This window comes from Agreia sp. Leaf210, assembly GCF_001421485.1.
Taxonomy (GTDB): Bacteria; Actinomycetota; Actinomycetes; order Actinomycetales; family Microbacteriaceae; genus Agreia.
The window spans coordinates 513,335-571,005 of sequence record NZ_LMKK01000001.1 but is presented as its reverse complement, the minus strand read 5'-3'; the positions used below and the strand labels follow the sequence as shown (position 1 = coordinate 571,005).

Sequence of the window (57,671 nt, the reverse complement as noted above, 5' to 3'; positions counted from 1 at the left end):
CCGTGTACACGACCTTCGGCTGAACGGTCGGCCTCGCGGCGAGTGCGGCGGTCTGTGCCACGTAGGCATCGACGACCGATTCGGGTGCGATCTCGTACGCGTCCGAGCGCGGCAACTCGAGAACGTTCTCTTCTGCCGCGACCCGGAGGATCTGCTCGGCGATCTCGGCGTCGGCGGGCGACACGATCTGCGAGCCCTGATCGGCACCGCCCAGGTAGACCTTGTAGCCGTTGTCGTTCGGCGGGTTGTGCGAGGCCGTCACCATGACGCCGGCGCTCACGTCGAGATGCCGCACGGCGAACGCCACGAGCGGGGTCGGCAGCAGACGCGGCAACAGAATGGCCCGGATGCCGGCACCCGCCATGATCTCGGCCGTGTCGGTCGCGAAGACGGCCGAGTTCTTGCGCCCGTCATAGCCGATGACGACGCTCGTACTGTCACCCTCGGAGGCGCGTTCGAGCAGATAGGCGGCGAGGCCTGCCGCGGCCTGCGACACCAGCACGCGGTTCATGCGGTTGGGGCCCGCGGCGATCTCGCCTCGCAGCCCGGCCGTGCCGAAGGCGAGGCGAGATTCGAAGCGGTCGCGCAGATCGTCGAGAGACGAAGGGTCACCCGCGGCGGCACCGTCGATCAGCGCCGACAGCTCGGCGCGCGTCTCGGCGTCGGGGTCCTGCGCGATCCACGCGCGAGCCGCCTCGAGCAGCTCGGAATCGCTCACAGTTCACCCACGATCCGAGCGAGGAGCGACCCGATCCGGCCCTCGGCGTTTCGACCGGCCTCGATGACCTCTTCGTGGCTCAGCGGGGTCTTCTGGATTCCCGCGGCCAGGTTGGTGATGAGCGACATTCCGAGGATCTCCATGCCGGACTGGCGAGCCGCGATGGCCTCGAGCGCGGTCGACATGCCCACGATGTGTCCGCCGATCGCCTTCGCCATCTGCACCTCGGCGGGGGTCTCGTAGTGCGGCCCACGGAACTGCACGTAGACGCCTTCGTCGAGATCGGCGTCGACGGTGCGGGCGATGTCGCGCAGGCGGCTCGAGTACAGGTCGGTGAGGTCGATGAACGTGGCGCCCTCGAGCGGCGAGTCGGCCGTGAGGTTGATGTGGTCGCTGATGAGAACGGGTGTTCCCGGGGTCCAGGTCTCACGGATGCCGCCGGCCCCGTTCGTGAGGATCATGGTCGTGGCGCCCGTGGCCGCCGCGGTGCGCACGCTGTGCACGACGCGCCTCACGCCGTGGTTCTCGTAATAGTGGGTGCGTGCACCGATCACGAGGGCGTGCTTTCCGTTCGGCAGCGCGATCGAGCGCAGCGTGCCGCCGTGGCCGGGAACGGCCGAGGCCGAGAATCCCACGATCTCCGTCGCATCCACCGTGGCGATGGTCTCGCCGAGGAGGTCGGCGGCCTTGCCCCATCCGCTGCCGAGGGTCAGGGCGATGTCGTGACGGGCGATGCCCGTCTTCTCGGCGATCTGAGCCGCCGCTTCGCGGGCGATCTCGAAGGGATCGGCATCGGAGGAATCGAGAGGATTGGCTGTCGTGGTGAGCATTGAACCACCTTAGATTAACGCGGTGTTCACCGGCGGATGGCCGATGCGCGGGGCGGCGGGTTTGGCGGTGGCCCGCGCGACACGGGAGAATGGCCGTCATGGTCTATGAGTTCGAGCGCAAGCAGAGAATCGCCGTCCTCGGCGGCGGTCCGGGCGGCTACGACGCCGCTATTGCGGGAGCTCAGCTGGGCGCCGACGTCACTCTGATCGAACGGGTCGGCGTGGGCGGTTCCGCCGTTCTGACCGACGTCGTTCCGTCGAAGACGCTCATCGCCACGGCCGAGGCCACGAACGCCATCGGCGAGGCCGCCGATCTCGGCGTGCAGTTCTTCACGCGCGGCGGAACCGGAAAACCCGTGCGCCCGGAGATCGCCGTGAACCTGGCCGCGGTGAACAAGCGCCTCCTGGGCCTCGCGCGGCAGCAGTCCGAAGACATGAAGTCCAGTCTCATCCGCTCGGGCGTGCGCGTCGTCACCGGCGAGGGCCGTCTCGATGGCCCCAACTCCGTGATCGTCTCGACCTCGAAGGGCGAGGAGGGCACAGACTTCGACGAGATCGAGGCCGACACCATCGTCGTCTCGGTCGGCGCGAGCCCCCGCATCCTCTCGTCGGCGGTGCCCGACGGGGAACGCATCTTCACCTGGACCCAGCTCTACACGCTGAAGACGGTTCCCGAGCACCTCATCGTGGTCGGGTCAGGTGTGACCGGAGCCGAGTTCGCGTCGGCCTACACCGCGCTCGGCTCGAAGGTCACGCTCATCTCGAGCCGCGACCAGGTTCTTCCCGGCGAAGACGCCGACGCCGCCGCGGTGATCGAGAATGTCTTCAAGCGCAACGGCATGACCGTGCTCTCGAAGTCTCGAGCAGACTCCGTCGTGCGCACCGACAAGGGTGTCGTCGCGACTCTGTCGGATGGTCGCACCGTCGAGGGCAGCCACTGCCTCATGGCCGTCGGCTCGATCCCGAACACCGAGGGCATCGGACTGGCCGAGGCCGGCGTGCAGCTCACGGAGTCGGGGCACATCCGCGTCAACCGGGTCGCCCGCACGTCGATGCCATCGATCTACGCGGCCGGCGACTGCACGACCTTCCTGCCCCTCGCATCCGTCGCGTCGATGCAGGGCCGCACGGCCGTGTTCCACGCCATGGGCGACGCGGTCAATCCGACCGAGCTTCGCAACGTGTCGTCGAACATCTTCACGCAGCCCCAGATCGCCACCGTCGGCTGGACCCAGCGCCAGATCGAAGAGGGCATCGCTCAGGGCGACATCTACAAGCTCCCCCTGTCGGAGAATCCTCGCGCCAAGATGATGGGCATCAAGGAGGGCTTCGTGAAGCTCTTCGCACGCACGGGCTCCGGCACGGTCATCGGCGGTGTCGTCGTGGCTCCCAACGCGTCCGAGCTCATCTTCCCCATCGCGCTCGCCGTTGAGCACCGCCTCACGGTCGACGCGGTATCGCGCGCGTTCAGCGTGTACCCCTCGCTCTCGGGCAGCATCTCAGACGCTGCCCGAGCGATGCACATCGTCCTCTAGCATCGAGTAGCCCCGCGACGAAGGCAGGCGGATTCCGTTCCCTGAGCTTGTCGAAGGGAACCGTCAGCGGCTGCCCCTTCGACAAGCTCAGGGAGCGAGACTACCTAGTCGGCGATGTCGAGCAGCACGGTGCCCGATGACACCGTGGCACCGACCGCGGCTGCGATGTTCGCGATCGTGCCGTCTTTGTGGGCAGCGATGGGCTGCTCCATCTTCATGGCCTCGAGCACGAGCACGAGATCGCCCTTGACGACCGCGTCACCCTCGGCGACCGCGATCTTCACGATCGTGGCCTGCATCGGCGCCTTGACCGAGTTGCCCGTCGCTGACGAGAACCCTGCCGAGGAACCACGGCGCTTCGGCGCGGAGCCCGACGTCGCCGAGCGCGCGGCCGAGGAACCGCCGCCGAAGGTGGCGGGCATCGCGACGGTGACGCGCTTTCCGTCGACCTCGAGCACCACGGTCGTTCGTTCGGCCGCGGGAGCGGAGTCGTCGAGCTCACCCGACCACGCCTCGATGTCGTTGACGTACTCGGTCTCGATCCACCGGGTGAAGATGGAGAACGGCTGGCCGTCTGCGGGGGCGAAGGCCGGGTCGCGCACGATCGACCGGTGGAACGGCAGCACGGTGGGCAGGCCGAGCACCTCGAACTCGTCGAGTGCGCGACGCGAGCGCTCGAGAGCGTCCTCGCGTGAACTGCCCGTGACGATGAGCTTGGCCAGAAGCGAGTCGAACGAGCCCGAGATCACGTCGCCGGCTCTGATGCCCGCGTCGATGCGCACGCCGGGGCCGCCGGGGGCGTTGAACGTGTGAATGGGGCCCGGGCTCGGAAGGAATCCGCGGCCGGCGTCTTCGCCGTTGATGCGGAACTCGAAGGAGTGGCCGTGGGGCACCGGGTCGTCGTAGTCGAGGACGCCGCCCTCGGCGAGGCGGAACTGCTCGCGCACCAGGTCGATTCCCGTGACCTCTTCTGAGACGGGGTGCTCGACCTGCAGACGGGTGTTCACCTCGAGGAACGACACCGTTCCGTCGGCGGCGACGAGGAACTCACAGGTTCCGGCGCCCACGTAGCCGACCTCTTTGAGAATGGCTTTGGATGCGCGATACAGCTCGGCATTCTGGGCGTCGGTGAGGAACGGGGCCGGGGCCTCCTCGACGAGCTTCTGATGGCGACGCTGCAGCGAGCAGTCGCGGGTCGAGACGACGACGACGTTGCCGTGCGCGTCGGCGAGGCACTGGGTCTCGACGTGGCGGGGCTTGTCGAGATACTTCTCGACGAAGCACTCGCCGCGACCGAAGGCGGCGATCGCCTCGCGGGTGGCCGACTCGAACTGCTCGACGATCTCGTCTTCGGTGTAGGCGATCTTGAGGCCGCGGCCACCGCCGCCGAAAGCTGCCTTGATGGCGACGGGGAGGCCGTGCTGTGCCACGAACTCGAGCACCTCGTCGGCGCCGCTGACGGGGTCGAGCGTGCCGGGGGCGAGGGGAGCGCCGACCTTCTCTGCCACGTGCCGAGCGGAGACCTTGTCGCCGAGCTTCTCGATGGCTGCGGGCGAGGGCCCGATCCAGACGAGCCCGGCATCGATCACCGCTTGCGCGAACGCGGCGTTCTCGGCGAGGAACCCGTAGCCGGGGTGTACGGCGTCTGCGCCGCTTCGCCGCGCGATCGAGAGGATCTTCGGAATGACGAGATAGGTCTCGGCACTCGTCGTGCCCTCGAGCGCGTACGCCTCGTCGGCGAGCTGGGCGTGCAGAGCGTCTCGGTCCTGGTCGGCGTAGACGGCCACCGATCCGATTCCGGAGTCTTTGGCGGCCCGGATGACCCGGACTGCGATCTCGCCTCTGTTGGCTATGAGTACCTTGGTGATGCGCGGCATAATCCACCCAGCCTATTGGGCCGAGGTTGCCCTCCTTTGGCAGACACGAACAAAAATGCCGTGTAGACCCTGTGGGAACCTCTTATCGGTCGATGTTCCGAAGCGACATCATGTCGACATCGAGCTCGGCCAGCATCGTGCGCAGCGTCGGCAGCGACATGCCGATCACCGTGGACGGGGCCCCGGTGACCGACCGGATGAACGGCGCCGCGAGGCCGTCGACCGTGAACGCTCCGGCCACCTGCAGAGGTTCGCCGCTCGCCACATACGCGTCGATCTCCTGCTCGCTTATGTCGGCGGCGAACTCCACCGACGCGTGAGCCGTGGCCCCGAGCGCCCTGGCGGGCTCGCCGTTCTTCACCTCGATGATCCAGTGCCCCGAGTGCAGCGTGCCCGTCTTGCCGCGCTGCTCGAGCCACCGCTCGCGGGCGATCTGGGGCTCATGAGGCTTGCCGTAGATGATGCCGTCGAGCTCGAAGGCCGAATCGCCGCCGAGAATCACGCCGTCGATCGTCTCGCCATCCGGCTGCTGGCCGAGAATGGCCTCGGCCTTCAGTCTGGCCAGCAGCGTGACCATCGCCGAGGCATCCAGTTCGCCGTTGGAGTCGGTCGCGAGCCGCACCGCGGCCTCTTCGTCGACGTTCGATGGCACGACGACGGGTTCGATGCCGACCTGCCTCAGCAGGGAGAGGCGAGCCGGCGAGGTGGATGCGAGATAGAGGCGCACGGAGAGCACCGCCCTTTCGTATGGGATGCTCGAACCATGGCTGACGCGCAGGGAACACAGGTCGAGCTGGAGATTACCAACGTAGCCCACGGCGGAATATCGGTCGCACGACTCGATGGCCGCGTGGTGTTCGTCACGGATTCTCTGCCCGGTGAACGGGTGCTCGCACGCATCACCGACGACGAGCATGCATCGTTCTGGAGGGCCGACACCGTTCGCGTGCTCGAGGCGTCGCCGCATCGGGTGCCCCACGTGTGGCAGGCCGCGTCGATCGACCGCGACCCCGACGACAGGGCCGGTGGCGCGGAGTTCGGTCACATCGACCTGCCGTGGCAGCGCGAGCTGAAGCGTCAGGTCATCGTCGACTCGCTGAAGCGCTTCGCCGGTCTCGAGCGCGACATCGAGGTCGAGGCCGTCGACGGTGACGACGAACGCGGTGGGCTCGGTTGGCGAACGCGAGTGCGGCTGCATGTGGATGCCGATGGCCGCGTCGGCCCTTTCGCCGCCCGTTCGCATCGGGTCATCGCCGTCGACGACCTTCCGCTGGCGACGCCCGCGCTCGAGCGCGAGGCTCCGCTCGGCGATCGAGTCGACGGCTCGGACTTTCCTGCCGACGGCTACATCGACCTGGTCGCGCCGTCGCAGGGTGCGCCTCGCTTCGTGACGTCGACCGAGACGCCGGAGAAGGCCCGCGGCTCGCGCACTGCCGCGCGTCGTGGACGGAGTATCACCGAGGTGGTCGACGGGCGGGAGTTCCTGCTCGACGAGCAGGGGTTCTGGCAGGTGCACCGCGGGGCCGCCTCGACTCTCTCGCGGGCGATCCGCAGCGAGGTCCTCGACGACCGCCTCGATCCGAGCGCGTTCAACCTCGACCTCTACGGCGGCGTCGGGCTCCTCGCCGCCGCGCTCGGGGAGAAGGTCGGAGCGGGGCTGCGCATCACCAGCGTCGAAGGCAACGAGCTGGCGACCGACTACGCCGCCGAGAACCTCAGCGAGTGGATCGGGGCGAACGCCGAGACGAACAGGGTCGATCGCTATCTGCGCCAGCTCGAGAAGAACGCCCAGGCCGCGGAGCGCGAGCGGTTGTCTCGCGCCACCGTGATCCTCGATCCGCCGCGCGCGGGGGCGGGCAAGCAGGTCGTCAACTCCCTGATGGCGCTCGATGTCGCCCAGGTCGTCTACGTGGCATGCGATCCGGTCGCGTTCGCCCGTGACGCCGGACAGTTCGAACGCGGCGGCTACCGTGTGCGCTCGATGCGCGCCTTCGACCTCTTTCCCCACACCCATCACGTCGAATCCGTGGCCGTTCTCACCAAAGACTGACGCTCCAACGTTCGACGCACGCTGTCCGTTACGATCGGAGAGACCTGGAGGGGGGAGGCCAGCATGATTCCCGCAGACACGAGCGCTTCGGCGGATCGCCTCTCCGAGGCGACGGTGCGCGTTGCGATCGTCGACGATCACGAGTCGGTCCTCCTCGGGCTCCGGGCCGCCTGCCTCGAGGCGGGATACGAGGTCGTCGCCGTCGGATTGACCGTTCCCGACCTCCTTCGCGCCCTCGGCACACGGCCGTCTGATGTCGTCGTGCTCGACCTCAGCATCGGAGACGGGCTCAGCGTCACGCACAATGTCGAGGCCGCTCTGCGGACGGGGGCGTCCGTGCTGGTGCATAGCATCGCAGACCGAACCGCGAGCGTTCGAGAGGCGCTCGCGGCGGGCGCGGCAGGGGTCATCCCCAAGTCTGCGTCCACCAGCACCGTGATCGCCGCGATCGCCACGGTGGCCGCCGGGGGAGTGCTGAACAATCTCGAGTGGGCGAGCGCCATCGACGCAGACGCAGAGTTCTCTCGGGCTCGCCTCACGGCTCGTGAGCGCGACGTTCTGCACCTGTATGCGGCCGGCCTGCCCCTCAAACTCGTCGCCGCCGAGCTCGGCATCGCCACCCCGACCGCACGGGAGTACCTCGACAGGGTGCGAGCCAAGTACGTGCAGGTGGGGCGTCCTGCTCCCACCAAGGTCGATCTCCTGAAGCGGGCCGTCGAAGACGGCATCCTGGCTCTGGGCGAAAAAACAAACGGCAGGTAGGCGGATGTCTGCACCAGCCCGACCCGCGAACGACGAGACCCGAGGGTCATCGGCGCCGCCCGGCATCCTGAATCGCACGCGCGGCTCGATCTCGAGGGCGCGAATCGAAACGGTGATGGGTCGCATCGCGGGAATCTTCGGCATCGTCTTCGCACTGCAGGCCCTGCCCAACCTGCTCGCCTCGGGCGACTACCTCTCGCCGGCCTGGGCGATCGCGCTGCCCGTGGTTCTGTTCACCGGCATGCTCTCCGTGCTGATCACCAGCATCATCGCGCGCGGTGTCGCGGTCGCGGCCGGTGTGACGGCGACCGTGTTCGTCTTATCCCTCGTTCTCTGGCCCGCGGCGGTCGTGCACCCCAACGAGACGGCGCCCACGGAGCCGTGGATCTGGTACGTCGTGACGGTGGCCACGGCCTACGCAGCCATCTCGTTCAATGTCTGGCTCGCGGGCCTGTACGTCGTGCTCGTGCCGATCATGTACGCGATCCTGCGCGCCCTGCCCTCCGGCGGAGGAGCGGACGCGGGGCTGGCGGCCTTGGACGCGCTCTACGTGTTCATCCTCGGCGCCTTCATCCTCATTGTGCTCACGACTCTGCGCAACGCAGCCGACCGGGTAGACCAGGCCCAGCAGGCGGCGATGCTGCGCTACTCCGTCGCCGTGAAGCAGGATGCGATGGAGGCGGAGCGCCTGCACGTCGACGCCCTGGTGCACGACCGCGTACTCACGACTCTGCTGTCGGCGTCGAAGAGCACCAGCGCGATGGAACGCGATCTGGTGGTCGAGATGGCGCGAGACGCGCTCCGGGCCCTCCACTCGTCGGGAGAGCCGGGCAAGCCCGGATTCGAGACCACGCTCGGAGAACTGGCCGAACGCCTCGCCAACGCCGCCCGTGTTCTCTCGCCCGGGTTCGACTACGCCCACGGATCGATTCCGCAGCGCGTCGTGCCCGGCGATGTGGCGGAGGCGGTATTCTCCGCCGCGGTGCAGGCCATGGTCAACAGCCTCCAGCACGCCGACGATCCCACGGCCGACAAGGTCACTATCGAGCGCACGCTCTCAGTTCACGCCGACAAGGGCGAGGGCTTCACGGTGCAGGTCTCGGACACGGGCGTGGGCTTCGATCCCGCCCAGGTTCCGCAGGAGCGACTGGGGCTGCGCGTGAGCATCCGCGAACGTGTCTCGACGGTGGGGGGAGCCGTTCAGATTCAGTCGGTTCCCGGCGGCGGGGCCTCGATCGTGATCTTCTGGCCCGATCCCAATGCGGAGACCACGGCCGAGCACGTTCGACGTGCGTTCGACCTGGGCGAGCAGGCCTCATGATCTCGTCGCCTCGATTCATCGTCATCGGCCTCGCCGCACTGTTCTCGGCCTACCACCTCGTTCTCGCTCTCTCGTCGATCTCGGTGCCGCGCGACCCCGCGCCGGTCGTCGTCGCCATGGTGATCTACGCCGCCGTCACGGCGGTGAGCTTGTGGGCTCCCACGGCGAAACGCATGCCGGGCTGGAACGCCGCCCTCACCGTGGCGGTCGGCCCCGTTCTCTCGATTCTCGTTCTCTCCCAGCTCGATCCGCGGGCGGCGAATGGGTACGCAACGTGGTTCGTGGCCGGAGTCTTCACACTGCTCGTGATCACCACGGTGCGCGGCCAGCCTGTCTTCGCCTGGATCGGCGTCGGCGTCACGGTGGCCGCGATCGTGGTCTGGGCCGATCCCCTGGCCCTGATCGTGACGGGGGTCTTCGGTGGTGCCATGTGGGTGGCGATCGCGCATGCCCTCTCGATCGCGCTCGTGCGCGCCGAGCAGGATGCCGCCCAGTATGCCCGCGCCGGCATCAAGGCGGCCGAATGGCAGGCCAACCAGGAGGCGCTCCTCTACGAACGGCGGCACCGTCTCGAGCAGATGGACAAGCTGGCGGCTCCGATGCTGCGCCGCATCGTCGCATCCGGTGGCGATCTCGGGCCAGAGGAGCGTCGAGAGTGCCTGCACCTCGAGGCCGCGATCCGAGACGAGATCCGAGGCCGACTGCTGCTCACCGACGACGTGCGCGCCGAGGTGATGGCGGCACGGCGCCGGGGCGTGCACGTCACGATGCTCGACGACGGAGGACTCGACGCGCTACCCGAGTCGGACAGGCTCGCGGCCCTGGCCGAACTGGTCGACGTGGTGGGCGGAATCGATGCCGATCGATTGATCATCAGAACCGGCACGGAGAGCTCGGACACGGCGGTATCGGTCGTGGGCCTGCGGGAGACCGGTGAAGACGGCACCGCCGCGGCGCTCGGAGACGACGACGGCGATGACGAAGTGACCCTGTGGCACGAGATCCGGCGGCCGTGACCTTCTAGTGGTCGTGAGCTTCTGTCGGCCGTGACTGCATGAGCGCGAACGTAAAAGTGGGGCCGACGGTAATCCATCGGCCCCACAGTTACGAATCCGAGTCAGAGCACTAACCCGAATAGTGCTCTGACTCGCCCCCAGTTCACTGCCCGCTTACCCTAGATGGCAGTGGACTGGCGATGTTCATCCCGAAGGAGAACACCTAGCAAAGTCATCATGGCCCGCCGCGTGCAAGTGGCACCAGTCGGCATAAATGAGGACATGTTTTCGAAAGCCGCCGAGCCGCGGGTCTGACGCGGCTCTAGCAGGGCTGCCGCTACTTCGCGCGGCGCCATTCTCCGGCACCGGGGTGGATGGGCGTGCGCAGATCGCGGCGCGACTTCTCCCAGCCGCTCACCACCGGTACGACCGCGTCGGGCGAGGAGTCGGACGCGTTCGCGATGGCTGCCTGGAGCACCGCCGTGACCGCCGCGATCTCTTCGGGCTCGAGGTTCGGCGTGGTGATGGTGAACTCGATCGGCTCGGGTTCGGCGGCATGGCGCGGTGTCGGTGCAGTCACGAAGTCGAGGCTACATTAGGAGCACGACCTGGGGGAGGGGCGGATGTCGTCGACGCTTGGATTCATCGCGCAGTATCTGCGAACCGTTCCCTTGAGCGTCGGGTTCGCCGCGCTGCTCATCATCACGTCGATCGTGACCGGCACCATCGGCGACTTCGTGTACTCCGATCCGGCCGAAGAGACCTGGGGCGCGGGCGTCGCGACCGCGTCGAACGGTCAGTGGTGGACGTTCGTGACCGCACTCGTCATTCCGGGCGATCCTGCTCAGCTCGTAGCCGGCGTGCTTCTCTCTCTCGTGCTTCTCGGCACGGCCGAGCGCGCCATGGGTGCGCGACGAGTGATCGCGTCGTTCCTGGTCACGGGTGTCCTCGGACTCGTCGTGGGAGTCTTCTTCCAGTGGATCGGCAGCCTCGCCGGTGAGTGGTGGGCGGCCGGCACGTCGCTCGACCTGACCCTCGACCCCCTGACGCCCATCGTCGGGAGCCTGCTCACGGCATCCGCGTTTCTGTCGGCGCTGTGGCGGCGACGGGTTCGCATCGTGACTTTCTCGATTCTGTTAATGTTCGTTCTCTATGACGGAGACTCGTCGAACTCGTACAGGCTGTCGGCGGCCGTGCTGGGGCTCGTTCTCGGTCGGCTGCTGGCGCGCCGCGGAGAACCCGTCGCGCCGCAGCGCAGCTCCCACGCCGAGGTGCGGGTGCTGCTCGCCACGATCGTGGCGGTCACGGCGGTCGGCCCCGTCATCGCGCTCATCAACCCCGACGGGTTCGGGCCCTTCGCGGCCGCCAGCGAGCTGTTCCGCACCTTTCCCGACGCGGCCTCCACGACGGCGGAATGCGCCGGAGCGACGAGCGCCAGTTGCGTGCACCAGCTGGCCCTGCTGAGCCTCGCCGGCCCCGGACCCCTGCTGCTCACCTTCATTCCGCTGGTGTTACTGCTCGTCGCCGCGTGGGGTCTTCGCAAGGGTCGACGATTCGCCCTGTGGCTCGCGGTGCTGGTGAATATCGCCTTCGCGCTGCTGGCGTGGTTCTCGCTCGATGTGATGCAGACGCTGCAGACCGAGGGTGCGGGAGGGCCGTCGCTCGATGTCGTCGACTACGTGGTCTGGCTCGGAAGCGCGGTGGTCGTGCCCATCGTGATCTCCGCGGTGCTCGTGGCTCGCCGTGCTCACTTCGGTATCAGGGCGCCGCGCGAAGCGCTCATCCGGTTCACGCTCGTTTCTCTCGTCTCTCTCGTGGCGCTCTCAGTTCTGTACCTGATCGTCGGCTGGCTGACGCTCGGCAGCTATGTGCCGGATGCGACGCTGTCGCAGCTGACGGCCGACGTGTTTCGGCGCTTCATCCCGGTCAACTTCCTCGGAACCACCGGACACGTGATGGTTCCACGCGACGAGCTCACCCGGGCTGTCTTCCACTGGGTGGGTCCGCTGTTCTGGGCGATCATGGTGGCAGGCATCCTGAGGGTGTTCGCGGCCACGGATCAGACCGTGCGGGTGGGCGATCCTCAGCGGTTCAGGGCGCTGCTCAAGCGCGGCGGCGGCGGCACCATGGGGTGGATGGGCACCTGGCCCGGCAACGTCTACTGGTTCAGCGCCGATGGCGAGGCGGCCGTGGCGTACCGGGTGATCAACGACATCGCGATCACCATGAGCGATCCGGTGTGCAGAGACGATCGCGCGACGCAGACGATCCGCGAGTTCGCCGACTTCTGCGACGCCAACAGCTGGACTCCGGTGTTCTACAGCGTGCACCCGCAATACCTGCGTTCGTTCGATGACCTCGGGTGGCAGTACATGTCCGTCGGCGAGGAGACGCTGATGCATCCGGTGACCCTCGACATGGCGGGCAAGCCCTGGCAGAAGGTGCGGCAGGCACTGAACCGGGGCATCAAGGAGGGGGTCACCACCCAGTGGCTGAGCTACGACGAGCTCACGCTCTCGCAGGCGAACCAGATCAATGCGATCTCCGAGGCCTGGGTCTCTGAGAAGGAGCTGCCCGAGATGGGATTCACGCTCGGCGCCCTGGAGGAGATCAAGGACTCCGACGTGAAGCTGATGCTCGCGCTCGATCCGGAGGGCATGATCCAGGCCGTCACGAGCTGGTTGCCCATATACCGCGACGGGGTGCCGGTGGGGTACACGATCGACTTCATGCGTCGGGCGGATGGGAGCATGAATGGAACGATGGAGTTTCTCATCGCATCCGCCGCGCTGGCCATGCAGAAAGACGGCATCGAGGTGCTGAGCCTGTCGGGGGCGCCGCTGGCGTCCAAGCCTCTGGCCGCAGGAGAGGAGCCGCCGGCTCCGACCGTGCTGACGGGGCTCCTCGAGTTCCTCGCCAAGACGCTCGAGCCCGCGTATGGCTTCTCCACGCTCTTCCGCTTCAAAGCGAAGTTCAATCCGACGTACGAGACGATCTACATGGCCTACGCCGATCCACTGGAGCTGCCGGCGATCGGGGCAGCAGTGGGCAAGGCCTACCTGCCTACCGTGTCGGCCAAGGAGGCCGTCTCGCTAGTGCGCACGCTGGCCGCGAAGAAGTAGCGCCCACGCATCCTTCGCGCAGCCTCGAGCGCGCCGTTAGCGGGCGAACGCGCCACCCTAGAGCGCGCGGTGGCCCGCTAACGGCGCGCTCACTGCCGCTTTTCGCTGTCCAGCGGCCGGATGCGGAATGCGTCGGGATGGTTTGGCGGCACCTGGGGCACCCCCATCTCTAGAAGTCGCTGAGTGAGCCTGCGAGGAGATACGGCGATCGACCAGCCCCAACGGCCGAATCCATCGCTCTGCAGCCGCAACCAGTCCTCGCGAAGCTTCTCGTCCCAGAGTGCCTGTTCCGGCGTTCTTCCTCTCAGAAACGCAGGATCTTCGTACTTGGCGCGGCCATCCACTTCACCGATGGTCTTCGCGCCTCGGAACCAATAGTCCACAAAGGCGTGTTCTCCGTTCGGGCCCCAGAACTCTTTCTGAAGCTCGGGCTGAGGAAAACGGCAGCGTGCCATCGTCACCCGACTCGCGGATTCGGCTACGGACTCCGACAGTGGAGTTGCAAAGTCGACGACGCGGGCGGCTCGGGCCGAACCTCGGAAGCGTCCGAGGGCGGAGAGAAGGGCGCGGAGTTCGGCCTGGTTCGTCATCTCGTTGTGCAACGCAAAATCGGCAGCCGCGACTGCCGACATAAAGGGTGCAGAGGCCGCCATATCGATGACGGTTCGAGCTACGCCGGTCACTCGAAGACCATCGATGATGGTGAGATCTGCATGCTCAAACCCAAGGGCGTGTCGTCGAATGTGGTCGTGCGATCGGCCACCACCCGCTTTCTCGGTGAGCAGATGCACCTGGGTCGGCCATGCTCCGATCGCGGGAAGGCGCCACAGCGCCGCGGCGGAGACGCCCCACAACACAGCCTCCGCACGGCGGCTGTTGGCCACGCCGAAAACAAGCGCACGATATCGGTCAGCTGCGTTCCAGCCATCCCATTCCTGTTCGGGCGCATACACGCCGTGGCTGACGCGCAGAAGCTCGCCGCGAGAGGCTCGTCTGCGAAGAGCCGAGTCGTCACCGACAAGCAACGAGCGGTCGCGCACGTAGAGCAGTCTGTCTTCGGGGTTTCCTTGAGGCATGGCGCCAGAATGCCGTGGGGTCGAGGCAATGAGGGTGGACTTTCTCGCGAATGTGCACGATTCAGCGTCGGCGCCTTCCGTGGAGGAACGGCGAACACATCGATGTCGTTGGCGAACGCGCTGTCGGCGGGCGGACGCGCGGTCAGGGCAGGCGCGCTCGCCCGCTAAGAGAGCGTTCGGGCTTAGAGCCTTAAGTAGCGCCCACGGGCGAGTGGCTCGGATGCGTCAAGCCCTGCCGCCGGTGGGGGTCGCCGCCGTAGCGTCGTACGTATGAGCACATCGAACTTCTCACCACGCCGCGCCATCGTCACCGGATCGAACTCGGGTATCGGCAGGGCGACCGCCCTCGCCCTCGCCGAGGCGGGCATGGATGTCGGCATCACGTTCCACTCCGATTCCGACGGCGCCGAAGAGACGGCCGACATGGTGCGCTCCCTCGGGCGCGACGCACACATCGCGCAGCTCGACACCGGCGAGCTCGACTCGGTCTTTGGCACCATCACCTCGTTGATCGAGAAGCTCGGCGGTCTCGACGTCTTCGTCAACAATGCCGGCGTCATGGATGTCGCACCGTTTCTCGAGATGGACCTGGAGACCTGGCGTCACACGATCGCCGCCGACCTCGACGGCGCATTCATCGCCATCCAGACCGCCGCGAAGACGATGGTCGAACAGGGCGCCGGTGGGCGCATCATCGGGGTCACGAGCGTGCACGAACATCAGCCGCGGGTCGGGTCGAGCGCCTACGACGCGGCGAAGCACGGTTTCGGCGGACTGCTCAAGACGGCGGCGCTCGAGCTGGGGCAGCACGACATCACCGTCAACGCGGTGGCTCCGGGCGAGATCGCCACGCCCATGAACGACATGACCGACGAGGACGCGTTCAACACCCACCGCCCAGGCATCCCGCTCGGCCGCTCCGGCATCGCCGGTGAGATCGCGTCGGTCATCGCGTTCTTGGCGTCACCCGCCTCGAGCTACGTGACGGGCGCATCGTGGGCCGTTGACGGCGGCATGCTGCAGATGGGCCCGCAGGGCGGATCGCACCTCACGACAGACGACTGGCGCGGAGCGGCGACGGAGTAACCCCGCGTTACAGCGGGATGTTGCCGTGCTTCTTCGTGGGCAGGCTCGCGCGCTTGGTGCGCAACGCCCTGAGCGCCTTCACAACCGCGACGCGGGTGGCCGCCGGCTCGATCACGCCGTCGAGTTCACCGCGTTCCGCGGCGAGGAACGGTGACGCGACGTTATACGTGTACTCGTTGGCGAGCCTCGTGCGCACAGCGGCCACGTCTTCGCCGGCCTCTTCTGCCCGCTTGATCTCGCCGCGGTAGAGGATGTTGACGGCACCCTGGCCGCCCATGACGGCGATCTCGGCGGTGGGCCACGCGAGGTTGATGTCGGCGCCGAGCTGCTTGGAGCCCATCACGATGTACGCTCCGCCGTAGGCCTTGCGGGTGATCACGGTGATGAGGGGAACGGTGGCCTCGGCGTAGGCGTAGAGCAGCTTCGCGCCGCGGCGGATGACACCCGTCCACTCCTGATCGGTTCCCGGGAGGTAGCCGGGCACATCGACGAGGGTGAGGATCGGGATGGAGAACGCGTCGCAGAAGCGCACGAACCGCGCGGCCTTCTCGCCGGCCTCGATGTTCAGCGTTCCGGCCATGGCGTTGGGCTGGTTGGCCACGATCCCGACCGAGCGGCCCTCGACCCGGGCGAAGCCCACCACGATGTTGGGCGCGTACAGCGGCTGGGTCTCGAGGAACTCGCCGTTGTCGACGATGTGCTCGATGACGGTGTGCACGTCGTAGGGCTGGTTCGGCGAATCCGGGATGAGCGTGTTGAGCTTGCGGTCGGCATCCGTGATCTCGAGCTCGACCTCGCTGTCGTACACCGGGGCATCCGACAGATTGTTGTCGGGCAGGTAGCTGATCAGTCCGCGCGCGAAGTCCAGCGCGTCTTCCTCATCGCTGGCCAGATAGTGCGAGACGCCCGAGACGGTGTTGTGGGTGAGTGCTCCGCCGAGCTCCTCCATGCCCACGTCTTCGCCGGTGACCGTCTTGATGACATCGGGGCCGGTCACGAACATCTGGCTGGTCTTGTCGACCATGATCACGAAGTCGGTGAGGGCGGGGGAGTAGACCGCGCCGCCCGCCGCGGGGCCCATGATGATCGAGATCTGCGGGATGACTCCCGAGGCCTGCGTATTGCGGCGGAAGATCTCGCCGTACTTGCCGAGAGCGACGACGCCCTCCTGGATGCGGGCTCCGCCGGAGTCGAGCATGCCGATGATCGGCACGCCGGTCTTGAGGGCGAGGTCCATGACCTTGATGATCTTCTCGCCGGCGACCTCGCCGAGCGACCCGCCGAAGATCGTGAAGTCCTGTGAATAGACGGCGACCTGGCGCCCGTGAATCGTGCCCGTGCCTGTGACGACCGCGTCACCGTAGGGGCGCGACTTCTCCATGCCGAAGGCCACGGTGCGGTGGCGAACGAACTCGTCGATCTCGACGAACGAGCCCGCGTCGAGCAGCTCTTCGATGCGCTCGCGGGCGGTCTTCTTGCCCCGGGCGTGCTGCTTGGCGATGGCCGCCTCACCACTGGCGGTCACGGCCTCGTGGTACCTGTTCTTCAGGTCGACCAGCTTGCCCGCTGTGGTGTACATGTCCGGCGCCTGTGCAGTTACGTCTTCGCTCACCGGTTCACTCTACCGGCCAGCCATCGCCGCCAACCGTTGGTTGGTTGCTACAAATTTGCCGCGCATCCATTGGTTCGAGCCCGTGCGCCGCGCCGACAAGCGACAGGTGCTGCGCCTAGGGTGATGCCTATGAAACTGCCCCTCAGTTCCGCGGTCGCCGAGCGCCTCGAGTGGCTTCCGCGCGTCGGTTCGACGAACGATGCGCTGCGCGAGCGGGCCACAGGGCCGGATGCCTCGGCCTGGCCCGATCTGTCGGTGGTCGCCACAGACACGCAGACTCAGGGCCGGGGAAGACTCGGTCGCACCTGGACCGCGCCCGCCGGAAAGTGTCTCGCCGTGTCCGTTCTGCTGCGGCAGCCGATCGGGTCGTCTGTTCTGCCGCCCGACAGCCTGGGCTGGCTGCCACTCATGGCGGGGGTGGCAATGACGCAGGTGGTGCGTTCGCTCATCGATGGAGAGATCGGTCACGCGACGAGCGTGCACCACCGCCCGGTGGCCTCGCTCAAGTGGCCCAACGATGTTCTGATCGACGGTGCGAAGGTCAGCGGAATCCTCAGCGAGCTCGTGCCGTCGACCGGGGTCATCGTCGGCGCCGGATTGAACGTCTCGCTCACCGAGAACGAGCTCCCGGTCTCCACGGCCACCTCTCTGCTTCTCGCCGGAGTTCGGCACGCCTCGCTCGACGCGGCGCTCGCCGGGTACGTGATCAACCTGTCGCGCCTCTACCGCGACTTCGTGCGCTTCGAGGGCGATGCCGTGCAGAGCGGGCTGCATGCCCTGGTCACCGCGTTGTGCGGCACGCTGGGCAGCCCCGTTCTGGCCGAGCTTCCCGGAGGCGAGGTCGTCTCGGGCATCGCCCGCGAAATCGACGAGCTGGGACGCATCGGTATCGATCGCGACTCGGATGGCTGGAGAGTCGTCGTGGCCGCAGGAGATATCACCCACCTGAAGGTTTAATAGGCCCATGCCCGCTCCGCAGCATCCGCGTCCGAGCTTCGGTGCGCTCATCCACGGTTCGGATGCGCAGACGGAGGTCTTCGCGGCCGAGCGCTCGGCGCCTGCCCTGGCCCGTGCGCAGAGCGCCTACGACGAGACCGTGGTGACCGAACGCATCCGGCCCCAGGGCCAGCCGCCCCAGAGCCCGGCTGCCCACGGTCAGTACGCCCACGGCGCCTCGGATGCCACGGGCCCGCCCGCCGAGCAGGCAGAGCCTGAGCGTGTGGTCGCCAAGTTCCGCTCTCACGGTCGGCGCCTGTTCTTTCCCACGATTCTTCTCATCGCCATCGCCGGAGCGACGGGTTACTTCTCCGGATGGTTCGCCGAGGAATGGCAGAACTGGTCTGTGCTCGCCGCGGGAGCGCTGCTCGCCGTTCTGTTCTTCGTCATTCCCGCGGTGAAATGGTTGAGCGTGCGCTACGTGCTCACCACTCGGCGCGTCATCCTGCGCCGCGGCCTGCTGGTGAATACCCGCAGCGAGGTGATGCTCTCTCGTGCGGGCGACCTGACCGTGCGCAAGTCCGTGCTCCAGGTGATGTTCCGCACCGGAGACGTGCGCATCGGCACTGCGCCGGGGGAGTACGCGGTTCTTCGCGATGTGCCTCGGCCCGACCTGGTGTCCGAGGCGATCGGAGACCTCATCGAGGCGCAGCACGTTCCGGCGCACGCCGTGAGATTCCGACGAACCGATGAAGACAATCCGTGGTGGGACGAACAGCAGCCTCATTAGGCGGAGTAGCCTCTGGAGCATGTTGGAATTCAAAGGCGAGAAACTCGAGCAGGTCTGGGTCGGCAACGAGCACGTCGCGAGCATTCGCGAGGCCTCGGGTCACGGCGAAGGGCCATTCATCATCGAGACGGTCGACGGCGTCGAGATCCATCAGGCGGCCGACCTGCACCTCGCAGAGCTCTGGGTCGCACAGCACTCCGACAGCATTCTGGGCCGCCCGAACTAAGCTGTACGCGTGGAATATCGCGTAGGTGTCATCGGTGGCGGTCAACTGGCTCGAATGATGATTCCCGCGGCGGTGAATCTCGGCATAGACCTCAAGGTGCTCGCCGAGAACCCCGGATCGTCGGCGGCGCTCGCGGCGAGCGAGGTGGGTGACTATCTCGACCGCGACACGGTTCTCGCCTTCGCCCAGACCGTCGACGTGATCACCTTCGACCACGAGCATGTGCCGCAGGCCATCCTGCATGCCCTCGTCGAGGCGGGCCACGACGTGCGGCCCGGCCCGGATGCGCTGCTGTACGCGCAAGACAAGATCCTGATGCGCGAGAAGCTCGAGCAGCTCGGAGTGCCGGTTCCTGTCTGGGCGGCGGTGTCGAACGCCGACGAGCTCGCCACGTTCATCTCAGACAACGGTGGCCACGCTGTCGTGAAGACGCCGCGCGGCGGGTACGACGGTAAGGGCGTGCGCGTCGTGTCGCATTCCGACGAGGTCGCCGACTGGTTTCTCGCGCTCGCCGAAGACGGCAACGGGGGATCGCTGCTCGCAGAAGAGCGGGTCGACTTCAGTCGCGAGCTCGCTCAGATGGTCGCCCGCCGGCCATCGGGTGACATGCAGCTGTGGCCCGTGGTCGAGTCGATTCAGCGAGACGGCGTCTGCGCCGAGGTCATCGCCCCCGCGCCGCGGAGCGCCGGACGCGTCGCCGACGTCGCGGCCGACATCGCCACCGCGATCGCGGAGGGCGTCGGCGTGACCGGAGTCTTCGCCGTCGAGCTCTTCGAGACCACCGACGAGCGTCTTCTCGTGAACGAGCTGGCGATGCGCCCGCACAACACCGGCCACTGGTCGATCGACGGCTCGACCACGAGTCAGTTCGAGCAGCACCTGCGAGCCGTCCTCGACCTGCCCTTGGGTGCTACAGGATGCCGCGACACCTGGTCGGTCATGGTCAACGTGCTCGGCGGGCCCGCCGAGGGAACTCTGGCCGACCGCTACCTCACCGCCTTCGCCGATCAGCCCACGGTCAAGTTCCACAACTACGGCAAGGCTCCGCGCCCCGGCCGCAAGGTCGGACACGTCACCGCAGGCGGCGACGACCTCGACCAGGTTGTGTTCGAGGCGCGTGCCGCAGCGGCTTTCTTCCAGAACTGACGTTTACCATGGGCCAATGCCCGTAATCACGCCTCTCGTCGGTGTCGTCATGGGGTCAGACTCTGACTTCTCGGTGATGGCCGACGCCGTCGCCGTCCTCAACGACTTCGGCATCGCCCATGAGGTGCAGGTCGTCTCGGCCCACCGCACTCCCGAGAAGATGATCGACTACGGCCGCACCGCTCGCGATCGCGGTCTGAAGGTGATCATCGCCGGCGCCGGTGGTGCCGCTCATCTTCCGGGCATGATCGCCGCTGTCACGACCCTCCCGGTCGTGGGCGTTCCCGTTCCCCTCGCCCGTCTCGACGGCCTCGACTCGCTGCTGTCGATCGTGCAGATGCCCGCCGGTATCCCCGTGGCCACCGTGTCTATCGGCGGCGCCAAGAATGCTGGCCTCATCGCTGTGAGCATTCTCTCGACCTTCGATGACACCCTCGCGGGAAAGCTCGGCGACTACCGCGAAGAGCTCACGGCCCTCGTCGAGCAGAAGAACCAGGACCTGCAAGCACGCCTATGACTACTGTGAATGCACCCATCCGCTACCCGGATGTGGCCTCTCCAAAGGTGATGACCGCCCGAGCCTGGGTACTGGTCGTACTCAACTTTGTGCTCCCCGGATCCGCTCAGGTGCTCGCCGGCAGTAGACGCCTCGGGCGCTTCGGACTCGGCTGCACGCTCGCGCTCGTCGGACTCGCGATCGTGGCCGGCATCGTCTATCTCATCTGGCCCCAGATGATCTTCTCGGTCTTCACGAACGAGTGGAGCCTCTGGGCAGTGCAGATCATCCTCATGGCCTACGCCGTTCTCTGGGTCATCCTGGCTCTCGATACCCTGCGCCTGGTGCGGCTCGTTCGCACGCGACCCAACGCTCGCGGCTGGATCGCAGGCTTCACCACGGTGCTCCTGGTGCTGTTCGCGGGTGGTGCCGGCTACGGCGCCTACCTCGTCAACGTGACTCGCGACACGGTCGCGTCGATCTTCGCCGTGCAGGCGAATGCCGAGCCTCCGGTCGACGGCCGGTACAACATCCTGCTTCTCGGCGGCGACGCAGGCGCCGACCGTGACGGCCTGCGCCCCGACAGCATCACTGTGGTGAGCATCGAAGCCGATACCGGTCGCGCCACGATGATCGGTGTGCCGCGTGATCTGCAGCAGGTGCCGTTCCCCGAGGGCTCTCCTCTCATCGGCTCCGACTACGACGAAAACGGCACGGGCGTCTACGACTGCGGCTCCGACTGCCAGATCAGCTTCCTCTATCCGCGGGTCGAGGCCTACGACCAGGACCTCTACCCGAACGCCGAAGCCGAGGGATCGAACGCGGGAATCGAGGCGACGAAAGACGCGGTCGAGGGTGCACTCAATCTCACGATCCAGTACTACGTGCTGATCGACATGCAGGGCTTCGCTCAACTCATCGATGCGCTCGGCGGAGTCGACATCAACGTGACCGAGCGTCTGCCCATCGGTGGAGATGAGAACCTCAACGAGGTCGAGGGCTGGATCGAGCCGGGTCAGCAGCACATGGACGGGACCACCGCCCTCTGGTACGCGCGCTCCCGCCACACGACGAGCGACTACGACCGCATGGGCCGCCAGCGCGAGCTGCAGACGGCGATTCTGACGCAGTTCCAGCCCGCCAACGTACTGAGCAAGTTCCAGGGCATCGCGCAGGCCGGTGCTGACGTCGTGAAGACAGACGTGCCGCAGTCGACGCTGGCCTACTTCCTCGACCTCGCGCTGAAGACCAAGAACCTTCCGGTCGACAATGTCGAACTCGTTCCACCGGCGGTCGATCCCGAAGATCCCGATTGGGACTCGGTGAGGCAGTCCGTGAGCGATGCGCTCGTGCTCAGTTCGTCGAAGACCGGGACGCAGTAGGCGTGCGTTCGGACAACTGAGCACGAGCTACGCGAAGCCGGTCAGATCCGACACGTCGGAGCCTTGATGCGGTCGCGCTGTGTGCCCCTTGGTGTCGCGCTAGAGGTCGGCGTGGAGCTGCCAGACTTTTTCTGCGGAATCGCGCCAGCTGAATGCGCGAGACCGGTCGTAACCTCCGACAGACAGACGCTCGAACAGTTGGGTGTCGCCCAAGACTCGCGTGATCGCCGCGGCAATGCGCTCTGGGTAACCTGCAGCGTCGTCTCGTTCGACTGACACGCTGGCCCCAGCGGTGACCTCGAGAAGGGCAGCGACGTCGGAGTGAATCACCGGTGTGCCGAAGTTCATCGCTTCGATCACGGGCAGACCGAAACCCTCGGCAAGACTCGGGTACACGAAGAGCGATGCGCGATCGAGGAGCAGGGCGAGGTCGGAGTCGGAGACGAATCCCATAGTGCGCACGCGTTCGGGCGCCAGGCCGGCGTCGGCGACGACGCGGGCGACGTTGAGGTCACCCCATCCGTCGGGACCAGCAATGAGTAGGGGAAGGTCGGGAACTCCGGGCCGGGCCAGAGCCTGGATCAACGGCGCGAGCCCCTTGCGGGGTTCGAGGGTGCCGACGGTGAGCATGTATTCGGCCGGCAGGTCGAGCTCGGAAGCGCGCGCGTCGGCGTTCTCGGGAATGACCAGCTTCGAGCTGACTGCGCCGCCGATGACACGAACGCGGTCGCCGAAGTTCACGAACTCGCTCAGCTCCGCCGCAACGGCGTGAGTGGGCACCACGATGGCGTCGGCGTAGCGCCTGGCTCGTTTGGCCAGCCCTTTATGCCAGGCCACGCCGTGCTTGGTGAGGGTCTCCGGGTGCGTCCACGGAACGACATCGTGGATGGTGACGGCGACCTGCTCGCCGATCGAGTTGACGCGGTCGATCTTGCGCAATGGTGCAAGAAGGCTCGGCGCGTGAATCATGCCGCGACCCTTGGCGCCGGTCGAAAAGCCGTGCTGCCATGCACGGGCGAGTTCGCGGCGAGGCAAAGGCAGACGCGTGAGCTTCTCGAGGCCAGGCAGGCGAGAGAGAGTCTCGTCGTACGTTTCGTTCGGCACCTTCGAGATGATGCCCTCGACATCGCAGCCGCGTGGTCTCGTGGCGATCAACTCACGTGTCAATTCTTCTGTATAGCGACCGATGCCCCCCGGTACCGTCGCCACCATCTGATCAATGATCACCCTGAGGGTCGTCATCAGTCTCCAAATACTTCCCGAGTGAGCAGCAGAGTGCAGCTCACTGGACGGTCGCGCATGCGTTCGAATTCCGCTCGGGACCTGCGACAGGTCTGGAAATAACCGGGTGGACAAGCCGCGGGGCGGAACGAACAAGACGACGAACTGTCCGTGCGCTCGACCCTATCAGGGACAAATGAGGCTTCCTGAAAGGCTGCCCGGTAGACTTCTCGACCATGCGCGGAATCATTCTCGCCGGCGGCTCAGGTACCCGGCTCTGGCCTATCACGAAGGGCATCAGCAAGCAGCTGATGCCGATCTACGACAAGCCCATGATCTACTACCCCCTCTCGACGCTGATGATGGCCGGCATCAGCGAGATCCTCATCATCACGACGCCCGAGTACAACGAGCAGTTCAAAGCGCTCCTCGGCGATGGCAGCGACCTTGGCATCCGTCTCGAGTACGCGGTGCAGCCGTCGCCCGACGGTCTCGCTCAGGCCTTCATCATCGGTGAGGAGTTCATCGGCGACGAGAGCGTCGCTCTTGTTCTCGGCGACAACATCTTCCACGGCACGGGCCTCGGTTCGAGCCTGCGGAACAACACCGACTTCGACGGTGCATTGATCTTCGCCTATCACGTCGCCAACCCGCGTGCCTACGGCGTCGTCGAGTTCGATGACGCCAACGTTGCTGTGTCGATCGAAGAGAAGCCCCTCGAGCCCAAGAGCAACTACGCCGTTCCCGGCCTCTACTTCTACGACAACTCCGTTGTCGAGATCGCGAAGACCATCGAGCCGAGTGCTCGGGGAGAGCTCGAGATCTCGACGGTCAACGAGCGCTATCTCAAGCAGGGCAACCTTCGGGTTCAGGTCCTCGATCGAGGCACGGCCTGGCTCGACACGGGAACATTCGAGTCGATGGTTCAGGCCACGGAGTTCGTGCGCGTGGTCGAAGACCGCCAGGGGTTCAAGATCGGGTGCATCGAGGAAATCGCCTGGCGTGCCGGATGGATCTCCGACGAGCAGCTCCGGGTCCTTGCGGCCCCTCTCGTCAAAAGCGGCTACGGGGCATACCTCAATACCCTGCTCGACGCGCGCTGACAGATGACCGCAGACATCCTCTTCTCGAAGCCGTTTCACGCGCCTCGGGAGATGGAGAATCTCGCGCGCGTCGTGCAGAGCGATCACGCTCACGGTGACGGGGAATTCACTCGTTCGGCCACGCGTCGTCTGACTGGCATCACCGGGGCTCCGGCGGCGCTGCTGACGACGTCTGGTTCGCACGCGCTCGAACTCGCGAGTCGGCTCCTCGACCTCGGCCCGGGCGACGAGGTGATCCTTCCGAGCTTCACTTTTCCCTCCGCTGCCAACGCCATCGCTCTCACCGGCGCAACGTGCGTGTTCGTCGACGTCGACCTGCGTTATGGCAACATCGACCCGCAGCAGGTCGCCGAGGCGATCACGCCGCGCACGAAGGCGGTCTCTGTGGTCAGCTACGGGGGAGTGGCTGTCGACTTCGACTCGATCGAGGGCATCGCAGAGCAACACGGGCTGGCCGTCATCGAGGACAACGCGCACGGTTTGGGCGGGGAATACCGCGGTCGCCAGCTGGGCACGTTCGGAGTGGTCGCCATCCAGAGTTTCCACGACACGAAGAACGTGCACTCCGGCGAGGGTGGTGCCATTCTGATCAACGATCCGTCGATGCTGGAGCGAGCCGAGATCGTTCGGGAGAAGGGCACCAACCGCGCACGGTTCCTGCGCGGCCAGGTCGACAAGTACACCTGGGTCGATGCCGGGTCGAGCTACCTCATGAGCGAGTACAACGCGGCGGTGCTCGACTCGCAGCTCGAGTCCTTCGACTTGATCCAGGCGAAGAGGCACGCCATCTGGAACAGCTACGCGGATCGCCTTCCGGCCTGGGCCGAGGCAGAGAACGTGCGATTGATGGACGTGCCGGACGACCGCCGACACCCGGCGCACCTCTTCTTCCTCCAAGCCCCCGATCACGAGTATCAGAGTGCTCTTCTCGCACATCTGCGCTCGATGGGCGTCGTGGCCACGTTCCACTACATTCCTCTCGATTCGGCGCCGGCGGGCCTGCGTTTCGGGCGTCGGCTGCGTGAACTGTCGTCGAGCCAGAGCTTCTCCGAGCGACTGGTGCGTCTGCCGCTCTGGGCCGATATGAGCGACGACCAGGTCGACCGAGTGATCGCGGCCGTCACCTCGTTTCACCGATGAAGACCGTTCTCCTGCGGCTTTCGGGCTTCACGGTCTTTCCTCTTCTCTCCCTGATCACCCCGTTCCTACTCCTGCCGATCGTCTCCGGCATCGTCGGGGGAGACGGGGTGTCGAGTGTGATCTCCGGCCAGGCGATCGGCACCTTCGCTGCCACGGCGCTCATGTGGGGGTGGAATGTCGATGGGCCGGTTGCCATCGCTCGAGCGACTACACCCGGCGAAAGAGCGACGGTCTATCTTCGAAGCGTTCGCACGAGGATCGTGCTGATGGTGTTCGCTCTTCCGATCGCGTCCGTCATCGCCGCCTTCGTCGCCGTGCCGGAGTTCCGTGTCGAGGCGGTGTCGATGACCCTTGCTACGGCGCTCGTGGGCATGTCTCCCGCCTGGTTCTGCATAGGGCTCGGCCAGCCCAAGCTGCTCGCCTACTACGACACCATTCCGAGGTTCGCGGCGACCCTCGTCGCCGTTCCGCTGTTGCTCGTGACGCAGCAGGTGTGGAGCTACACGCTCGTCCTCGCGGTCGCGACGGTGATCAGCCTCATGCTCTTCCACCGCCGTTTCTCGCCCGGGGGTGTGTGGCTCCCGAAACCGATCGGCGCAGCGCTCAGCGATCTTCGATCGCAGCGTCACACCGCCGGCATCAGCATGGCGGGCAGCGCATACGCATCCACACCGGCGCCGATCGCGACGGCGACGACGAGCCCCCTCGCGTCCGGGAGCCTGTCGACCGCCGACACCCTGTATCGCTTCGGTCTGTTCACCGTTGTGGCGCTGGGCAATGCCTTTCAGAGCTGGACGATCGAGCCCGGGATCGCCAACAGGCGCCAGCGGCACGCGTTCGCTCTGTGGTCGCACATCGGTCTCGGCGCGGCGGGCCTCGTCATCCTTGTCTTGGCGGGGCCTTGGGTCAGCGAGATCCTGTTCGCGGGGCAGGCCCGTGCCACCGTCGAGGTGTGTTTCTACTACGGCATCGCGTTCTTCTTCCTCTCGGCCGGAACACCCCTGATGCGCAACGTGCTGATTCCCGCCGGACGCCAACGGCTGATCCTGCGCTGGACGCTGATCTCTGCAGTGCTCGGAATCGGCGCGATGCTCGTGGCCGGCTTGTCTGGTCATGCTCCGCTGATCGCTCTGGGAATGGCCCTCAGCGAGGCCGTGCTGTGCGCGGCCCTCGCCATCCCCGCCTTCCGAGAACTGCGGCGTGAGAAAGACGAAGACCATGTCGGCTGAGCTGAGCGCTTCGAGCGTCGTCGCGATCGTGGCGTCGTACCGCCCCGATGCAGAGCTGGTCGCCACCGTCGTGTCTCTGGCCGAGCAGTTCGAGCACGTCGTGATCGTCGACGACGGATCTCCTGCGGAGTTCGCAGATCGTCTCGATGCCATCGAGGCCACGGGTGTTCGTGTCATCCGTCGGCCGCGGAACGCGGGCATCGCCGCAACCCTGAACGCCGGAATCCGCGCGGCCGAAGAGAGCTGGCGCCCTGACTTCTTCGTGACCTTCGACCAGGATTCGGTGCCGGTCGACGACTACGCCGATCGGGCGCTGGCGACGTTCCGCCAGGCGCGGGCAGCGGGTCGCCGAGTCGGGTTCGTGGTCGCCTCGTCGTACAGCGGGCACGCCGTGCACGTACGCGGAAACGTCGATGGGTTCGCCATCGCCTTCGACCCCATGCAATCGGGCTTCGTCATCGCCCGCCAGACGATCGAGGCCATCGGCCACCTCGACGAGGGGCTCGTGATCGACGGCGTCGACAGCGAGTACACGGCTCGGGCGCGCGCGGCCGGCCTCGACGTGCTCGTGGGGGCCGGATGTGACATCCTGCATCAACTCGGACGGCGCGACCCGGCGCGGCTGTTCGGGCGGCCGCTGCGCGTGCTGGGCCACGAAATCAGTTACAACTACCACTCGCCGACGAGGGTCTATTACATCGCCCGCAACGGGACGACCCTGACACGACGCTACCTTCTGAAGGACCCGTCGTGGGTGCTGCGCCGGCTCAGCGAGGAGACCAAGGCGCATGTGCTGCGTCTGGCCTTCAGCCCGAACCGGCGCTCGATCGCGGCTGCGATGGCTGCGGGGTACAGGGATTCGTTTCGGGGCCGCGACGGTCTGGTGCCGCCGTCGTTGTCCCGCCGGCTCCGCTGAGCTGGCTTCGGCCCGCCGACATATGATGCGCGCAGGGCGGGCTACCGCCGTCGGTTGAAGACCCTCGTCACGAGGAACGCGCGCGCCGAGAGACCGATGCGGGCAGCCAGCCGTACCGGAGCCAGGTACCAGCCGCGGTACTTGCTCGAGAGGAAGAGATAGGCGCTCTCGTGGTGCACGAGTACCATCTTCGCGGAGTGCTCGTCGGTCGAGTGGGCACCCGAGTGCATGACCTTTGCGGATGGCGCGTACCTATTGCGCCAGCCGGCCTTCGCGAGGCGGTAGCCGAGGTCGACGTCTTCGAAGTACATGAAGAATCGATCGTCGAAGCCACCGACGGCGTCGAACGCCTCGCGACGAACGAGAAGGCAGGATCCGGACAGCCAACCGGCGTCGCGTTCTCGAGGAGGCCGTTCGTTGTCGCTGTGATACCGCCGGCTCCAGGGATTCGACGGCCAGATGTTGGCGAAGAGGGCATGTCCGAGTCCCATGCGCAGCGACGGGATGGCGCGGGCGGAGGGGTAGATCTCGCCATCGGTCTCGACCAGCGGTCCGACGGCGCCGATCCGGGCATCCGACTCGCCGATACGCACCAATTCGTCGATGGCACCTGCCTGGATCTCGATATCGGGATTGCTCACGAGTACCCAGGAGATGTTCGCCGACAGGCTCCGCACCGCGGCGTTCATCGCGCCGCCGTAGCCCAGATTGCCGGTCATCGGTAGATACGTCACTCCATAGCGCTCCGCGAGTTCTCGCACGGCTGCCCCAGCCTCAGGACGGTTGTCTGCGACGACCGCCTGCAGCGGCAGGGCGCTTGCCGCGTCGAGGGAGGAGAAGAAGCCGTCGAGTACCCCTTCGGAACCGTAACTGACCGTGACGACGCCCGCCATAGCGGCGCTCATGAACCAGCCCCCGCATCGGCGAAGGCAGCGGAGTACACCGCGGCGCACTCGCTCCAGGTGAAACGAGAGCTGCGGGCGAGGCCCGACTGAGCGAGTTCGGCCCGATGATCAGGATCATCGAGGAGCGCGCGCATCTCTGCGGCGAGCGATTCTGCGTCGGGTTCGGCATAAGCGACCGCGTCGCCACCCACCTCGGGAATGGAGAGGCGTCGGGTCGTCAAAACGGCAGCCCCGCTCGACATCGCCTCGAGGACGGGCAGACCGAACCCTTCGCCCAGGCTCGGATAGACGACGAGTTCGGAGCCTCCAAGGAACGCGGACAGAAGCGCGAGGGGAAGGTAGCCGGCCTCGATGACGGGACGCTGTTCGACAGCCAGCCGCGCGTTGCGATCGAGGGCATCGTTCGCCGCCTCATCCCATCCGCGGGCTCCCGACAGCACGAGTACGGGCGTCGCCGGGTCGGCCTCGCGCAGGCTCGCGTGTGCGGTGATGAGGGCGGGGATGTTCTTGCGCGGCTCGATGGTGCCCAGGAAGGCGATCCACGGCTGTTCTGGCGCGAGACCGATCTCGCTGCGCGCTTCGGCGATGGCGTCGGGCGTCGGCGGCGTGAACACGAGGGGATCAACGCCCAGATAGCCGACATCGATCGTGCTCTGGGCGTGCGGAACATAGCGCTGGACTTCATCGGCCGTGGCCCGGCTGGCGGCGACGAGTCGATCGGCGTGCGCATTGGCCCAGCGGATCCACGAACGGAAGAAGACACCCTTCAGCCTCGAGTGGGCATCTGGTGAGCTGAAGAAAGTTGCATCGTGCAAGGTGACCACGCGCCGAGCGCGTGTGACCAAGGGAAACGTGTAGTGCGGAGAATAGATGACGTCTGCTCTGCGTCGGCGGGCGAGCGCAGGAAGCCCCGTCTGCTCCCAGAGGAAGCGCCCACCGCGTCGCGAGACCATCGCTGGAGCAACGAGGTAGGTGTGTCCCGGAGCGACGTCGTGCAATGCCGGTATGTCTTGTCGCTTGGCGACGACGTCGACGAACTGGCCATTTTCTTCCAGACCAGACAGCAGCCCTGAAATGAAACGGGCCACGCCGCCGTGGCTCGGAGGAATCGATGTGGCGTCAAACAGCACGCGGGGTGAGGTCTTCACGATGTCCCTCCTTCTCGTCTTGATCGAACGGATTCTTCGACAGGTGCAATGACACCACAATCACGGCCAACAGCACGGCGCCGAGCCCGAAGGCGCCTAACGACAAGACGGCTCCGCCAGGCGGCGACCAGGCGGGTTGGGTGATCATCTGCTTCCACGCCGTCGCGCTGCCCACCGTGAACCGATGCAGGGCACTGGCGAACGCATACGACTGCGCGTAGATGAATGCGGCCGCGATCACACCGACGACGCGCGTGCCGCCGACCGAGGTACCCGTATTTTCCACACGGCGCGGAATGGCGCACGCGAGAACCGCAGCGAGCCCGAAGGCCATCATGGTCAGAGTCGGCAGACCGTATCGGCCCTGCCAGATATAACCGCCGGTCGTGATGAAGGCGGCCTGAATGAGCGGCGGAACCAGGAAAAAGCCCAGCGCCAACGCGATGCCGAAGATGGCATACCTCCGACGCAGGAGGTAGACGGCGGCCAGAACGATGGCACCGAGCAGCACGGTCCAGGCGACCACGGTGGTGTCGGGAACGGGGGTGTCCATCCAACCGAAGTTGCCGATCATGTCGTTTCCGTTGGTGACGCTCAGCGTGATCATCTTCATGAAGCCGAAGAGCGGGCTGCTTCCGACGTCGGGAAATACCTCGAAACCGCCGGTCGAGGTCGTTCTCGCGTCGGTGGCGAGGCGGGTGCTGATCGGATTCCATGCAACGGCGGCAACGGCGAGCACAGCGAGCGCTGTGGCGCTCACGATGACGGCTCGCTGACGCAGCAACTGAACGACTCCGCGCCATCCGAGGAGGAGAAGGGGGAGCGCGATGGCCAGGGCGACCCACAGCGGCGACACGGTGCGTGCGCCCATAGCGAGTGCCGCCGTGACGACGAGTATCGTCAGTCGACCCGCGAGCAGCTCTAGGGAGGGGTGCAGCACGATCGACAACATGGCGGCGAAGACGGCGAGGCTGCCCGAGATCTCGAACGCGCTCGGATTGACCACGCCGTTGACGTAGATGACCATGGGGGTCAAAGCGATGAGCAAGCCGACGGCGGGAACGGATCGGCGACGCCACCCGGCGACGAGCAGAAAAGCGCAGGCGAGCATGGCCGACGAGATGATCGCCGAGACGATGCGCACTCCGTAGAGGCCCGCCTCGCCGGTCAAGAGCAAGGTCGGCCAGCCGACGACGGCGTAGTAGACGGGGTTGTTGTAGCCGGCCGACGTCTCGGTCGTGACGGTCTCGGAACCTGAACCCTCGAGGGCCGGCGCGCATCCAGCATCCTGATTGAGGTCGAACCTGTAACAGTCTTGCGTGGCGGTCCAGGCCACCGCGGCGGGAACGTCGACGATGTTGCCGGTATCGCCCTGGGGGCCCACGAGTTCTCCACGGACGACCGACGCGGCCTTGATGAGGTGCGCCGGCTCGTCTGGGCCGGAGCCGAGGGGAGACGCGAATGCCCACGCGATAGACATCAGCGAGAGGGCGATCCAGGCCGTGAAGAAGACGACCCTAGGTGAGAACCTCTTACGCATCCGAGCCGACGACCTCGATGCGCCGCTCGGTCGAACGCAGGCGGAAGACCACGACGGCCAAGACGAGAAGACCGACCACGAAGAGTGCGAGTGACAGCGCGACGCCCCCGGGCGGAATCCATTGAGGATCGGTGATCAGCTGCTTCCACGAGGTGTCACTGCCGATGACGTTTCGGCGCATCGCTTTGAGGAATCCGTAACCCTGACCCGCAATGAAGCCGACGATCACGGCGAAGACCAGACGGCTGAGGGCAGCGGCGGAGAAACGCGAGTTCTCGACAGAGGTACCGACGAGAGCGGCGACACCGAAGATGAGCATGGCGAAGATCGGGAGACCATAACGGCCTTGCCAGATGAAGCCCCCGGTTGTGATGAACGCCGCTTGAATCAAGGCGGGAAGGACGAGGGCGAGGAGAAGCAGAATGACGCCGACGAGAGCGGGGCGACCACGAAGCACGACGAAGCCGGTCAACAGGATGGCGCCGATCAGCATCGTCCAGATCACGATCGTGGTGGCGGGCACCGGAGTATCCATCCACCCGAAGTTGCCGATCATGTCGGCGCCATTGGTGAAGGTGAGGGTGATCATCTTGACGAAACCGAAGAACGGGCTCTGGCCGACGTCGGGGAAGACCGTCGTGATCACCGGTGTCGCTGGAGCTCCCGCCGCCGCGTCCGAGGCGAGTCGCGTGCTGATGGGCGTCCATGCGACGGAGAATGCTGCACCGAGAGCGACGATTGCCGCGGAGATAAGGACGACGCGACGCCGGAGCAGCGCGGCCAGATCGCGTCCCTTCAACAGCAAAAGAGGCAAGATCACAGCGATGGCGATCCAGAGCGGTGAGATGGTGCGCGTGTTCGCCACGAGCACCGCAACAGCGACCAGGATGATGGCGCGCTCGCGAAGCAGACGCTCGTCTGCTTGCGTGACGATAGTCAGCATGGCCACGAATGCGGTGATGGTGCCGGCGATCTCGAATGAGCTGGGATTCACGAGGCCGTTCACGTAGAGCACCATCGGAGTGATCGCTGCGAGCAGGCCGACCGCCGGAATGGTCGGCCGACGCCAAGTGGAGACGAGCATGAAGGCGAGAGCGAGCATGCCCGACGACAGGATGCCGCTGACGATGCGCATGGCGTAGATACCGGTGGAATCGGAGAAGATCAGCGACGGCCACCCGACCAGGGCGTAATACACGGGGTTGTTGTAGCCCGCAGTCGTCGTGCCGAGGACGGTCTTGGCGGGATCGCCCTCGACGGCGGGCGCGCAGTCGGCCGGCACGGCCGGTTCGAAGACGAAACAGGTCTGCGCGTTGGTCCACGACACGTAGTTCGGAACCTTGACCTCATTGCCGTAGGTGCCCTGAGGCCCCACCAGCTCGCCACGAACAACCGAGGCAGCTTTAACGATGTGTGCGGGTTCGTCGGGCCCCGAGCTGATCGGCGATGCGATAGCCCACGCGGCCGCGAGTAGCGACAGGGCTACCCAGGCGACGGCGAAGATCTTCCACCGGCCCGGCTTCACCGTTTTCGCGGATCGACTCACGACTCTTTCCGAATCGACTTCTCTAACTCTTCGATGCGCAGCTGCTGGAGGGCCGCTGTCTCGGCGAGAACCCGCGTCTTCGTTTCGAGGTCGGTGAGCTCGGCGCTGTGCTGGATCGACACGAGAAAGAGAACCGCCATGCTCACGAAGAAGATGAGGTTGGTCGGCACCGCGACGCCGACGAGACTCGCAGCCCAACCGAGGATGTCGGGGAACAGGCCCACGAGAAGCGCGAGGGTTCCCGCTAAGAGCCACCACACGGCGTGGCGTTCGCGCAGCCGTCTCCGACGCAGCATCTCGATGACGACACCGAGGGTGAGCAGGGCCGAGAAGACCCCGAGCAAGTATGTGGCGATGGTCATCGGGTCGACGCCTCCGAGGGCAGGATCACGGGCGGGCGGAGAAGAGCGATGAACAGCGCCATCACCGCGCGACCGAGGTAGATCGCCGCTTTGAACGGGTTGTGCGACGGGCGGCCGCCGGCGCGTGGGCGCATGGCGACGGCCACCTGACTGACGGTGAGAGAGGCCCGTGACGCGATGACGAGAGATTCGACGGTGTCGCCCAGATACTCGGCGGGGTAGTGAGCGGCGAAGAGACGAACAGCGCGGGGCCCGCTTGCACGGAACCCGGATGTGGTGTCGGTGAGTCTGGTTCCCGCGAGACGGCTGAGGATTCCTGACAGCATCAGCATCGCCCAGCGCCGGGGCCCGCGCACCGAGTATTCGCCTTCTCCCGCGAAGCGGGCGCCCAGAACGAGGTCGTGTGTGGCGAGCTGCTCGATGAGAGCGGGCACGCCGACTGGGTCGTGCTGGCCGTCTGAATCGATTTGAATGACGTTTGCGTAGCCATGCTCGAGCGCGTACTTGAATCCCACACGCATCGCTCCGCCGACGCCGAGGTTGAACGGCAAAGAGGCGACGATAGCCCCGGCCTGCGCGGCCTCCGCTGACGTTGCATCGCTCGAGCCGTCGTCGACGACGAGGCAGTGGATGCCGGGAAAAGTACCGAGAACCTCGCGAACGACGTTGCCGACGGCCTCTTCCTCGTTGAATGCAGGCATCACGATGAGTGTGCCGTCGAAGGGGCTGGGCATCCGACCATCATAAGCGCCCGCCATGGCCGGCGAGCGAAGGCGCGATCAGCGGCGAGCGATCCGTTCGACTGAGCTCGGCATGCGACCCTGTCTGCCCCGGATGCCATCGAGCCACCCGGCAACGATAAGGCGGCCGAGGACGACCCGATTCTTCGACAGTGCCAGCACGATGGCGAAGTGCCGCGCATCGAGAAGGGTCTCCTTCAATGCCCATGCGCGGTGCCGAGAGCCGAATGCCCTGTTCATCAGAACCCGGTTACGCGCGATGTAGTAGTAGCGGAACGGCGAGCTTCTCACGAGCGACACATCGTTGCCGCCGAACCGCAAACGACGGCCGAAGATCGTGGGATGGAATCGACCGCCAAGGCTGTGCCCGAGGTGGGTACCAGCCGCGAGTACGGTCTCGAAACCGAGGTCGGAAAGACGCATGAAGTACTCGGTGTCGACAGAGTCGATAAAGAGGCCGGCACGGAACGGGCCGGCGCTCTGCCAGACAGAGCGGGGGATGACCAGACCCGACTGGATAGGCTCCAGCCCCAGAACGACCCCGTTCCGCACTTCCGCGACGCGGGAGGGGAGTCCTTCGACGGAGTGAGGCGCGACCAGGCCGACCTGCACGCCCGCCGCCCTGGCCGAGTCGAACGCGGCAAGTGCGCGTTCGACGTAGTCGCTTTGAAGCGTCGAATCCTGGTCGAGCGTCAGCACGAACTCAGCATCGGGCTCGCTCGCGAACGCCGTCTCGACGCCCGCGTTCAGCGCGGATGCAATGCCCGAGTTCTGCCCGAGCAGGACGATCTGGCACCCGGCCGCAGCGCACGCATCCAGAATCTCTGTCACATCGATCGTGCTGCCGTCGTCGATGATCGTGACAGAGCTCGTCTGCGGCAGCAACGAGGTACACGCGTCGAGCAGCGCGGGCCCCGGATTGAACGCTGAGATCACGGCGACGACACGCGTCGACGGGGTGACTGAATCTGCTCGGGGCACGGCGGCCTCCTTCTCGTCGGACGCCGGAAGAGCTGTGGCGGGCGAATACTATGGTGGCATGATCCGGGCGAGCGTGTGCATGGCCACCTACCGAGGCGCACCGTTCGTGAGGGAGCAGATCGAGTCGATTCTCGAGCAGCTTCACGACGACGATGAGCTCGTGATCGTCGACGACGCATCACCCGATGACACGGTCGCCGTCATCCAGGGCATCGATGATCCGCGCGTTCGATTGCACGCCGAGCCGGTCAACCGCGGATACGTGCGAACGTTCGAGAACGCCATTCGCCGCGCTCGCGGAAAGTACATCATGCTCTCCGATCAAGACGATGTCTGGACTCCCGGGCGACTAGAGCTGATGGTCGCGCATTTGGACACGCACCTTGTCGTTGCCGGAAACTACTCGGTGCTGGGTGAAAACGGCCGGATGCCCGCACGCCGGCCGCTGAGGCCCGGTTACGACAGGAAGTTCGGCTGGAACACTCTGGCGATCCTTGTGGGGTATCGCCCCTACTTCGGATGCGCGATGGGATTCCGACGAGAGCTTGTGCGCGATCTCGTACCGTTCCCCGAGATCTTCATCGAGTCGCACGATCTCTGGCTGGCGATCCTCGGCAATGCGACGCGTTCGATCTCGCACCTGAGCGAGGTGGTCGTCGAGCGGCGCTTGCACGACTACAACGTCACTCCGCTGAAGTGGCGCCCGCTCGGAACGATCCTCACTGCGCGGCTGATGCTCGCGCGTGGCATGTTGATCGCCCGCAGGCGGGTCAGGCTGCGGCCTCCGACCTCGATCGTCTAGCGTCCGCCGAGAACGTGACGCAGTAGTGCACGGCGCCCGACGGAGTCGCCCGAACGGAGCGCTGCCGGCAACTCGGACAACGCGTTGAGTCGTGAGGGGACATGGCGTCGAGCGACCCGCGCGGCCCTGTGCCAGCCCAGCGCGTCACAGCGGTCGGCGGCCTCGTAGAAGACATCCCGTTCTTCGGCGAACTTCGTGCCGTCGACGCCGCCCTGAGACGAGACACTGGCCGCGTGTCGGCGGTAGTCGAATACCGTCTCGTCATCGAGCACAAGGGCTCCGCCCGACAGTACGATCTGCAAGATCAGAGTGAGATCTTGAACGACTCGGCGGTCTTCGCGAAAACCGAACTCTCGTAACCGATCGCTTCGCCAGCAGAGCGACGGGAAGTAGCACCAGTTTCCACGAAGAAGGCTGGCAGCCAGTTGGTCTCCGGCGAGGACTTGCGGCTTCGACCCGCGAGGGCGAAGAAGCGATTTCACCCGATCCGGTAAGGGACTCGAAGGTTCTCCGTTCTCGTCGACAACCGAGACACCGGGTTGGATCAAGTCAGCATCAGGGTGCTGGGACTGCAGTCGCGCGACGCGCGCCACGTAACCCGGCCGCATCACGTCGTCGCATCCCATGATCACGGCGAAGTCGTTCTCGATGAGCGAGACACAACGATTGAAATTGCCGCTCACCCCGAGGTTGTGTTCGTTGCGGAGATAGGTGATGCGGGGATCGTTCAGCCCGCGTGCCCACTCTCCCGCGGAGATATCGGGGTAGACGTCGTCGACGATCACGAGACGCCATTCACCATCGCTCTGGGCCAGTACGCTCTCGACGGCGAGCCGGAACTGGTCGACGCGCCCGTAGAACGGCATCAGAATGTCGAGGGTCATGCCGCTTTCGATTTCAGTCGCGGTGAGGAGTAGCCATCTTCGAGGTGCTGATCGTGGGTCGGGCTGAGAACACTGTGATATCGCAAGAGAAGGTGCACAGCGAACGCGAAGGCCAGCGCTCCGACGGCCCACACGACCACAGGCGTGGCGGCAAGATCCCACCACCACTCGCGTCGGTTATTGAGGTTCCACCCGCCCATGTCGACGCCAGTGAGGTATCGACGCATATTCACGTGCAACGCGATGGCGTTGGCCACGATGATGGCGCCTTCGACGAGGTACACCTGAACGCGGCCGAGCTGAGGTTCGCGATCGCGCAAGTGGAAGAGCGCGACGCCAGCGAACATGACGATGAGCGGAAGTACGTAGCGAGGCTGCACGCCGCTGCCCACGACGGTGCTGCTCTGAACCAGGATGTACACCGGGATAGCCACGAGCGCGCCGGCGATCAGTCCCAGGACGAGGAGTTTGCGCCACGTCGTATGGGCTAGCGCGGCGAAGACGACGACGGCGAACGCTGCGAGACTGACTACCGAGACGCTTCCCGGCATCCGTGTGTCGAACCACCCGAGTGCCCACGAGCCGAAGACACCGGCCCAGAGCAGAGGGAGATCGAGAAGGTTGCTGGTCAGGAGAAAGCCAGTATCCGTGGTCGCAATGGTGGTATCCGTACCCATTCCGGTGGATGCAGCTGCGACCTGGTTGGACGTGAAGTAGAGGGCGATCGAGCCGACGACGATGAGGATCGGGAGGATCGTCAAGCGCCAATAAGCGACGGTTCGATTGGCCGTGAGCGCCACCGCAACGCCGGCTCCGATGACGGCGTAGAGAGCCGAGTCAGCACGCGCCCCTGCGCCGAGCCCGGCCGCGAGGAGCGCCAATACTCCCAGAGCAACGCGCCTCTTTCCTGTGGTCTCGAAGTAGCCAACGAGCGCTATCCAGACCGAGCCGCCAGAGATGATCGCCCACGAACTGGGATTGTTCGAGGCAAGTAAGAACATGCCGAGAGGCACGATCGCGACTACCCATGACCAGACGAGCGTGCTACGACGCCGCCGTGGAAGCAGGGCGTACAAGGCCGTCCACAGGGCGACGAAGATCGCGATGCTGGCGAGTCGCATGACGACCACCGACTGCTCGACATCCTCCGATGCGAACACTCCCATCGCCGCGTAGTAGACGGGAGGATACAAACCGGTCGAGTTCAACCGCTCGGTCGGTACCAGCTTCGCCGCCGCCTCACCGGAGATGGGCTGCTGGCAGGCAGCGCTTTCGGCCGGGGCGAATTTGTAGCATTCGGCTCCGTCGCGCACGAGCTGAGGAACGAGTCGTTCATTGGGCTCGGCGCCGGGTTCGCACAACCCGTCACGGATTCCGAGCCCGCACCAGGTGCTCGCCAGGTGAAAATCGTCATCCGGGCTTGCGCCCACGGGAGAAGCGAGCGCCCAGCTCGCCAGACTGAGGAACATTGCGACGGGGAAGATCACGAAGAGCATGAAACGGGTGCGAGTGACGCTGTCGCGTTTCGGGAGAGTCTTCGTCATCGAGTCAATCTTTTCGCGTGTGGGGCAGGAGTCAATCGTCGACCGTCCAGTGCTTGATGAACGACCGGGGCAAGCGAGAACCCGCGTCGCGCAGTCGACCATCGGCGACATATCCGGGCATCATCGCCAGAGCCTGCAGGAGCCCGAGCGTTGTCGCTCGGACCTGAACTCGGGCATCTTTGTCGCGCCGGTCGCGTGCAAGCCGCCGGAGCGATTTTGCAAGGCTTCCGCCGGTGCGCACGACGGCGGATAGGAGCATGCGGAGGGTGCCGTTGCGGGCCGTGACGAGAATGCGGTTTCGCACGTTGTGTCTAAGAAAGAAAGGGGACCGGATGCCGCTGGACGCGGCGTGACGATGCCAGACCGTGGCGCCTTCTGCATACAGCACTTTCCAGCCGGCTCGGCGAAGGCGCCAGGCCAGATCGGTGTCTTCGTAATACATGAAAAGTCGTTCGTCGAACAGTCCGACCGACTCGAGCGCCGCACGCCGAATAGCCGCGCCACCCCCCGAGAATCCGAAAACCTCTTGGGGGCTCGCCTCGTCGTCGGTGGTGTCGAGCCACGACCGATCCCGGCCGTTTCCAGAGCGGGAGACCTGGTTGCCGGTGCTGTTGATGAGAGCGACGCCCGACCCGGGTGTGGCATTGCGCGCTACCCGCTCCCATCTCGCGCCGGAAGCCGAGACGTAGGCCGTGGGCGAGCCTGGCGCGGGAATGAAGCGTCCGCTGAGAAGGATCCGTGCGGTGACAGCAGCGACCCGTTCGTTGCCGTCTTCTACGAGGGGCGCGACGATCGCCGAGACGAAGCCCGGAGCAGCAACAGCATCGTTGTTGATCAGCACGATGACATCGCCGGTGGAGTTCGCGATGCCGAGGTTCACCCCGCCGGCGAAACCGATGTTCTTCGGGCTGCGAATGATTCGCACATCGGGGTAGAACTGTGCGATCTGACGATCTGAACCATCGGTCGACGCGTTGTCGACGACGACCACCTCGACACAAATGCCGGGCGTCTTCTGCTGAGAGAGCGACTCGATGCACTCGAGCACAAAGGCCCCGCCGTTGAAGTTCACGACAATGACGGTTGCCCGCAATTCGTCGTGCGGCATGGCTTCTCCTCGGTCGATCGGCACATGGTTAGGCTACTAGCTGTTCCGCGGCCACCGATCGGGGTCGAGTACGAGAACACAGTTGAAGGAGTCTCCGGTGAGCCTGTTCTCTCGCGCAATCACGTCGCTGAGGTCGGAAGGCCCGCGCCAGGCGGCCTCGCGGGTCTTCAATCGACTCTCGATCGACCTCAACACGAACAAGCCCGGCGAGTCTCTCGTGCACCCCGACGACGCCGTGGCGGTGGACTGGACCGTTCCGGCCCTGTTCGAGACCGATCCACCTGTTCCGGTCACCAAGAACGTGAAGACCGCGTGGATCATCTCGCCCCCTGGCCGCACGAGCGGGGGACACCAGAACGCGTTCCGGTTCATGGACTTCCTCGAGAAGGCCGGGCACTCCGTGACGGTGTACTTCTACACGACCGAGTCCAAGCCGATCGATCTCGCCGCGATCCGGCTCATGCTCCAGACGACGAGTGCCTACCCCGACCTCCGGGGCGAGCTGCGCATCTACGACCAGGCCACGGGGCTCGATGCCGACACGCAGGCCATCTTCGCGACCGGGTGGGAGACCGCCTATCCGGCCCACCGTCATCCGACGAACGCCCGCCGCTTCTACTTCACGCAGGATTTCGAGCCTGCTTTCTACGCGTCGGGCAGCGACTACGTGCTCGCCGAGAACACCTACCGCTTCGGCTTTCACGGAATCTCCGCGGGTAAATGGCTCTCGAAGAAGCTCACCGACGACTACGGCATGCCCGGCGATCACTACGACTACGCGGTCGACAAGCAGCACTACTCGTTCACCAATACCTCTCGGCGAGGTGAGGTGCTGTTCTATGCCAGGCCTCCGACATCCCGTCGCGCTTTCGAGTTCGGTCGCCTCGTACTCACGGAGCTGCACCGCCTGCGGCCCGAGATCACGATCAACATGGTGGGCTGGGACATTTCGCCCTATTGGGTGCCGTTTCCCTACGTGAACCACACCGCGCTCGACATCTCGCAGCTCAATGAGGTCTACAACCGCTGCGCCGCCGGGCTCATTTTGTCTCTGACAAACATGTCGCTGCTGCCGATGGAGGTCATGTCGAGTGGCGTCGTGCCCGTGGTGAACGATGGGCCGAACACGCGCGAGATCTTCGAGAGTCCCTACATGGACTACCAGCCGCTGTCGCCCGGCGCGATGGCTCGGCGCATGATCGAGATCGTGGATGATGGCCGCCAGGTCGAGCACGCACGGGAGATGGCCGAGTCGGTCGCCCGCATCGACTGGGCAGACCCGGGCGAGATGTTCATCGACGCCTTCGACCGGGCCATGGCCGAGGGGCCAAGTACCATGGCACGGTGAGTTCACTAAAGAAGGTTTGGCAAGTTGTTCGGGAGCAGGGACCGATGGCTCTGCCCGCCAGGGTGGCGCGAAACATCGCGCGCTCGGTCAAACCGATGCCGAACTCCGTTCCCATCCGTCTGCTCGTCAAAACCGATGACGCGAGCGAGGTCGACTGGAGCATTCCGCATCCGGCTGTCGCAAACCCTCGTGCGGTCGGCGATGGCGCCCTGACCGTCGCATGGATCATGTCCCCTCCGGGGGAATCGAGTGGCGGCCACCAGAACATCTTCCGTTTCATGAGCTATCTCGAGGCCGCCGGCCACACGATCAAGATTTACCTGTACAGCTCGATGCACCCCTTCACCATCGCGACCGTGAAGGACATGCTGGCCGCATCTCCCTCGTATCCGAAGCTGAAGGCGACAATCGAGGCTCACACCGGGCAGAGCGTCGGCGATGACGTCGATGCGATCTTCGCAACCGGTTGGGAGACGGCCTACGCGTCGTTCCGCGACCCATCGTCGGCCCGTCGCTTCTATTTCGTGCAGGATTTCGAGCCCTACTTCACGCCCGTCGGTTCAGCCTCAGTGCTGGCCGAGAACACCTATCGCTTCGGGTTCCACGGCATCACGGCCGGTGGCTTCCTTTCTCACAAGTTGTCGACCGAGTACGGTATGGCCGCCTCTCATTACGACTTCGGCGCCGACAAATCGCTGTATCGCATCACGAACGAGGGCCGCCGCAAAGAGATCTTCTTCTACGCACGACCTGTGACCGAAAGGCGCGGCTTCGAGCTCGGCATCCTGGCTCTGGCTCATTTCGCCCGGGAGCGACCGGATTACGTCATCAATCTCGCGGGGTGGGACGTGAGCCCCTACAAGATCCCCTTCCCCTATGTGAATCTTCAAGACCTGCGCATCGACGAGCTCAATGCCGTATACAACAGGTGTGCCGCTGGCCTGGTGATCTCGCTTACCAACATGTCGTTGCTGCCCCTTGAACTGCTCGCCTCGGGGGTCATCCCCGTCGTGAACGACGGCGATAACAATCGTCTTGTCAGCGACAACCCCTTTATCGAGTACGCCGACCCATCGCCCAAAGCTCTCGCCCGACGACTCGTCGAGGTCGTTGATCGCGCCGATCTGCCAGAGCACGCGCGCCTCGCCTCCGAGAGCGTTCAGGGCGCCGATTGGGATGCGGCGGGCGCCACGTTCGTGACGATCTTCGAGGACGCGGTCCGTGGCTAGCTGCCTGGTCATCGGAGCGAACGGCTTTCTCGGTTCGCACCTCGTCGACGAACTGGTCTCGCGCGGGCACGAGGTGACCGCCTTCGATCGGTTCTCGAGCCAGCAGGCCGCCTACTCGGCTCGTGGCGTTCGCCAGATCGCCGGTGACTTCATGAATCAGGCCGACGTCACCGAGGCTGTCGCGGCGCAGCAGTTCGTCTTCCACTTCGTCTCGACGACGACCCCCGTGACCGCCGAGAACGATCCAACCCTCGACGTGAGAACGAATATCGCATCGAGCATCGAGCTCTTCCAGCACTGCGTCAACGCGGGAGTGCAGAAGGTGTTCTTCGCCTCGACCGGCGGAGCGATCTACGGAGACCAGCCCCGGACATCCTTCTCGGAGACCGTTTCGCCACTGCCCGTGTCGCCCTACGCGATCGGCAAACTGGCGATCGAGGGGTACCTTCGCTACTTCGGCAAAAAGTACGGACTCGACTCCGTCTCGTTCCGCATCTCGAACCCCTACGGTCCGCGGCAGCGAGCGAACAAGAAGCAGGGCGTCATCCCCATCTTCCTGTCGCGCATGGCACGAGGCCTGCCGCTCACGGTCTACGGCGACGGCTCGATGGTGCGCGACTATCTCTACGTGCAGGATGCCGTGCGCATGATCGGCGAGACCGTCGGCAGCGCCTCGAGCGAGAGCGTCTACAACATCGGCAGTGGAACAGGCACGAGTGTGAGCGATCTTCTCGACGTGGCGCGCAGGGTCACCGGCATCGAGCCCGACATCGAGGTCAAGCCCGTTCCCTCGACGTTCCTCGATCGGGTCGTGCTCGACACGAACAGATTCACCTCGGAGTTCGGATACGACGAGTTCGTCAGCCTCGAGCGGGGTATCGCTGACACCTGGCAGCACGTGAAAGGCGAATCTCGATGACTGTCACTCAACCCGAGAATGTCGAGCCCGACGTCCTGGTCACTGTTGCGGTTCTCACCTACAACGGAGAGACGTACCTCGAGCAGATCCTGAACGCTGTGGAGAAACAGTCCGTCGATGGCGAGGTCGACATTCTGGTGATCGACTCGGGGTCGACAGACGGAACCCTCGGCATCGTTGCTCGGCACCCCGCGGTTAGGCTCCACCAGATTTCGAACTCCGAATTCGGGCACGGAAAAACGCGTAACCTTGCTGCTCGCCTCGCCCGCGGCGAGTTCATCGCCTATCTCACGCACGACGCCATCCCAGCCTCGGACGGTTGGCTTCGCGAGTTGCTGGCCCCGCTTCGCGACGAGGCCGCAGACATTAAGGCGGTCATGGGCAAGCAGATTCCGCGACCGGGCTGTTTTCCTCTCCTCAAGTACGAGATCGAGGGAGTGTTCGCGGGCTTCGGACCCGATTTCGGAACGACCGTGTTCTCCGACGACGGCACGGCGGAAGAGCAAGGGCTCATCGACGCGTTGTCGTTTTACTCCGACGTCAATTCGGCCACGCGGACTGCGTTTCTTCGAAACGAGATCCCGTACCGCGACGTGCGCTACTCCGAAGACATGATGTTCGGTCAAGACATCATCGAGGCAGGCTACAAGAAGGCCTACGCACCTCGGGGAGCCGTCATTCATTCGAACGACCTCACGCTCGACGAGTACGGCAAGCGCATGTTCGACGAGACGGTGGCGCTTCGCCAGATTGGCAAGCCGATACCGCCCATGCGGCGCCGCGCCCAGTTGCGTATGACCGTGCGAGGAATCCTCGTCGACACGATCCGTATCCTCCGCGATGACTTCTCTGTGTTCGGCAGGCTGCGGTGGCTCCTCGTCAATCCACGGTTCCACATCGCCAAATGGCGCGCCTACCGGGCGGCGACGCGGGTCGACCTCGGCGACGAGGCCGCAATCCGGGCCGGCTCCCTGGAGCACAGCCGTAAGGTCAACTGAGCGGGCTGTCTCGGCGGGCCTTTTAACGAGCGATGATCCTCGAACGGATTCTCGTGCGCACTTCGCCCAGAAGACGGCGCGCGTAGAGCCGCCGCAACCGGGTCAGTATGGTGCGGGCACGCGCATCGAAGGAGTGGTTGCGTTGCAGCGCGCGCACACGCCTCAGACGAGAGCCCATGCTCGGCCATGAGTGATCGATCGAGAGAAGGCCCCTCAGCTCGTCGGCCGAGTCGTACGGCACGACCGCCGAGCCGAAGACGTCCTCGATTCCTTCGACCCTGTCGGAGACGACGACGGCGCCGGAGCCAACGGCATCGAAGAGTCGATTCGAGAGAAAGCCCTCGCGTTTCATGTCTTCCCAGTGGTCGTTGAGCACGACGCGAGCGCTTCGATAGGCGGGGGAGACACGGTCGTTGTCGAGGAACTCGGCGCGGATGTACTCGGAATCGATGAACTGATCCCAGCCGTCGCCGTAGACACCGAGATCGGCGCCGATTTCTATCGAGTCCTTTACGATCGGCCGGAAGATGTTCCGCGACTTGCCCAGGAACAATACGTCCGACCGCAGGGACTCATCCGGTGGCCCCGGGTGGAAGCGCCGCGGGTTCATCGACTGCAGCAGTGGCAGCACCCGAAGGCCCGCCTCGGATGTCTTGCGTCGGGCCCAGGGCTCGCTCGCAGCGAAGACGATGTCGAAACCCGCGCGTAGCTCGTCGTCGTCCACGAGATCCGGGTGGCTGATCACCCAGAGCACGTTGACGGCGCCGGGCACGGCGTGGGTTCGGTGTAGTCCACGCAGGTGGATGACGACATCGTCGTGGGCAGCTCCCTCCGGGCGGACGGCCTCGCCGAGTCTGTCGATGAAGACGACATGTCCGAGTCGTCGAAGAGATTCAGCTAGATCGTTGGCAAAGAATACGTCGCCCCAGACATCGCCCTTGGGGCCGACATCTGCAGCGGTCTTGATCGAAAGTTGAAGCCCGGGACGTCCCAGTACCGCAAATCGAATTCGAGGCTGTCGTGAAAGCGTGAACACCTTGTGCGCTACTCGCCTAATCATGGTGATCGGCCTTCTGGCGGATATCGGTGGAATCTCGGCCATCGAAAATCGCGACAGTCTCGTTAATAACGTCTCGGAGGCAGGCACCTAGTTGATGGCCGTTCCATTCGTACGGGGAAGGCGTTCCGCCTTGGCTCTCAATCGATCTCTCGACCGCGTGGATCAGAGCTATTGCCAATTCGTCTGGGTCGGTGGGGGCGAGGATCATGTTCGCATGGAGCGCCGTTCGCCCATCGAACTCGTTTGTCACGGCGAGTGCGCCAGAGAGAGCCAGATCGAAGGGTGGATGGCTGGGGTGGGGGCTGTACTGAAGGGAAAGGCCGACGTCGACTGTCGAGAGGAAGGTGAAGTAATCCTCACGAGCGAGTGCTCCGAGGTTTTTCATCGTCATTCCATCCATTAGTTCCACGTCGGGCCCGGCTTCTCCTGCCATGAAAAATTCAACCGGAATACCGAGAGTTTGGGTGGCTTGAGCCGCCAGCCGCAGAGCTGAAATGCCCAGAGAGTAAAGATTGCGTGGCTTTGAGGGCCGCCCGTAATAGAAGATCCGGACGCGAGGATGGGCCTGGCGGGACTCGTAGGTCCGACGCAGGTCGTCGAGGTCGAACGCGGGGGCAAAAATTGCTCGATCAGAGATCTGCGCGCCCTCGTTCTTTCGAAGGTACTCGGCGAGCGGAACCGAATTGACTATCGGTACGAAGCCTGCGTGGTAGGTGGCACGCGCGAGGGTGAACTCCGTAGACCACGTGTTGAAACCTGGTTCGTAGTCTTGAATAAGGTACGCGCATCGAGATCGATCAATCAGTCGGCTCCGGCATGCTACGTCGAGCGCGTGAGCAGTGGACCAATGGGTCGCCAACCAGAAATCGGCGCTGCCGAATTCGGTTGTCGAGATTGCGGACGGGCCGACCACAGAGACCTCGAGCGCCGAATCGACGAAGCCCTGATCGGTCACGTGGTCGCGGATCTCATGCTGCAACGCGTGCTCGTCATCTCTCGAGAGCCCGGTCGACTGGACAAGAACGATTCGAAGCTGAACATCGAGCGCTAGGGCGAGAGCAGACGCGACCTCAAGCGCCGTCTTCACTCCAGCAAATATCGCGTACGGTCGGACTTCGAGAAAGATCACGTTGAGCGCTGCAACGGACGCGGTGGTCGACACGTTCACAAGCGCCATACTCGTCGCGGTCAATCCCGCATATGGATTGCCGTCGTTGTTGGCTGATAGGGCCTCGTCCTGCTCGCGTTGTTTTTGGGGCGTCACATCGGCCGCATGGATTTCTTCTGAAGACTCAGACGATGCAACCAAGGCAGCCCTATCCGGGAGGGAACGGCGCAGCGCGAGGCGGAAGCTACTGTCGAGCATGTACGCGCGAGAAATACGAAGGTAATCCACAAACGCTGACAGTGTGATGGTGCGCATAGTCTCGTTTCCAGCTCGGGAGCGCGCACGCGCACTCATCAGAGAATTCTAACTGGCAGGTCCCGGCCCGAGGATCTGATGCCGGGCGACGAATGGCGTGCGTGACCAGGCACGTGGTGTCAACCCCGCTCGGCGCACTCGCTAAGCTCCGCTCATGGATCAAAGCCGCCGTCTCAGCTCCCTCGACGGGCTGAGAGGCATAGCCGCTCTTGTCGTTCTCGTGCACCACTCGTTACTTCTCGTACCTGCGCTCCTCGCGCCATATCGAGCACCCGCCCCCGTCGTAATTGGTGATGCAGCATGGTGGCTGACATATACCCCCTTGCACCTGTTCTGGGACGGAAGTGTGGCTGTAACGATCTTCTTCGTGTTGAGCGGGTTCGTTCTCTGTCTCCCGTGTGCACAAGGTAGAACTCCGCGATGGGCAGCGTATTATCCGCAGCGCCTCATTCGTCTCTACATTCCAGTCTGGGCCGCCGTATGTCTCGCTTGCGTGACCATAGCTCTCGTTCCGCACGCCTCACCCGAGTCGGTCACTGATTGGGTGGCGGGCCATCCGTCCGAGCTGAACGCCGATGGGTTGCTGAATGACCTGGCGCTCCTCGGACGGCCGGGATTTAGCAATAGTGCGCTATGGACGCTCAAGTGGGAGGTCCTCTTATCGTTGTTGCTCCCTGTCTATGTCATTTTTGGAGGACGCTGGCTACGGGGATGGCCTCTGAAGGTCTGCCTGGTCGTGATGTTGCTACTCGTAGGTGCTTTAGTGGGGCCCGCTGACCGCCCGTACCAGATGGGCGGGCTCTATCAACTCCCCGTATTCGCGCTCGGATCCATGATTGCGTTCGGATGGAACGAGATCGCGTTCCGTCTGGACCGTCTCCCGCGGGCTTTATTGGTCGGGCTATGGGCGATTGCCGTCTTGGGCCTGTCTAGTTATTGGCTCGCTTACGCACCTGGCGTCTACATCGGCCAGCCTCAACTCGTCGCTGTCACGCGTGTAGCGCAGGCTGGCGGAGCCGCACTGCTCCTCGTGCTATCGGCCAGACCTGGCGGGTGGTCAGCGTTCTTGAGTACTCGTCTTGTGCGATGGCTTGGAACGAGGTCATTCAGCCTCTACTTGATTCACGAGCCTTTGGTCGTTGTCGCGGGCAATCTGGCTGGCGCTGCGGGGTTACCCGCGAGATTGGTCATCCCAGGTGTTATCGTCATCGCTCTCGTGCTGACCGAAATCTTCTTTCGTCTAATTGAGGCCCCGAGCCATAGGCTCGCTCGGGCGGTCAACAGGCGGATCAGCAATAGGCAATCGACGCCATCGACTTAGAAAACGACAATATTGAGCGGGACCAGCAACGATAAAACGAGTTGCAAACTCCCCGACTCAGCAGGCCAGGGCACAACTCGCAATCTACTGATGTATTCTCGGACGCGATTGTTGCGCACCTGCGCGGCGCAAATGATTGAGAGTTCATTGCATGGCGGAAATTCAGGGTACTGCAAAGGAACGTCTGGCCCGACTTGACTCCCTGCCCTTTGAGCGTGCAGGGGCGCCTGACCAGCTCGTATCCGGTGCAGCCGGTTCTCTGAAAGACATCTGGAAGCACCGAGAACTGCTTGGCCTTCTCACTAAGCGTGAATTGAAGGCCCGCTACAAAGACAGCAGTCTGGGCTTCGTCTGGAGCTTGATCAAGCCGCTCACCCAGCTGCTTATTTATTACGTGGTCGTGGGCAAGTTCCTCGGCGCCGAGCGCGGCATCCCCAACTTTGCGGTCTACATTTTTGCCGGCCTTACGATCTACACCCTCTTCAGCGAGATCGTAGGCGGTGGCACGTCATCGATCATCGCCAACTCGGGGCTGGTCAAGAAGGTCTATTTGCCGCGAGAGATCTTCCCGCTATCTGCGGTCGGTTCGGCGCTGTTCAACCTCTGTATCCAGCTGCTGATCCTGGTTGTAACAGCCGCACTCGTGGGTACGCTGACATTCGGGCCGCACCTCCTGTACGGGGTCGGGGCGCTCGTCGTGATCATCATCTACGGCACCGCGCTGGGCATTCTCTTATCTGCACTCAATGTCTTCCTCCGCGACGTGCAGTACCTTGTCGAGGTCGTGCTCATGCTCTTCATGTGGGGGTCGCCGATTCTCTATCACTGGACGTTTGCGATCAAGTACATGCCGGAGTGGTTGGCACAGGTTTATCTGAACAACCCGATCACGCTCGCTGTCATCGGGTTCCAGGAAGCGCTGTGGTCGCCGAACTCGTCGTCGGACTCCCTCGATGGTCTAGCGCTGCGCCTCGTCGTGGCCGCTGCCGTAGGCCTCGTCTTCCTCTTCATAAGTCAGCGGGTCTTCTCTCGCCTACAGGGCAACTTTGCCCAGGAGCTTTAACCCATGAGCAGTGCCGTACCCGTCGTACGCGTCGAGAACGTATCGAAGCGATTCATCATTCGCAAAGAGAAAAGCCTGAAAGAGCGCATCGTGAACGCGGGCCGCTCTTCGAAGAACAAAGAAGATTTCTGGGCGCTGAAAGATGTCTCGCTCGACGTCAACGCTGGCACCACGATCGGTCTCATCGGACCGAACGGATCCGGCAAGAGCACCCTGCTGAAGGCCATCGGTGGAATCATTGAACCCACGACCGGTTCGGTGACGCGGCGTGGTCGTCTGGCGGCGCTGCTGGAGCTCGGTGCGGGTTTCCATCCCGACCTGACGGGTCGAGAGAATGTCTACCTCAACGCCTCGATTCTCGGACTCTCGCGTAAGCAGACCGACTTCTACTTCGACGATATTGTCGACTTTTCTGGCATCCACAATTTCATCGACACCCAGGTCAAGTTCTACTCCAGCGGTATGTACGTGCGATTGGCATTCGCCGTCGCGATCCACGTCGATCCCGATCTTCTTCTGGTCGACGAGGTCTTGGCCGTTGGTGACGAGGCGTTCCAGCGTAAGTGCCTCGACAAGATCCGGTCTTTTCAGGCGGAAGGCCGAACCATTGTCCTCGTCACTCATTCGCTAGGGCAGGTCAATGAGCTATGCGACCGGGCTGTACTCCTGAGCTCCGGTGAGTTGATCTTCGACGGAGTCCCTTATGAGGCGACCCAGATGATGCGTGAGGTGCTAGAAGACCGACGGCTTGTAGAGGTCGAAGAAAGGGCCGAGAAAACTGAAGAGCCGGTCGTTTCTGGGCACATCGACTCGGTCGAGGCGTGGGCAGACGGCCGAGCTGTCGGAGACCCGGTGCAACCCGGCGATGATCTCAAGGTGCGGGTCGCATTCAGCCATGACACCGGAGTTCAAGACTGGATCGCTGCGATTCAAATCGATACGTCTATGGGCCAGGCGGTATACGGCACCAGTACGAACCGGTTGGGTATTCAGCTGCTGCCTCTGAGAGAGTCTCGCACCGTCGAGTTCACGGTGAAGAATGTCGCTTTCGGAAGTGGCAAGTACTTCATCAACGCTTCGCTTATCGACGCATCGCACTCCCATTTGGCCGACAAGCCCCAGGCTGCGTCATTCGACGTGCCCTTCTTTGACCTCGCCGGGGGAACGCTGTTTGCTCGCCCCGAGATCGTCGATCTCGGGCGTCTCGACTAAACCGCAATCCTGATCTTCGCCTCGTGAGAAACGGGGACTCTTGCTATCCGCGTCTTCGGATAGCGCGTGAAATGCGATCTACGAAGCGCACCGCCAAGCGCTTCCGGTAGGCGGCGATATCGGTCTGGAGCTCGTTGACGACCATGCCGTATTCCGTGATCTTTGCTCTGAGATGGACGACGTCTGACCTCAGGTCCTGGTTCTCGCCCTCAAACCGCTCGATGTCAGCGGCTGCTCGTCGGGACTTGTCGAGGCGGCTGGCCTCCAACCGACTTTCATACTCGAATAGATGCGAGTCGAAGTCCATATCCGCCGCAGTCAGCTCGATGTCGGGTTCAGGAGAGGCGAGGGCATCGGCTATCCGCCGGTCCTCGATCAGTTCGCCTCGCTGAACCGCCTCGTCGTCGGTCGCGGGAGTCGGGTGACGTGCGAGGAAGTAGGGGAGCAGGATGCCCGTCTTGAATCGCGCATAGTCCTTAAGGCCATGGTGGTTCGGGCTGGGCAGCAGATCGGGGTTGTTTGCGTAAGCCGTGCCGGAGATCTCGACTTTGTTCCTGTACTGCTGCCATGAGCGCGAAGGAAAATGCAATACCTCGATGGCCGCGGCCTCCTCGGGTGCGCCATCCGGCTCTAGACTGACGAAGTGATTTCCTTGGGAGATCTCGATGTTTGGGTCGCCGACGTGGATCGCATTGGCTGTCGGATGGGGCATCAGCCCCTTGTTTTGCAATTCTTCAGCGGAGCGGTGGTCCCGATAGACGAGACGCTGCAGACCCGTTCCTGACAGGGCCGGCGGGCCGACCATATTGGTGACAGGCACAGTGAAGGTGCGAATCGAGTTCGGTGTCATGCGTAGTGCGTCCGCTACCGTCAAAGCCGGATCTGCCGCAATGAAGAACTCGTCTGCATCGGCATTGATGACCCAGTCTGCCCCGAACTGCGTGTAGGCATCCCGGGCCATCTGAGTGACCACCGTGTACTGCTGCTTCTTGTGAACGGGATCGTGGCGCAGCTCGATGAGGCCCCGTGCGGCGAAATCCTGGAGAATTTCCGTGGTGCCGTCGATCGAACCGTTATCGGTCACGATGATGGTGTCGATGCCCTGTTCGATGTGGTGGTCGAGCATGGCCGCGATGATGTCCGCTTCGTCGCGAACCATCACCGTCATCGCAATCTTCATGAGGCGCGCTTTCCCATCTGTCGATCCGCCTCTCACCTCTCGAGCCAACTCGGGCGTCATGGAGGTGACCCGAAAATCCGTATTGGGAGGACGGCGAAGCCAGAGCCCAGCTTAACGCACGCTCCAGTCGGACCCCGGGTGAAGTCGATGGAGGAGTGACCTGGAGGGCGCTGTGGTGACCGAATAGGCTGGCCGCATGGATATGAGAAATCCGGCGAGCCTGATCAAAACCGGTATTGCATCTGCGGCCGGTGCCGCTCGCAAGGGTCTCGGTCACGCGAGAGTGCTCCAGCGCACAGGGCCCCGTGAGTTCCTCGAATTCCAAAAACGAGCACGGCAGGCGCAGGAGGTGCCGCACAAGGTCTTTCCGAATGGGATCACGACCGACCTCCCCACCGGCGACGCCCTGAACTGGCACACTCTCTCCCCGGCGCGGATCGTTCTGGTACTGATGGGCTCTACGGACGACCCCGCTCTGGGCCAATGGCTCGATGAGGCCAGGCAGATGTTGCTCACGCATTTCGTCGTGTCACCACAGCTCGCGGCGAGTCGCCCCTTCGTCGGAGCGGACGACGTTACCTCCTGCGACTTCGTTGAGACAGCCGAGAGCACATCTCTGCCCCAGGTCGTGACGTTCATGCAGCAGTGGTGGCGCAAATGCGACGTCTTACTCGTCGACCTCACGCAGCCACTCATTCCTCTGCTCGACGTCGTCCGGCTGAGACACGCGGCGAACACTTACGATATCGAGGGCGAGGTCGGAGCCGTGACCCCGGCCTACTCCGAGGGCGATCGCACCGTCGCGGGGTTCGACTATGACAGGGCGAGCGGATCGTGGGCGGAGGCTGGCCCCACTCGCACGGACTACGGGCAGGCTGCGATTCCTCGATATGTCCTGACCTCCGGGGTGCATGGCTTCTATCTCACCCACGGCATGATGGATCGGATCATCGTCGATGCGGTGGCGCTCGCTCCATTGGCGACATCCGGCCAGCTTGCTCACCTCGTTATGCAGGGGTGGAAGCAGAACTGGCGCACTCTCGCCTTCACTCCCGTGGTCCTTCCCGTCAGCAACGTCCGTGCCCCGGAGATGACGGTGAGCCAGCGCGAATGGCTGACGCATCGGCCTGTTGTAGACGAGTCCGGTCATCGGCGCGTGATCTTCGTACTGAATGCCACGTCGATCAGCGGCGGTATCAGAACGGTTTTCGAGCAGGCCAACGGTCTGACACGCCGAGGCTTTTCAGTCGAGATCTGGTCACTCGAGGGGGCACCGACGTGGACCGACCTTCTCGTTCCCGTCAGACAGTTCCGCAGCTACTACGACCTGATGGTGGCCCTCCGAAATGAGCAGGCGATAAAGGTCGCGACGTGGTGGGAGACCGGTCAGGTGGTCTGGCTCGCGAGTGTGAATGACGGCGTCCCAGTGCAGTTCGTGCAGGAGTTCGAGACCTGGTTCTACCCCGACGACGCCATTGCGCGGGCTGCCGTGGTCTCGAGCTATCGTCGCGAATTCGCCTACCTCACGACGGCGGACTTCCAGCTCGACGAGCTGCGGGCGGTCGGTGTGGACCCCACCCTCATCCCCGTTGGATACGAAGCCGAATACTACCGGCCGCTGCCCGATGTTCCGCGACGCGACGACACCGTGCTGGCGATCGGACGCTCGTTCTTCCAGAAGAACTTCGCCATGACGCACAGAGCGTGGTCAAGCCTTGGCGAGGCGAGACCGCGCCTGCTGCTGTTCGGCGGCGAGCCGACGATCGTCGACGACGAGCGGTCCGACTATGTCACGACGCCCGACAACTTCACCGTCAATCGGCTCTACAACGAGGCGACCTGCTTCGTGCAAACCTCTCGGCACGAGGGATTCAGCTTGCCCATCATCGAGGCGATGGCAGCCGGATGCCCGGTCATAGCGACCGATTCACACGGAAACAGGGGCTTCTGTCACGACGAGGTCAACTGTCTGATGGTCGATCAGGAAGATGACGCCAATCTCGCTCGTGCGATCGAGAGGCTCATGGGCGACCCCGCCCTTCAGGAAAGGTTGAGGGTCGCTGGGCTGGAAACGGCTGCCAAATTCACCTGGGCGACGATCTTCGATGAGCTCGAGCACTTCTACTTGCGCCTCTGACGTGAAGAGACCTGCCGCACTACCGCCCGGCCGTGTCGCAAAACGGGACCGAACGGAGAACGAACTAGAAGCATCCTGACGAGCTGTCTTGTGCTCGGCACGGCCGGGGCAGGCGCTTCGGTCGGGTGAATGGTCTCCTCGGGGTCGAGTCGAGGGCGCTTGATTGAGGAGAATCCGATAGTGAGCCGCTCGCGCAGCTCCCGGGTCGTCTCGCTCCAGGTCCAGTGCGCGCGGATCGACTCGATGCGCTCGATCGTCGCAGCTCGCATCGCCTCATCAAGCGCGTAGGTACGGATTGCGGCGGCCACCGCTGGCACGTCTGCGACATCGGTCACGATTCCGAGGCCCTGATCATCGATGTACTGGGCGAACCAATCGCCGCGGGAGACGACGCTGGGCAGTCGTGCCCAGAAGTGATCGAGAATACGTGTGCGGAATGCATAGTGGGTCTCGAGTGAGTCCTGGTGAGTCGAGATGGCGATGTCCGCGTCGAGCAGATAGTTCTCGCGTTCCGCGGCCGGCACCCAGTCGTCGAGGAAGAGGACATTGCTTCCGAGTACGCCGAGATCGTCAGCGAGGGTTTTGGCAGCACGAACGGTCGCGGGTTCCCCGATGGATGCATTCGGGTGCGTAGTGCCGTAGAACACCAGCTTGATGTGCGGGTTCTCGTCTACCAGCGATGCGATCGCCCTGATCGGCGTCGCCGCGTCGAACCAATCCCAGATCCCGCCTGCCCAGAGAACGATGAAATCCGACGATTCCAGACCGTGCCGTCCCCGGAGTCCGTGGAAGACGCTTTCGGGTTCTCTGTCCTCTGAGCCGAAGGGAAGGAGCCCGATGATCTCGTCGGCCTTGCGCCCGTGCAGGGTGCTGGGCAGCACACCGAGGCTGGCCATGATGAAGCCCAGCCACCAGTCGCGCTGACGTTCGTTCGACGTGACGAAGTAGCTACCGGCCCGGGCGCAGAACGCGAAGTACTTCACGAGCTCGGAGTATTCGCGATCCTTGCCCTCCTCGTCGGTGAAGCCGCTGATCCGATTCGAGCCGATTGTCTCGACCGGTAGGGCGTTGTAGAGGTCGTAGACAATCGCCACGCCCGCCTCGTTCGCGAGGCGCGCCACGTGCGTGTCGAAGAACTGGCAGAAGATGACGTCGGTGGCAGCGACGAGATCTTCGAGCTCAGAGCGCTCTGTGTAATAGGCGACATCGAACGATCGGCCCTCTTCGTCGAGTGCTGTGCTGCCGTCGACCCCCGCGGCCAGCGTGACGTGCATGTGCGGCGCCAGCGCGCGGGCGATGGAGACGAATCGCAGACCCGGACCGGCCATTCGTTCCCCGATCACATCCGGAGCGACGAGCAGTACTCGGGTTCGGGGATGCGTCTCGCGATCGTGTGGTGGCTGTCCCATGATGAACACAGAGTAATTCATCGATACCGTTGTCTTTATGTCGCTCCTCCCCATTCGTCCGATTGCTCGACGCATCTACCGGGCGCTGCCCGAGTCCGCGCGCGATCGAATCGACCTCGCCCGCCAGGATCGAAGCCTGGCCGATCGCAGTTCCGGCCTTGCGCAGGATCCGAGCATTGGCCTGTGGGTCGCCCGCAATCGTCGCCCGGTCAGCATCGTCATTCCCAGCTACAACGACTTCCCGCTGCTCACGGCATGCCTCGAGGCGGTTCGGGAGACATGCGCCGCCTTCGACTACGAGGTCGTCGTCGTGGACGACTACTGCCAGCCAGCGAATTCGGCGCTGCTTCGTACCCTGGAGTCGTCGCGGGTCCGAGTCATCTTCAAAGAGGAACGACAGGGCTTCGCCGTCTCGGTCAACGTTGGCATGGCCGCCGCCCGGCACGACATCGTTCTGCTCAACAGCGATACGGTTGCGCAGGCTGGATGGCTCGAGGCCCTGCAGTACGGTGCCTACGCCGTCGACGAGAAGGTCGGTCTCGTCAGTCCGAAGCTGGTGTACCCCGACGGGAGAATCCAGTACGGCGGAACCTACTACGCGCGGGTTCTCGCTCCCCAGTGGTTCGGTCACCTCTACGTCGGCAGCGCAGCGAACCGCCCGCTGGCCAACGTGTCGAGTTACAACAGGTCGATCTCGGGCGCCTGCGTCTACATCACTCGAAGCGCATACGAAGAGCTGGGCGGACTCGATGAGACCTACTGGCTTGGATTCGAAGACGTCGACTACGGAATCGAGGCCTGGACCCGCGGTATCCGGTGCCTGTATCAACCCGCGGCGATGGTCGTGCACCACGAATCGGCGACACGCGGCTACAGCCAAGGAGCCCGCGAGCTGGGGTCGATGCGCCACTTCTGGAGGAAGTGGTCGCACCTGTTCCTCGAACGCTCTGTCGGCGAAGACGATCTGCATGTCGACTTCGTCCTGAGTCCCGCATCGTCGGCCCTCTGGTGCGATTACGTGGCGCACCAGGCGTCCGAACTCCAGCGGCTCGGAGTGTCCGCCGCAGTTCTTACGACCGATGCCACCACGGTCGACGAGTCCGTCGTCGCCGACCTCGCGTCGCGCACGAGCCTCAAGATCGCCTGCGATTGGGGCGCAGCCGACACCGTCTGGCTCGGCAGCCTCCACGAGGGCAAGCCAGCCTATCTCCTGCCGACAGTCGAGAGCGGGGCATTTCCTTTGGACCCCGACAAGCAGAGCATGATCGTCTCGAAGTATCGGCCCGAATTCGACTACGTCGCGCCGAACCGCTGGGTCGCGGATCAGCTTCGTGCCGAGAGTGCGTGGGAGACATCGCACCGGGTCGTGCCCGCGCTGCCGACACGACCGCTGGCCCCGGAGCCTGCGGAGAGGGTGGTGGTCTCAGTGAACAACCCGCCATCCGCAGTAGCAGCTATTCGTGCCGTCGCCGAAGCTCATGGACTCACCGTCGTCGTTGAAGACGGTGACATTTCGCGCGCCGCGATCGAGCGACTTTCGTCGGTTCGACCGCTCGCTGTCGTCGCTCTGACGCCTTATGAGAACAGCCTCGAGCCGCTTAGTCTCATGGCCCTCGGAGGAGCCTTCGTCGGCCTGGTAAACGACAAGACGAAGTTCGAGGTACTCGACGGGTACAACGCGCTCCTTGTCGGTGCCGACGGAGGGGAGTCGGGAGCTCTCAGGAAAGCACTCGGGGACGTTGCGACAATGGACTCCGTCGCCACCGAGCTCCGTGAAAACGGACATCGAACCGCCGAGCGCTTCGCACGCATGGCAGGCTCGGAGCTTCGGTCAGCACTGCACACGATCGCCCGAGTCTCGGTCTAGGAGAAACACGTGCCCAGCCCCATCGATGTCTCACCCGAAGAGCAGCTCCGCTTGCTCCGGGCCGAATTCTCTGCGCTCCGCCACTCCGCCGAAGGCTTGTCCGCTCGAGCCGAGTCGCTTGCTCGAGAGGTAGAGCACCTCAAGGCGCAACAGCGTCGAGACCAGAGACTCCTTGCGGAACTCCGGGGCTCGACCGTGTGGAGGACGACCGCGCCCGTCAGGCGAGCCCGGTTCCGCCTCCGCGCCTTTATCGCTTCGGTCCGGCGATGAGCACCGTTTCCCCAGCGATGAGGCTCGCGGCCGATGCGACCGTCATCTCCGACAAGCTTCCTCGCACGGGTCTCAGTCGCGTCGCGGTGATCGCGAGCTATGCGGCGACTCTCGACGTGTCGCGGTCACTCGCCACGCTGGTGGCCGAGTTCGAGTCAGGCGGCTATGAGGTCGTCCTCGTGCGTGCGAGCGATGTTCAAGGCGAACTCCGCTGGCCCGAGTGGTTCGTCGGACATCCGACGGTCGTCGTGAAACCCAACCGCGGATACGACTTCGGCTCCTGGGCGACCGCGCTATCGCTTTTTCCGGTGATCCACACCGTTCCGCTCGTCATACTCACCAATGACAGCCTCGTCGGACCATTCGCATCGCTCGCCCCCACGCTCGAGGCTTTCGAGAGGTCGACAAGCGACGTTTGGGGTATCACCCACACCGAAGAGATCGCGCCGCATCTGCAAAGCTACTGGCTTGGCTTCAGAAACAAAGTGCTCGAGGCGCCGAGCATCAGGCGGTTTTGGTCGAATGTCGACCATATCGACGACAAGGACGAGATCGTTCTGACCTACGAGATCGGTTTCAGCAAGCTGCTGCGTACAGAGGGCTTCGTCTCCGAACCCCTGCTGGATTCGCCCGCGCTCGTTTGGGCGAACCAAAATCCCACGACGGTCGGCTGGTTTCACATGATGAGGCTGGGTTTCCCCTTCGTGAAGGCCATGCTCGTGAAGAATGCGGACCTCTTCCACCTAAACCGGGACATCGACGATGCCGTGGAGCTGCTCTATGGAGAAAAACTACGGGAGTGGATGTGATGAACCCCCAACAATCGAAAACGAGCTCTCGGGTGTTGATGCTGCGGTTGAGGCATATTCTCGGACGTGTTCGCCGAGGCGTCGGTCGACGTCTTATCCAAGTGGGCAATCGGGTCGGGGGAGGCGGAGCGGTCGCCCCGTCCATTCACGCGGACTTCCGCTCCCGCACACTGGATCACTGGTCTCTTGTCCGCAAGACCTCTTTCGGATCGGCGATCCAGGCCGGGTGGGTGCGCGAAGCGCCTCCCGTTATCGAACCGTCGTCCGTCGCTCTCATCGTGCATGTGAACGATGCGG

At 64.4% G+C, this 57,671-nt stretch carries 51 protein-coding genes (2 of these 51 running past the window's edge); 29 read left to right on the top strand and 22 right to left on the bottom strand.

Annotated elements, in window-relative coordinates; genetic code table 11:
* Window positions 1–718: the 5' end (the start) of a phospho-sugar mutase gene (locus ASE64_RS02710; RefSeq protein WP_055775555.1), read on the bottom strand. 983 nt of this gene lie to the left of the window's left edge; the window shows 718 of its 1,701 coding nt (coding positions 1–718); its start codon is at window positions 716–718; the stop codon falls past the left edge of the window.
* Window positions 715–1,548 carry a purine-nucleoside phosphorylase gene (locus ASE64_RS02705; protein WP_055775552.1) on the bottom strand — a complete coding sequence of 278 codons (834 nt, stop codon included), beginning with the start codon at window positions 1,546–1,548 and terminating at the stop codon, window positions 715–717. The genes ASE64_RS02710 and ASE64_RS02705 overlap by 4 nt, the downstream gene beginning before the upstream one ends.
* 98 nt (window positions 1,549–1,646) lie before the next feature.
* Between ASE64_RS02705 and ASE64_RS02700 the strand changes: the two genes are divergently transcribed.
* Complete coding sequence (locus tag ASE64_RS02700; RefSeq protein ID WP_055777326.1) at window positions 1,647–3,083, top strand: NAD(P)H-quinone dehydrogenase; 1,437 nt, start codon at window positions 1,647–1,649, stop codon at window positions 3,081–3,083.
* 104 nt (window positions 3,084–3,187) lie between these two features.
* On the opposite strand, the gene ASE64_RS02695 is transcribed toward ASE64_RS02700, so the two are convergent.
* The gene (locus ASE64_RS02695; protein WP_055775550.1) at window positions 3,188–4,960 is read right to left on the bottom strand and encodes an acetyl/propionyl/methylcrotonyl-CoA carboxylase subunit alpha; all 1,773 of its coding nucleotides are present in this window, start codon (window positions 4,958–4,960) and stop codon (window positions 3,188–3,190) included.
* Window positions 4,961–5,042: 82 nt separating this feature from the next.
* Complete coding sequence (locus tag ASE64_RS02690) at window positions 5,043–5,687, bottom strand: Maf family protein (protein WP_082465942.1); 645 nt, start codon at window positions 5,685–5,687, stop codon at window positions 5,043–5,045.
* A 36-nt stretch (window positions 5,688–5,723) separates the two neighbouring features.
* On the opposite strand from ASE64_RS02690, the gene ASE64_RS02685 reads away from it, so the two are divergent.
* The 4 genes from ASE64_RS02685 to ASE64_RS02670 all read left to right on the top strand — a co-directional run bounded on the left by ASE64_RS02685 (window position 5,724) and on the right by ASE64_RS02670 (window position 10,109).
* Entirely contained in the window at window positions 5,724–7,010 is a 1,287-nt protein-coding gene (locus tag ASE64_RS02685; protein ID WP_055775546.1) for a class I SAM-dependent RNA methyltransferase, read from the top strand.
* A gap of 63 nt (window positions 7,011–7,073) precedes the next feature.
* Entirely contained in the window at window positions 7,074–7,772 is a 699-nt protein-coding gene (locus ASE64_RS02680; protein ID WP_055775544.1) for a response regulator transcription factor, read from the top strand.
* A gap of 4 nt (window positions 7,773–7,776) precedes the next feature.
* Window positions 7,777–9,093, top strand: coding sequence for an ATP-binding protein (locus ASE64_RS02675; protein WP_082465846.1), 1,317 nt, complete (start codon window positions 7,777–7,779; stop codon window positions 9,091–9,093).
* Window positions 9,090–10,109 (top strand): hypothetical protein, encoded by a 1,020-nt coding sequence (locus ASE64_RS02670; RefSeq protein WP_055775537.1) that lies wholly within the window; start codon window positions 9,090–9,092, stop codon window positions 10,107–10,109. The genes ASE64_RS02675 and ASE64_RS02670 overlap by 4 nt, the downstream gene beginning before the upstream one ends.
* 316 nt (window positions 10,110–10,425) lie before the next feature.
* Here ASE64_RS02670 and ASE64_RS02665 read toward each other — a convergent pair whose 3' ends face one another.
* Window positions 10,426–10,668 carry an acyl-CoA carboxylase subunit epsilon gene (locus ASE64_RS02665; RefSeq protein ID WP_235480472.1) on the bottom strand — a complete coding sequence of 81 codons (243 nt, stop codon included), beginning with the start codon at window positions 10,666–10,668 and terminating at the stop codon, window positions 10,426–10,428.
* Between the two features lie 43 nt (window positions 10,669–10,711).
* On the opposite strand from ASE64_RS02665, the gene ASE64_RS02660 reads away from it, so the two are divergent.
* The gene (locus ASE64_RS02660; protein WP_055775532.1) at window positions 10,712–13,210 is read left to right on the top strand and encodes a bifunctional lysylphosphatidylglycerol flippase/synthetase MprF; all 2,499 of its coding nucleotides are present in this window, start codon (window positions 10,712–10,714) and stop codon (window positions 13,208–13,210) included.
* A gap of 89 nt (window positions 13,211–13,299) precedes the next feature.
* On the opposite strand, the gene ASE64_RS02655 is transcribed toward ASE64_RS02660, so the two are convergent.
* A complete protein-coding gene (locus tag ASE64_RS02655; protein ID WP_156351614.1) occupies window positions 13,300–14,250 on the bottom strand; it encodes a hypothetical protein in 951 nt (316 codons plus the stop codon).
* A gap of 306 nt (window positions 14,251–14,556) precedes the next feature.
* On the opposite strand from ASE64_RS02655, the gene ASE64_RS02650 reads away from it, so the two are divergent.
* Window positions 14,557–15,372 (top strand): SDR family oxidoreductase, encoded by an 816-nt coding sequence (locus tag ASE64_RS02650; protein ID WP_055775526.1) that lies wholly within the window; start codon window positions 14,557–14,559, stop codon window positions 15,370–15,372.
* A 7-nt stretch (window positions 15,373–15,379) separates the two neighbouring features.
* Here the strand turns inward: ASE64_RS02650 and ASE64_RS02645 are convergent, their stop codons facing one another.
* Window positions 15,380–16,951: an acyl-CoA carboxylase subunit beta gene (locus tag ASE64_RS02645; RefSeq protein ID WP_044441817.1), complete on the bottom strand. Its 1,572-nt coding sequence runs from the start codon at window positions 16,949–16,951 to the stop codon at window positions 15,380–15,382.
* A gap of 162 nt (window positions 16,952–17,113) precedes the next feature.
* Between ASE64_RS02645 and ASE64_RS02640 the strand changes: the two genes are divergently transcribed.
* From ASE64_RS02640 to ASE64_RS02615, 6 genes are read left to right on the top strand one after another with little or no spacing between them, the layout of a single operon-like run.
* Complete coding sequence (locus ASE64_RS02640) at window positions 17,114–17,941, top strand: biotin--[acetyl-CoA-carboxylase] ligase (protein ID WP_055775524.1); 828 nt, start codon at window positions 17,114–17,116, stop codon at window positions 17,939–17,941.
* Between the two features lie 7 nt (window positions 17,942–17,948).
* Entirely contained in the window at window positions 17,949–18,710 is a 762-nt protein-coding gene (locus ASE64_RS02635; RefSeq protein ID WP_055775521.1) for a PH domain-containing protein, read from the top strand.
* A gap of 19 nt (window positions 18,711–18,729) precedes the next feature.
* A complete protein-coding gene (locus ASE64_RS02630; protein WP_055775518.1) occupies window positions 18,730–18,936 on the top strand; it encodes a hypothetical protein in 207 nt (68 codons plus the stop codon).
* A gap of 9 nt (window positions 18,937–18,945) precedes the next feature.
* On the top strand, window positions 18,946–20,082 hold the full coding sequence (locus ASE64_RS02625) for a 5-(carboxyamino)imidazole ribonucleotide synthase (protein ID WP_156351613.1): 1,137 nt from the start codon (window positions 18,946–18,948) through the stop codon (window positions 20,080–20,082).
* 16 nt (window positions 20,083–20,098) lie between these two features.
* Window positions 20,099–20,599: a 5-(carboxyamino)imidazole ribonucleotide mutase gene (purE, locus tag ASE64_RS02620; protein WP_055775514.1), complete on the top strand. Its 501-nt coding sequence runs from the start codon at window positions 20,099–20,101 to the stop codon at window positions 20,597–20,599.
* Window positions 20,596–21,960 carry an LCP family protein gene (locus tag ASE64_RS02615; RefSeq protein WP_055775511.1) on the top strand — a complete coding sequence of 455 codons (1,365 nt, stop codon included), beginning with the start codon at window positions 20,596–20,598 and terminating at the stop codon, window positions 21,958–21,960. The genes purE and ASE64_RS02615 overlap by 4 nt, the downstream gene beginning before the upstream one ends.
* 99 nt (window positions 21,961–22,059) lie before the next feature.
* On the opposite strand, the gene ASE64_RS02610 is transcribed toward ASE64_RS02615, so the two are convergent.
* Entirely contained in the window at window positions 22,060–23,202 is a 1,143-nt protein-coding gene (locus ASE64_RS02610) for a glycosyltransferase family 4 protein (protein WP_055775508.1), read from the bottom strand.
* Between the two features lie 215 nt (window positions 23,203–23,417).
* Between ASE64_RS02610 and rfbA the strand changes: the two genes are divergently transcribed.
* From rfbA to ASE64_RS02590, 4 genes are read left to right on the top strand one after another with little or no spacing between them, the layout of a single operon-like run.
* On the top strand, window positions 23,418–24,284 hold the full coding sequence (gene rfbA, locus ASE64_RS02605; RefSeq protein WP_055775506.1) for a glucose-1-phosphate thymidylyltransferase RfbA: 867 nt from the start codon (window positions 23,418–23,420) through the stop codon (window positions 24,282–24,284).
* Window positions 24,285–24,287: 3 nt separating this feature from the next.
* Entirely contained in the window at window positions 24,288–25,424 is a 1,137-nt protein-coding gene (gene rffA, locus ASE64_RS02600; RefSeq protein ID WP_055775503.1) for a dTDP-4-amino-4,6-dideoxygalactose transaminase, read from the top strand.
* A complete protein-coding gene (locus tag ASE64_RS02595; RefSeq protein ID WP_055775500.1) occupies window positions 25,421–26,653 on the top strand; it encodes a hypothetical protein in 1,233 nt (410 codons plus the stop codon). Before rffA ends, ASE64_RS02595 begins: the two co-directional genes overlap by 4 nt.
* Window positions 26,625–27,569: a glycosyltransferase gene (locus ASE64_RS02590; protein ID WP_156351612.1), complete on the top strand. Its 945-nt coding sequence runs from the start codon at window positions 26,625–26,627 to the stop codon at window positions 27,567–27,569. Before ASE64_RS02595 ends, ASE64_RS02590 begins: the two co-directional genes overlap by 29 nt.
* A gap of 41 nt (window positions 27,570–27,610) precedes the next feature.
* Here the strand turns inward: ASE64_RS02590 and ASE64_RS02585 are convergent, their stop codons facing one another.
* The 7 genes from ASE64_RS02585 to ASE64_RS02555 are packed head-to-tail and all read right to left on the bottom strand — an operon-like array spanning window position 27,611 to window position 34,791.
* Entirely contained in the window at window positions 27,611–28,474 is an 864-nt protein-coding gene (locus ASE64_RS02585; RefSeq protein WP_055775494.1) for a glycosyltransferase family 2 protein, read from the bottom strand.
* Window positions 28,471–29,622 (bottom strand): glycosyltransferase family 4 protein, encoded by a 1,152-nt coding sequence (locus ASE64_RS02580; protein ID WP_055775491.1) that lies wholly within the window; start codon window positions 29,620–29,622, stop codon window positions 28,471–28,473. The genes ASE64_RS02585 and ASE64_RS02580 overlap by 4 nt, the downstream gene beginning before the upstream one ends.
* Window positions 29,594–31,162, bottom strand: coding sequence for a DUF2142 domain-containing protein (locus ASE64_RS02575; protein ID WP_055775487.1), 1,569 nt, complete (start codon window positions 31,160–31,162; stop codon window positions 29,594–29,596). The genes ASE64_RS02580 and ASE64_RS02575 overlap by 29 nt, the downstream gene beginning before the upstream one ends.
* Window positions 31,155–32,708 (bottom strand): DUF2142 domain-containing protein, encoded by a 1,554-nt coding sequence (locus tag ASE64_RS02570; RefSeq protein WP_055775484.1) that lies wholly within the window; start codon window positions 32,706–32,708, stop codon window positions 31,155–31,157. The genes ASE64_RS02575 and ASE64_RS02570 overlap by 8 nt, the downstream gene beginning before the upstream one ends.
* Entirely contained in the window at window positions 32,705–33,070 is a 366-nt protein-coding gene (locus ASE64_RS02565) for a DUF2304 domain-containing protein (RefSeq protein WP_055775480.1), read from the bottom strand. The genes ASE64_RS02570 and ASE64_RS02565 overlap by 4 nt, the downstream gene beginning before the upstream one ends.
* The gene (locus ASE64_RS02560; RefSeq protein WP_055775477.1) at window positions 33,067–33,804 is read right to left on the bottom strand and encodes a glycosyltransferase family 2 protein; all 738 of its coding nucleotides are present in this window, start codon (window positions 33,802–33,804) and stop codon (window positions 33,067–33,069) included. The genes ASE64_RS02565 and ASE64_RS02560 overlap by 4 nt, the downstream gene beginning before the upstream one ends.
* Window positions 33,805–33,849: 45 nt before the next feature.
* A complete protein-coding gene (locus ASE64_RS02555; protein WP_082465845.1) occupies window positions 33,850–34,791 on the bottom strand; it encodes a glycosyltransferase in 942 nt (313 codons plus the stop codon).
* Between the two features lie 58 nt (window positions 34,792–34,849).
* Between ASE64_RS02555 and ASE64_RS02550 the strand changes: the two genes are divergently transcribed.
* Window positions 34,850–35,593: a glycosyltransferase gene (locus ASE64_RS02550; protein WP_055777320.1), complete on the top strand. Its 744-nt coding sequence runs from the start codon at window positions 34,850–34,852 to the stop codon at window positions 35,591–35,593.
* On the opposite strand, the gene ASE64_RS02545 is transcribed toward ASE64_RS02550, so the two are convergent.
* The 3 genes from ASE64_RS02545 to ASE64_RS02535 are packed head-to-tail and all read right to left on the bottom strand — an operon-like array spanning window position 35,590 to window position 39,153.
* A complete protein-coding gene (locus tag ASE64_RS02545; RefSeq protein ID WP_055775471.1) occupies window positions 35,590–36,477 on the bottom strand; it encodes a glycosyltransferase in 888 nt (295 codons plus the stop codon). The genes ASE64_RS02550 and ASE64_RS02545 overlap by 4 nt on opposite strands.
* Window positions 36,474–38,021 (bottom strand): DUF2142 domain-containing protein, encoded by a 1,548-nt coding sequence (locus ASE64_RS02540; protein WP_055775468.1) that lies wholly within the window; start codon window positions 38,019–38,021, stop codon window positions 36,474–36,476. The genes ASE64_RS02545 and ASE64_RS02540 overlap by 4 nt, the downstream gene beginning before the upstream one ends.
* Window positions 38,022–38,052: 31 nt before the next feature.
* A complete protein-coding gene (locus ASE64_RS02535) occupies window positions 38,053–39,153 on the bottom strand; it encodes a glycosyltransferase family 2 protein (RefSeq protein ID WP_055775465.1) in 1,101 nt (366 codons plus the stop codon).
* A 73-nt stretch (window positions 39,154–39,226) separates the two neighbouring features.
* On the opposite strand from ASE64_RS02535, the gene ASE64_RS02530 reads away from it, so the two are divergent.
* Genes ASE64_RS02530 through ASE64_RS02515 form a run of 4 tightly spaced genes read left to right on the top strand, consistent with a single transcriptional unit; the run spans window position 39,227 to window position 43,623 of the window.
* Entirely contained in the window at window positions 39,227–40,477 is a 1,251-nt protein-coding gene (locus ASE64_RS02530; RefSeq protein WP_055775462.1) for a rhamnosyltransferase WsaF family glycosyltransferase, read from the top strand.
* 44 nt (window positions 40,478–40,521) lie between these two features.
* Window positions 40,522–41,706 (top strand): rhamnosyltransferase WsaF family glycosyltransferase, encoded by a 1,185-nt coding sequence (locus ASE64_RS02525; protein ID WP_055775459.1) that lies wholly within the window; start codon window positions 40,522–40,524, stop codon window positions 41,704–41,706.
* On the top strand, window positions 41,699–42,625 hold the full coding sequence (locus tag ASE64_RS02520) for an NAD-dependent epimerase/dehydratase family protein (RefSeq protein WP_055775456.1): 927 nt from the start codon (window positions 41,699–41,701) through the stop codon (window positions 42,623–42,625). The genes ASE64_RS02525 and ASE64_RS02520 overlap by 8 nt, the downstream gene beginning before the upstream one ends.
* Window positions 42,622–43,623, top strand: a complete 1,002-nt coding sequence (locus ASE64_RS02515) for a glycosyltransferase family 2 protein (RefSeq protein WP_055775453.1) — start codon at window positions 42,622–42,624, stop codon at window positions 43,621–43,623. The genes ASE64_RS02520 and ASE64_RS02515 overlap by 4 nt, the downstream gene beginning before the upstream one ends.
* Window positions 43,624–43,645: 22 nt before the next feature.
* On the opposite strand, the gene ASE64_RS02510 is transcribed toward ASE64_RS02515, so the two are convergent.
* Both ASE64_RS02510 and ASE64_RS02505 read right to left on the bottom strand, forming a co-directional pair.
* On the bottom strand, window positions 43,646–44,395 hold the full coding sequence (locus ASE64_RS02510) for a glycosyltransferase family protein (RefSeq protein ID WP_055775450.1): 750 nt from the start codon (window positions 44,393–44,395) through the stop codon (window positions 43,646–43,648).
* Window positions 44,396–44,675: 280 nt separating this feature from the next.
* Entirely contained in the window at window positions 44,676–46,106 is a 1,431-nt protein-coding gene (locus ASE64_RS02505; protein ID WP_055775447.1) for a rhamnosyltransferase WsaF family glycosyltransferase, read from the bottom strand.
* A 154-nt stretch (window positions 46,107–46,260) separates the two neighbouring features.
* Between ASE64_RS02505 and ASE64_RS17905 the strand changes: the two genes are divergently transcribed.
* From ASE64_RS17905 to ASE64_RS02490, 3 genes are all read left to right on the top strand, one after another.
* Window positions 46,261–47,427, top strand: a complete 1,167-nt coding sequence (locus ASE64_RS17905) for an acyltransferase family protein (RefSeq protein WP_082465842.1) — start codon at window positions 46,261–46,263, stop codon at window positions 47,425–47,427.
* 151 nt (window positions 47,428–47,578) lie between these two features.
* Complete coding sequence (locus tag ASE64_RS02495; RefSeq protein WP_055775441.1) at window positions 47,579–48,490, top strand: ABC transporter permease; 912 nt, start codon at window positions 47,579–47,581, stop codon at window positions 48,488–48,490.
* 90 nt (window positions 48,491–48,580) lie between these two features.
* On the top strand, window positions 48,581–49,702 hold the full coding sequence (locus ASE64_RS02490) for an ABC transporter ATP-binding protein (RefSeq protein ID WP_326938943.1): 1,122 nt from the start codon (window positions 48,581–48,583) through the stop codon (window positions 49,700–49,702).
* Between the two features lie 43 nt (window positions 49,703–49,745).
* On the opposite strand, the gene ASE64_RS02485 is transcribed toward ASE64_RS02490, so the two are convergent.
* Complete coding sequence (locus tag ASE64_RS02485) at window positions 49,746–50,882, bottom strand: glycosyltransferase family 2 protein (protein ID WP_055775436.1); 1,137 nt, start codon at window positions 50,880–50,882, stop codon at window positions 49,746–49,748.
* A 196-nt stretch (window positions 50,883–51,078) separates the two neighbouring features.
* Between ASE64_RS02485 and ASE64_RS02480 the strand changes: the two genes are divergently transcribed.
* On the top strand, window positions 51,079–53,019 hold the full coding sequence (locus ASE64_RS02480) for a glycosyltransferase family 4 protein (protein ID WP_082465841.1): 1,941 nt from the start codon (window positions 51,079–51,081) through the stop codon (window positions 53,017–53,019).
* Here the strand turns inward: ASE64_RS02480 and ASE64_RS02475 are convergent.
* On the bottom strand, window positions 53,004–54,428 hold the full coding sequence (locus ASE64_RS02475; RefSeq protein WP_156351610.1) for a hypothetical protein: 1,425 nt from the start codon (window positions 54,426–54,428) through the stop codon (window positions 53,004–53,006). The two genes, ASE64_RS02480 and ASE64_RS02475, sit on opposite strands and share 16 nt — an antisense overlap.
* 37 nt (window positions 54,429–54,465) lie before the next feature.
* On the opposite strand from ASE64_RS02475, the gene ASE64_RS02470 reads away from it, so the two are divergent.
* The 3 genes from ASE64_RS02470 to ASE64_RS02460 all read left to right on the top strand — a co-directional run.
* Window positions 54,466–56,295: a glycosyltransferase family 2 protein gene (locus tag ASE64_RS02470; RefSeq protein ID WP_055775427.1), complete on the top strand. Its 1,830-nt coding sequence runs from the start codon at window positions 54,466–54,468 to the stop codon at window positions 56,293–56,295.
* 266 nt (window positions 56,296–56,561) lie between these two features.
* A complete protein-coding gene (locus ASE64_RS02465) occupies window positions 56,562–57,374 on the top strand; it encodes a rhamnan synthesis F family protein (RefSeq protein ID WP_156351609.1) in 813 nt (270 codons plus the stop codon).
* Between the two features lie 101 nt (window positions 57,375–57,475).
* Window positions 57,476–57,671, top strand: the 5' portion of a protein-coding gene (locus ASE64_RS02460; protein ID WP_055775421.1) for a glycoside hydrolase family 99-like domain-containing protein. Its footprint extends 1,655 nt past the window's final position; the window shows 196 of its 1,851 coding nt (coding positions 1–196); the start codon lies at window positions 57,476–57,478; its stop codon lies beyond the right edge, outside the window.

Bases quoted from the DNA above. Each gene is read 5' to 3' on its own strand.
- ASE64_RS17905 (WP_082465842.1), top strand. From the start codon at position 46,261: ATGGATCAAAGCCGCCGTCTCAGCTCCCTCGACGGGCTGAGAGGCATA.
- ASE64_RS02695 (WP_055775550.1), bottom strand. From the start codon at position 4,960: ATGCCGCGCATCACCAAGGTACTCATAGCCAACAGAGGCGAGATCGCA.
- ASE64_RS02630 (WP_055775518.1), top strand. From the start codon at position 18,730: ATGTTGGAATTCAAAGGCGAGAAACTCGAGCAGGTCTGGGTCGGCAAC.
- rfbA (WP_055775506.1), top strand. From the start codon at position 23,418: ATGCGCGGAATCATTCTCGCCGGCGGCTCAGGTACCCGGCTCTGGCCT.
- ASE64_RS02585 (WP_055775494.1), bottom strand. From the start codon at position 28,474: ATGAGCGCCGCTATGGCGGGCGTCGTCACGGTCAGTTACGGTTCCGAA.
- ASE64_RS02615 (WP_055775511.1), top strand. From the start codon at position 20,596: ATGACTACTGTGAATGCACCCATCCGCTACCCGGATGTGGCCTCTCCA.
- ASE64_RS02505 (WP_055775447.1), bottom strand. From the start codon at position 46,106: ATGCGCACCATCACACTGTCAGCGTTTGTGGATTACCTTCGTATTTCT.
- ASE64_RS02540 (WP_055775468.1), bottom strand. From the start codon at position 38,021: ATGACGAAGACTCTCCCGAAACGCGACAGCGTCACTCGCACCCGTTTC.
- ASE64_RS02495 (WP_055775441.1), top strand. From the start codon at position 47,579: ATGGCGGAAATTCAGGGTACTGCAAAGGAACGTCTGGCCCGACTTGAC.
- ASE64_RS02550 (WP_055777320.1), top strand. From the start codon at position 34,850: ATGATCCGGGCGAGCGTGTGCATGGCCACCTACCGAGGCGCACCGTTC.
- ASE64_RS02635 (WP_055775521.1), top strand. From the start codon at position 17,949: ATGCCCGCTCCGCAGCATCCGCGTCCGAGCTTCGGTGCGCTCATCCAC.
- ASE64_RS02680 (WP_055775544.1), top strand. From the start codon at position 7,074: ATGATTCCCGCAGACACGAGCGCTTCGGCGGATCGCCTCTCCGAGGCG.
- rffA (WP_055775503.1), top strand. From the start codon at position 24,288: ATGACCGCAGACATCCTCTTCTCGAAGCCGTTTCACGCGCCTCGGGAG.
- ASE64_RS02470 (WP_055775427.1), top strand. From the start codon at position 54,466: ATGTCGCTCCTCCCCATTCGTCCGATTGCTCGACGCATCTACCGGGCG.
- ASE64_RS02575 (WP_055775487.1), bottom strand. From the start codon at position 31,162: ATGCGTAAGAGGTTCTCACCTAGGGTCGTCTTCTTCACGGCCTGGATC.
- ASE64_RS02560 (WP_055775477.1), bottom strand. From the start codon at position 33,804: ATGCCCAGCCCCTTCGACGGCACACTCATCGTGATGCCTGCATTCAAC.
- ASE64_RS02475 (WP_156351610.1), bottom strand. From the start codon at position 54,428: ATGGGACAGCCACCACACGATCGCGAGACGCATCCCCGAACCCGAGTA.
- ASE64_RS02700 (WP_055777326.1), top strand. From the start codon at position 1,647: ATGGTCTATGAGTTCGAGCGCAAGCAGAGAATCGCCGTCCTCGGCGGC.
- ASE64_RS02660 (WP_055775532.1), top strand. From the start codon at position 10,712: ATGTCGTCGACGCTTGGATTCATCGCGCAGTATCTGCGAACCGTTCCC.
- ASE64_RS02685 (WP_055775546.1), top strand. From the start codon at position 5,724: ATGGCTGACGCGCAGGGAACACAGGTCGAGCTGGAGATTACCAACGTA.
- ASE64_RS02610 (WP_055775508.1), bottom strand. From the start codon at position 23,202: ATGACGACCCTCAGGGTGATCATTGATCAGATGGTGGCGACGGTACCG.
- ASE64_RS02465 (WP_156351609.1), top strand. From the start codon at position 56,562: ATGAGCACCGTTTCCCCAGCGATGAGGCTCGCGGCCGATGCGACCGTC.
- ASE64_RS02545 (WP_055775471.1), bottom strand. From the start codon at position 36,477: ATGACCCTCGACATTCTGATGCCGTTCTACGGGCGCGTCGACCAGTTC.
- ASE64_RS02515 (WP_055775453.1), top strand. From the start codon at position 42,622: ATGACTGTCACTCAACCCGAGAATGTCGAGCCCGACGTCCTGGTCACT.
- ASE64_RS02650 (WP_055775526.1), top strand. From the start codon at position 14,557: ATGAGCACATCGAACTTCTCACCACGCCGCGCCATCGTCACCGGATCG.
- ASE64_RS02595 (WP_055775500.1), top strand. From the start codon at position 25,421: ATGAAGACCGTTCTCCTGCGGCTTTCGGGCTTCACGGTCTTTCCTCTT.
- ASE64_RS02670 (WP_055775537.1), top strand. From the start codon at position 9,090: ATGATCTCGTCGCCTCGATTCATCGTCATCGGCCTCGCCGCACTGTTC.
- ASE64_RS02705 (WP_055775552.1), bottom strand. From the start codon at position 1,548: ATGCTCACCACGACAGCCAATCCTCTCGATTCCTCCGATGCCGATCCC.
- ASE64_RS02525 (WP_055775459.1), top strand. From the start codon at position 40,522: ATGGCTCTGCCCGCCAGGGTGGCGCGAAACATCGCGCGCTCGGTCAAA.
- ASE64_RS02480 (WP_082465841.1), top strand. From the start codon at position 51,079: ATGGATATGAGAAATCCGGCGAGCCTGATCAAAACCGGTATTGCATCT.
- ASE64_RS02645 (WP_044441817.1), bottom strand. From the start codon at position 16,951: ATGTACACCACAGCGGGCAAGCTGGTCGACCTGAAGAACAGGTACCAC.
- ASE64_RS02565 (WP_055775480.1), bottom strand. From the start codon at position 33,070: ATGACCATCGCCACATACTTGCTCGGGGTCTTCTCGGCCCTGCTCACC.
- ASE64_RS02485 (WP_055775436.1), bottom strand. From the start codon at position 50,882: ATGAAGATTGCGATGACGGTGATGGTTCGCGACGAAGCGGACATCATC.
- purE (WP_055775514.1), top strand. From the start codon at position 20,099: ATGCCCGTAATCACGCCTCTCGTCGGTGTCGTCATGGGGTCAGACTCT.
- ASE64_RS02675 (WP_082465846.1), top strand. From the start codon at position 7,777: ATGTCTGCACCAGCCCGACCCGCGAACGACGAGACCCGAGGGTCATCG.
- ASE64_RS02640 (WP_055775524.1), top strand. From the start codon at position 17,114: ATGAAACTGCCCCTCAGTTCCGCGGTCGCCGAGCGCCTCGAGTGGCTT.